A 40945-nucleotide genomic window follows, 5' to 3' on the forward strand; every position below is an offset into this window, starting at 1 on the left:
GTTGTCCCCGGGCTGGGAGGGGCCGCCGTCGCAGGAGCCGCCGTTGACCGTGCAGCCGGAGGGGTCGCCGGAGCCGGTGCCGTTGAAGCCGAAGGTGACACTGGCGCCGGGGGCGAGGGAGCCGTTCCAGCCGACGTTCTTGCCGGTCCAGTGGTTGCCGGAGGCGGTGACGGTGGCGTCCCAGGCCGAGGTCACGCGGGTGCCGGCGGGGAAGTCCCACTCGACGGTCCAGGCGGTGATGGCGGTGGTGCCGGTGTTCTTGACCGTCCACTTGCCCTCGAAGCCGGATCCCCAGTCGGAGACCTTCGTGTACGTCGCCGTCGCGGACCCGGCGGCCCGGGCCGGCCCGGCCAGTGCCACCAGGCCGGCGACGGGCAGGGCGAGCGCGGCCGCGGCCGCAGCGAGCCTTTTGAACAGACGGATGCGGGGTGGGGGTGCTGTGCTCAAGGGTGCTCCTCCGTAGGTCCGTCGTGGCCGTGGGGCCGACCGCGACATGGGGGTGGGACCTGCGCCGCCCGTGAGCACGCCGCCGGGGCACGCTCACCACAGTTGCCGCGAGCGTAGAAAGGTCTGGACCAAGCGTCAAGAGGTCCAGACCTCAAGGGAGTTGGGGTGCAAGTGGCGCTACCGGAGGCCCAACTCCTGTGCCAGCACGGCCGCCTGCACCCGGCTGCGCAGCCCCAGCTTCCCCAACAGCCTGCTCACGTGCGTCTTCACCGTCGCCTCCGCCATCTCCAGCCGCACCGCGATCTCCGCGTTCGACAGCCCCTCGCCCAGGCAGCCGAGCACCTCCCGCTCCCGCCGCGTCAGCGACTCCAGCGCCTCGGCCGTCTGCGGGGCCACGGCGGGCCGCACCGCGCGCGGGGCCGCGAACTCGGCGATCAGCCGCCTCGTCACCGCCGGGGCGATCAGCCCCTCGCCGCGCGCCACCGTCCGCACGCCCGCGATCAGCTCGGCCGCGTCCACGTTCTTCAGCAGGAAGCCCGACGCGCCCGCGCGCAGCGCCCCGAACACGTACTCGTCGAGGTCGAACGTGGTCAGCACCAGGACGTCCGCGAGGCCCTCCGCCACCACCTGGCGCGTCGCCGACACCCCGTCGAGCCGCGGCATCTGCACGTCCATGAGGACGATGTCCGGCCGCAGCTCCCGGGCCAGGCGCACCGCCGCCTCACCGTCCGCCGCCTCGCCCACGACCTCGATGTCACCCGCACTGCGCAAGATCAGCACCAGCCCCGCCCGCACCGCGCTCTGGTCCTCGGCCACCACGACCCGGACGGTCATGCCGTCACCGCCTTCTCCTCGGCGGGCAGCACCGCCCGCACCTGCCAGACCAGGCCCTGCCGACCCGCCGTGAACTCCCCGCCCAGCAGCTCGGTCCGTTCCCGCATGCCGACCAGCCCCGCCCCCGAGCCGGGGGCGCGCGGGCCCGGCTGCTCACCGTACGGGGACTCCACGTCCACGGTCAGCAGTCCGTCGGCACGGGCCACGCGCACCCGGACCCGGCCCGGCGCGGCGTGCTTGAGGGCGTTGGTCAGCGACTCCTGGACGATCCGGTAGGCGGCCAGCTCCACCGGGGCCGGCAGCGGACCGCCGCCCGGCTGCCGGGCGTCGTCCAGGACGAACTCCAGCCCGCTCGCCCCGCCGTTGACGCGGGCCTGTTCGAGGAGGGCGTCGAGCCCGTCCAGGGAAGGGGTGGCGACCGCCTCCTGCCCGGCCCCCGCGTCCCGCAGCAGGCCGATCAGCCTGCGCATCTCCGCCAGCCCCTGCACGCTGTTCTCCCGGATCACCCCGAGGGCCTCGCGACTGGTGGCGGGGGAGTCGATCGAGAGCGCCGCGGTGGAGTGGATGGCGATCGCCGACAGGTGGTTGGCCACCATGTCGTGCAGCTCCCGGGCCATCCGCGCGCGCTCCGCGACCACGGCCTGGGAGCGGTCCATTTCGGCCAGCAGAGCGGTCTGCTCGGCGCGCAGCCGCGCGGCGATCGCGGCCTCCCGGTGGTTGCGCAGGGTAGCGCCGGTGAGGGCCGGGCCGAAGCAGACGATGCCGGTGAGCACGCCGATCAGCAGGCCCTGGGCGGGGCCCACCAGGGCCACGGAGGCGATGGTGGTGATGACGGTGACCAGGCCGGTGCTGATCGGGAGCCGCCGCGCCATGGACGGCTTCCCGTAGACCACGGCCGCGTACATCAGGTCCGTGAAGAGGACGATGGTGGCGAGGTTGCCGACCGTGAACTGGTCGGCGGCGGTCGCCGCCATGCCGACGGGCAGGGTGACGGCGGGGGCGCTGCGCCGCAGCAGCACCACAGGACCGATGACCAGCAGGGGGACCAGGGCCACCCAGTCGGGGAAGAAGTGTCGGCTGCCCGTGTTGCTGACGCCCAGCGACCACAGCAGCAGGCCGCCGAGCACGCCTGCCGCGGCGATGATCACGTCGTCGCGGTGCGGAGGCGGGATCCGGCGGCGCGCGGCGGTCGGGGAGTCGTTCACGCTCCCATCCAACACGGTGACGCCGGGCCGGGCCTCGCCGTCAGGGCGGATGACGGAGCCGTCCGCAGTACACCGAAGGATGCAGTCACGGTTCGTCACCGGTGACGACGCATCGGCGCGGGGTGGACGAGAGGCTGGAACCAGCCGTCAAGGAGTCGGCGCCGAACCCGCCGGACCGCCGGCCGGAAGGAGAGACCCGTGCTCGTCCCCCTGATCATCGCCTGCGAGGTCGGCTTCTGGGTGCTGCTGGCCGTCGGACTCGCGCTGCGCTATCTCGCGCGGATGCCCCGGCTGGGGGCGGCGGTGCTGCTGTGCGAGCCGCTGCTGGAGCTGGTGCTGCTCGTCGCCACCACCCTGGACCTGAAGAACGGCGGTGAACCGAACTGGCGGCACGGCATCGCCGCCGTCTACATCGGCTACACCGTCGGCTACGGCCACTACACCGTGAAGTGGCTCGACGGGCACGCGGCGTACCGCTTCGCCGGCGGGCCGAAGCCGCCCGGCCCCGGGTACGGCAAGGAGCGCGCCGTGCACGAGTGGAAGCTGTGGCTGCGGACCCTGGCCGGCGCCGCCGTCGCCCTCGCCCTGCTGCAGGGCGCGATCTGGTACGCGGGCGGCGCGGCGGACACGTCCGCGCTCCGGGACTGTCAGTTCGCCGTGCTGCGGGCCGTCGGCATCCACGGGATCGTGGCGGCGGCGTACACCCTCTGGCCCCGCAAGGCCCCGGCGGCATCGGACGGGCGGCCCGCAGACCCCGGCCTGGTCAGGAGCGAGCGCTAGCCGCGCTCGCCGCCCGGTACCCACAGCACGTCCCCGACCTCCTTGTTGGCCGTACGGGCCAGGATGAACAGGAGGTCGGAGAGGCGGTTGAGGTAGGTGGCGGTCAGCGGGTTCATGATCTCGCCGTGCACCTCCAGCGCCGCCCAGGTGGAGCGCTCGGCGCGGCGGACCACGGTGCACGCCTGGTGCAGCAGCGCCGCACCGGGAGTGCCGCCGGGCAGGATGAAACTGCGCAGCTTCTCCAGCTCCGCGTTGAAGCGGTCGCAGTCCGCCTCCAGCTTGTCCACGTACGCCTGCTCGATGCGCAGCGGCGGGTACTCCGGGTTCTCCACGACCGGGGTGCACAGGTCCGCCCCGACGTCGAACAGGTCGTTCTGCACCCGGACGAGGACCTTCACCACATCCTCCGGGAGGCCGCCGAGGGCGACCGCCGTGCCGATGGCCGCGTTGGCCTCGTTCGCGTCGGCGTACGCCGCGATCCGCAGGTCGGTCTTGGCGGTCCGGCTCATGTCACCGAGGGCGGTCGTGCCCTTGTCGCCGGTGCGGGTGTAGATGCGCGTGAGGTTCACCATGCGGCCCAGCGTAATGAGCCCCGCCGGAGGGCGGGAAGCGAACTCGGCGGCGGGTGCGGAGCGGTGGGCCGTCCCGGTGTGATGTCCGTCATCTGAGACGTGACGCGTGTTACTTCACGGTCACACCGCCCCTCATGCCCGCTAGTCTCCGGCCGAGAGGCTACGAGACTGGCCGTTTGAAGAACGAGGGGTGTGCAGTGGCTGGGAAGCTCGCCGTCATCGGTGCGGGGCTGATGGGGTCCGGAATCGCTCAGGTCTCCGCTCAGGCGGGGTGGGACGTGGTGCTGCGGGACGTCACCGACGCCGCGCTGACCCGCGGCACCGACGGCATCAAGGCCTCGTACGACAGGTTCGTGTCCAAGGGCAGGATGACGGCCGAGGACGCCGAGGCCGCGCTCGCCCGCATCACGACGACCACCGACCTGGACGCGGTCGCCGACGTCGACATCGTCGTCGAGGCCGTCTTCGAGAAGCTGGACGTCAAGCACGACATCTTCCGCACGCTCGACAAGCTCGTCCGCGAGGACGCGATCCTCGCCTCCAACACCTCCGCCATCCCGATCACCAAGATCGCCGCGGTGACGGAGCGTCCGGAGCGGGTCGTCGGCGCGCACTTCTTCTCGCCCGTCCCGATGATGCAGCTGTGCGAGCTCGTCCGCGGCTACAAGACCAGCGACGAGACCCTCGCCGCCACCCGGGCCTTCGCCGAGTCCGTCGGCAAGACCTGCATCGTCGTCAACCGCGACGTCGCCGGCTTCGTGACGACCCGTCTGATCTCCGCCCTCGTCGTCGAGGCCGCGAAGCTGTACGAATCGGGCGTCGCGTCCGCCGAGGACATCGACATCGCCTGCAAGCTCGGCTTCGGCCACGCGATGGGCCCGCTGGCCACGGCCGACCTGACCGGCGTCGACATCCTGCTGCACGCCACCAGCAACATCTACACCGAGTCCCAGGACGAGAAGTTCGCGCCGCCGGAGCTGATGCGCCGCATGGTGGACGCCGGGGACTTCGGCCGCAAGACCGGCCAGGGCTTCTACAAGCACTGAGCCGCCGGAGACAGGGCCGCCCCCGGACCGGGCGCCACTGAGCACCAGTTCGAACACTCCGCCTCGCGAGTGATTTAGGTATCGGTTCGCTCACGGTCGGCAACTTCACCGCCCATGCGGCAGTCAGTTCCAGTGAGAGTTGCCGACCACGGACCAACCGGACCATACGTACGCAAGGACTGCCGGGAGCGCATATGCACATCAGGGGCGACCACGCCGAACTCGCTGTCGGGGGCCGCCTCGACGTGCGCAGCGCGGCGGACGCCCGTGCGGCCCTGCACACCGCCCTCGACGACGGCCGCGGCGACCTCGTCCTCGATCTCACCGGGCTCGACTCCTGGGACGCGACCGGCCTCGGCGTGATCATGGGAGCCCACCGGCGGGCCGGCCGTTCGGGGCGCCGGCTCGTCCTGCGCGGTGTGCCGCCGCAGATGCAGCGGCTGCTCGTCGCCACCCGCCTCCACCGGATCCTCGCCATCGAGGGCGGCCTGGAAGCGGAATCCCTCCCGAGGGTCTGACGCCTCCGCCGACCGCTTTGTCCTGCGAAAACGTAACGGTCCGGCGGATAACAGACCCCTGCGGTTCCGATTGCCGCCGGCCACCGTCTAGGGTCGGGCGGAGGCCTGACCCGTAACCACCGCGGAATGTGCGAAGGCCGGCAGCAGCACGGCAAGGGCGCAGGACGCGATCGGGGGACTTGGTCATGGACCGCACGCAGGGGCAGGCCGAACCGGTGGAGCGCGCCGCGGCGGGCTCCGGACCGCACACGGCATCCACCCCGCCGGCCCGGATCACCACCCTCACCGCGGGCGAGTACACCCTCACCGTCAACCCCGTCGACGGCAGCGAGATCCAGCCCCGCCGGCCCGGCACCGCAGCCGACCGCCCCGCGCGGCGCGACGCGGCCGCCCGCCGCGAGCAGGACGCCGCCGCCCGCCCGCCCGCGCCGCCCGGCTCCGCCGCCGGCACGGCGCTGCTCCTCGCGCGGGAGGAGGAACGGGAGCGCCTCGCCGGGCTGCTGGGCCGCGGCCGCTCCGTACGGCTGACCGGACCGGCCGGCTCCGGGCGGACCTCCCTGCTCGACGCGGTCGCCGCCGACTGCGCCGGACTGGCGCCGGACGGCGTCGTCCGGCTCTCCGGGTACGGGCACCAGCAGCCGGCCGAGCTGCTGCACGCACTCCACGCGGCCGTGTACGACGCCTCGGACGAGCGGCCCGAACGGGACGAACTCCTGGCCCGCGTACGGGACATCGGGGCCATCGTGCTCCTCGACGACCTGGAGTTGGGCGGCAGCGCCCTGGAGGAGCTGCTGCGGGCCACCCCCGAATGCGCCTACCTGCTCGCCGCCGGCCCCGACACCGAACCCTCCGACGACGCGCAGCTGGAGGAGGTCTCCCTCAGCGGCCTGAGCCGCTCCGACTGCCTGCAGTTGCTCGAAGCGGGCGTCGGCCGGCCGCTGACCGACGAGGAGACCGCCTGGGCGGAGGACCTGCACTTCGCCTCCGAGGGGCTGCCGCTGCGCTTCGTCCAGGCCGCCGCCCTGCTGCGCCGCCGCGACGAGCTCAACCGGGGCCGCGCCGAGGACGAGGACGAGGAACCCGGCGTCTTCGAGGCGCGGCCCCGCGACACCGGCGCCGTACCCCTGCCGACGCTCGCCGAGGGCGCGGCCCCGGCCGAGCTGCTCGCGTCCCGGGCCAGCGAGTCGGCCCGGGCCGCGCTGCGGATCGCGTGCGCGCTCGGCGGGGAGCTCCCGCACCACGCCCACCTGCCGGCGCTCGTGGGGGACACCCACGCCGACACGGCCGTCGCCGAACTGCTCGGCAGCGGGCTCATCACCTCCGTCGGGCCGCGGTACCGGCTGGCCGCCGGCGTCGCCCGGCAGCTGGAGGAGGCCGGGTACGCGGACACCGCCGCGGAGGAGGCCCGTACGGCCGCCCGCCACTATGCCTGGTGGACGGCGCACTCCTCGGTGACCCCGGCGCGGGTCGCGGCCGAGGCGGACGCGGTGCTGTCGGCGCTGGGCGGCGCCGATGTGGTGGCCGCAGTCCTGCTGGCCCGCAGTGCGGCGCCCGCGTTCGCGGCCTCGCGGCACTGGGAGGCGTGGGAGCGGGTGCTGCGCGCCGGCGCCGAGGCGGCGCGGAAGGCGGGGGAGGTCGCCGAGCAGGCGTACTTCCACCACGAGCTGGGTGTCCTCGCCCTGTGCGAGGGTCGGCTGGACCGGGCGCGGGCCGAACTGGAGGCGTCGATCGGGCTGAAGGGCGCCCTCGCGGACAAGCGGGGCACCGTGGCGGGCCGGCGGGCGCTCGCGCTGGTCGCCGACCGCGAGGCGGCGGGCGTGGCCGGGTCGCCGCCGCTGCGGCTTGAGGCCCCCGCCGACGCACCGGCGCCTGCAGCCGCACCGGTGCCTGCCGCCGCACCGGCGCGCCCGGGTGCGGCACCGGCACCGACGCGCCCGGCCGCGCCGGCGGCACGCCCGGCGGCGTCCGCGGGTTCGTTCGCGTCCCTCTCCCAGCCTTCGGCCCCGGCCGCCGCCCGGTCAGCATCCCCCGCCGAGGGCCGGTCCGTGCCGCAGGGCGCCGCCCGCCCCGAGGCGGCGGTGCCGGCGCCCGCGTCCGAGGCGGCGACGGCGGCGCTGCCCGCGTCGGAGGCCGTCACCACCGCGCTGCCCGCGACCGGGGCGGCGACCACCGCGGTGCCGGTGATCCGTCGGAACGCGGCGCCGGCCGGCCTGTCGGAGGTCTTCGCGGAGGCCTTCCCCCTCGACCCGAAGCCGACCGAGCCGACGCGCCCGGTCCCGCCGCCGCTCATACCGCCCCGCCCCGTGCCGCGCCCGGACCGGCAGCGCCGCAAGCCGGTGCTGCTCGCGGCCGCCGGAGTCCTGGCCGCGGTGGTGCTGGGCACGGTGGTGGGTCTGGCGATGATCCCGTCCGAGCCGGAGGAGCCCGGCAGCGGTCCGGTGACCCAGTCGACTCCCGCGCCGGCCGAGCCGGGCACGGCGAGCACCGGAGGGAACGATCCTGCACCGCAGCCGGGGGCTTCCGAGCCGGCCGCCGCGCGGTCCGGGTCCGCCCGGCCCGGCCAGAGCGCGGCCCCGTCCGCGTCGGGTTCCGCCGCTCCCTCGCGCCGGTCCTCCTCGGCGGTGCCGGCGCCGCAGCCGCCCTCGTCGGCGAAGCCGACGGCCACCTCCCAGGCTCCGAGTCCGACCGTCACGCCGTCCCCGTCGCAGTCCCCGGCCCCGACGGTCACCACGACCGCCGGGACCGGCCCCGCGACGACGGCCTCCGGGACCGGCCCGGCCGCCACGCCCTAGGTGTTCTGTCCCGGGAGGGTTCGCCGGCTCGGGGCGTCCGGTGCGGTGCATCGCAGGGCGGAGGACCGCAGCCCGTGCCCGGCGTGCCCGCGCGGTCCGACCACGCGGCGAGGCGCCGTGACCGCGGGCACCTCCCGGCGGTGGCCGGGAGCGTCGTGGGGCGGTGAACCCTTCCGGCAGGAGCAGCGGCGGCGGAGTCCGCGGCGGTGCGGCTGCCGGGCTGACGACCGAGTACGGCTAGAACAGCCGGAGCTTGTCGTCCTCGATCCCGCGCAGGGCGTCGTAGTCCAGAACGACGCACTCCATGCCGCGGTCCGTGGCCAGCACGCGCGCCTGCGGCTTGATCTCCTGAGCCGCGAACACGCCCCGGACCGGGGCCAGGTGCGGATCGCGGTTCAGCAGCTCCAGGTAGCGGGTCAGCTGCTCGACGCCGTCGATCTCGCCGCGGCGCTTGATCTCGACCGCCACCGTCGCGCCGTCGGCGTCCCGGCACAGGATGTCGACCGGGCCGATGGCCGTCATGTACTCGCGGCGGATCAGGGTGTAGCCCTCGCCCAGCGTGTCGATGCGGTCGGCCAGCAGCTCCTGGAGGTGCGCCTCGACGCCGTCCTTGATGAGGCCGGGGTCGACGCCCAGCTCGTGGGAGGAGTCGTGGAGCACTTCCTCCATGGTGATGATGAGCTTCTCGCCCGCCTTGTTGACGACGGTCCAGACGCCGGCCTCGTCCCCGGTCCCCTCCTTGAGGGTGCAGGGGGGCGACATCCAGTTGAGCGGTTTGTACGCCCGGTCGTCCGCGTGGATGGAGACACTGCCGTCAGCCTTCACGAGGATCAGACGGGGTGCCGAGGGCAGATGGGCGGTGAGCCGGCCCGCGTAGTCGACGGAGCAGCGGGCAATGACGAGACGCATGGTCGGCAACGCTACTCGACCGAGCCGCCTCCACGCGATTCGCCCCCGAAAGCCCCGTTCGCCGATGGCGCGTTGTATGCGCATTCTCCTGGTGCGGCACCCAGCGGGCGCCTACCGTGGAAGCGGGAGGTCGCCGGACGTGCACACTGCGTCGCCGATCTCCCTCCCTGCCCGTAAGACTCCGGCTGCCCAGAGGACCGGGGTCGCGAGAGGAGAACCCATGTCGCTCGACGTCTCACCGGCCCTACTCGAACAGGCCGAGCGAGGCGAGGTCGACGAAGCCGCCTTCGTCGACTGCGTCCGGACCTCCCTGCCCTTCGCATGGGAGATGATCAGCTCGCTCGTGGCACAGCTGGAGGTGGACGGCGGGGACTTCGCCGACAACCAGACGCCGCCGCCCGACGAGCACGCGCGCGGGCAGCTGCTGCGCGCGCTCGCGAGCGACGCGATACGGGGTGCGCTGCAGCGGCACTTCGGGGTGCGCCTGGCCTTCCAGAACTGCCACCGCGTGGCGGTGTTCCCGCTGGACGCCTCCGCGGACGACCGGCTCGCCCGGTTCACGTCGGTCCGCGCCCAGCTGCTCAACCAGTCGCCGGAGCTCCGGGACTGCTAGCCCGGAGGACGGCACCACCGGCACCACCGGCACCACCGGCGCGACCCGTGTCACACCGGCCCCGCACCGCCGCCGGCCCGACCTGCACGACCGTACTTTCGCTGCCGCTCCGTATCGGGGGAGGTGCCACGGACACCGGAGCGGCAGCCCAGGCAAGCGGGCAAGGAGGGCAGGCCGGCGCCAGGACCCGCGCAGGGCGCGGGCCCGGGGAGGACTCAGCCGATGCGGGGCAGCACCTCGGCGCCCAGGCGCCGTACGTTCTCCGCGGTCGCGGCGAGGTCGCCCGAGCCCTCCATCAGCAGGGCGAACCGCGTGATGCCGGTCCGCTCGGCCGTCGCGGCCAGCCGGTCCGCCGCCCGCCGCGGGGTGCCCACCGGGTGCAGGTCGCACAGCAGCTCGGTGTAGGCGGCGGGATCCCGCATCGCGCGCATGCGACCGTCCACCGTCACATGCGCCTCCAGGCCCTGCTTCAGCCAGCCCGGCATCGCCTTCATCAGGGTTTCGCGCGCGTCCGCGGTACGGTCCGCGAGCTGGCACACGCCCGCCGACACGTGCGCGGCGTGCGGGTCGTGGCCGGCCGCCTCGGCCGTACGCCGGTACAGCGCGACCATGGCCGCCTTGTCCTCGTCCCCGCAGTGCATGCCGAGCAGCATCGGCAGGCCCCGCTCCGCGGCGAGCCGCACCGATGCGGGGGAGGTGCAGGCGACGATCACTTCCGGCCCTGATCCGTCGCCGTCCAGTGCCTCCGCCGGGCGCGGGACGACGTCCACCCGGCGGAAGACGTGCCGCTCGCCGAGGGCGGACACCCGGGGCTCGGTCAGCCAGCGCCGGAGCAGGTCCAGGTCCTCGGGGAAGCCGTGCTCGTACGCGCGCAGGCCGGCGCCGAAGACCTCCAGGTCCACCCAGGGGCCGCCCCGGCCCACCCCGAGGGTGAACCGGCCGCCCGTGGTGAGGTGCAGGAGCGCCGCCTGCTCGCCGAGGGCCACCGGGTGCGTGTTGGGCAGCACGCTCACGGCCGTGCCCACCCGCAGCCGCCGCGTCCGGCCCAGCAGCAGGGCCGCCAGGGTGACTGCCGAGGGGCACACCCCGTACGGGACGAAGTGGTGCTCGGCGAGCCACACGGAGTCGAGCCCGGCCTCCTCCGCCACCTCCGCCGTGCGCACCGCCCGGTGGAGGGTCTCCCCCTGACCCTGGCCCGGGAACTGGGCCGCCACTACAAACGCTCCTACGCGCATCGCCTTAGCCTCCTCGTTGGCTGACGCGGCCTCCCCCAGGTGCGACCGGTGCTTCTCATGGCAACAACGTCCGACACGTGCCAAAGGCACGGCCTGACAGGAAAGTTATTGGGATAGTCAGGCCAGTCACCCTCGGCGGGCGGTCCTTCTCCGGCCTCTCGCCGCCACCCTGCGTGGAGGCGCCCCCGCGGCGCGTAGTCTGGGGGGAAGCCACTGCCGTCCGCCCACTCGTGAGGTATACGTGTCACCGCGCCACAACCGCCCCAAGGGCGGCGGGAAGTCAGCCGTTCGTGCGGCGGAGGGCTCCGGGTCCGGTCCGGCGGCAGCCGACCGGTTCGGCCTGGAGCGCACCGAGGAGTACCTCGGCGAGGAGTGGAAGGTCCGGCACGTCGCGGGCGCGAGCGCGGTGGGCAAGCGCTACCGCTGCCCGGGCTGCGACCAGGAGATCCCCTCCGGCACCCCGCACCTGGTGGCCTGGCCGGAGTACGGCGGCGTGGACGACCGCCGGCACTGGCACAAGGCGTGCTGGAACGCGAAGGACCGCCGCACCACACGGGTGCAGCGGTCCAGGAACGCCCCGAGGTACTAGGAGCGGGGAGGCAGCGGGCTACACGTCGCGGCGGGCTACACGTCGCGGCCACCTACACGTCGCGGCCACCTACACGTCGCAGCGACCTACACGTCGCGGCGACGGACGAGCACGTACGAGCCGGCCACCGCGGCGCCCGTCACCAGCAGGATCAGCAGCATGTGGGACCAGTTGCTCGGGAGCCGCTCCCCCTCGATCCCGTTGGGCACGCCGAACATCTGCATCAGCGCGACCGGGGCGTTGTACTCGAGGATCGTGCGGCCGACCGGGGCCAGGCGCTCCCAGGAGGTGAGCATCCCCCCGGCCACCGGCGGGACGGTGACCAGCCCCAGCATCACTGCGATGGCCCCGGCGGAGTGCCGCAGCATCGCGCCGACGGCGAGGGCGAGCACGCCGAGGAGGGTGACGTACGCGGAGCCGGCCAGGGCGTGGACCCACTCCCCGGCGCCGTGCCGTCCGTCGTTGCGCAGGATCAGGGAGGCGAAGGCGACCACCGCGACCGAGCCGGCGACGGCGGCGAAGGCGACCCCGGCGAAGACGAGGTACTTCGCGGTGAGCACGCGGGCCCGGCCGGGCGCCGCGGTGAAGGTCGTCCGGATCAGCCCGGTGCCGTACTCGGAGGTGATCGTCAGGACGCCGAGCGCCATCACCGCGACCTGGCCGATCAGCAGCCCGAACAGGGCGGGGGCGGTCAGCGGCATGAACGAATCGTCGGTGTTGCGGATCTCGACGACGGCGAGCAGCCCGATGCCGACGACGAGCACGACGAGGGAGCCGAGCGTGAACAGAGTGGAGCGCACCGAGACCAACTTGGTCCACTCGGAGGCGAGGGCGTGGCCCAGGTGCGGCCGGGGCGTGGGCAGCGGCGAGACGTAGCTCTCCGGCCGGTCCTCCGGCCGGTCCTTCGGCTGGTCCGCGGTCGACGTGGGGCCGGTCATCGGGTGTCCTCGCGGGTGTCCGTGGGGGCGTTCTTGGCGGTGGCGGCGAACTCGCCGGGGCTGGCGGGCATCAGGAAGGGCTTGCCGCCCGCGCCGGGCGGCGGGGGAGCGAAGAAGCCGTCCTGCGGGACGTCGGGCGCCGGGGGCTCGTCCTCCCAGACGGGCAGGGCCAGCGGGTCCGGCTCCCACAGTTCCGCCCGCGGGTCCTCGGTGGAGGTGTACTCGACGGAGGACTGGGTCAGCCGCATGTACGCCTCTTCCAGTGAGGCCCGGTGCGGGGAGAGCTCCCACAGCCGTACGCCGGCCTCGTGGGCGAGGTCCGAGATGTGCGGCAGCTCAAGGCCGGTCACCCGCAGTGCTCCGTCGGGCTCCTGGAGCACCCGGCCGCCCGCCCTGGTCAGGGCCGCTGCCAGCGTGTTCCGGCCATCCGCGGCCGGTCCGGCCGCGCGGACCCGGGCGAATCCGGCCGAGTTGTGGGCGATGAAATCCTGGGTGCCCATGTCGGCGAGGAGCCGGCCGCGGCCGATGACGATGAGGTGGTCGGCGGTCAGGGCCATCTCGCTCATCAGGTGCGAGGAGACGAAGACGGTGCGGCCTTCGGCGGCGAGCCGGCGCATGAGGTTGCGGACCCAGAGGATGCCCTCGGGGTCGAGCCCGTTGACCGGTTCGTCGAAGAGGAGCACCTGGGGGTCGCCGAGGAGGGCGGTGGCGATGCCGAGCCGCTGGCCCATGCCGAGGGAGAAGCCCTTCGTCCGCTGCCGGGCCACGTCCTGCAGGCCGACCACGGCCAGCACCTCGTCCACCCGGCGCTCGGGGATGCCGGACAGCTGGGCGATGGAGAGCAGGTGGGTGCGGGCCCGGCGGCCGCCGTGCACGGCCTTGGCGTCGAGGAGGGCCCCGACGTGCCGCTGGGCGTTGGGCAGCTCGCGGAAGGGGCGGCCGTTGATCGTGACATGGCCGGACGTGGGGCGGTCCAGGCCGAGGATCATGCGCATGGTGGTGGACTTGCCGGAGCCGTTGGGGCCCAGGAAGCCGGTCACATGACCAGGCCTGACCTGGAAGGACAGCTGGTCGACGGCGGTCTTGGCGCCGAAGCGCTTGGTCAGCCCGACTGCCTCGATCATGCCTCTGCCCCTTGCCCGGTGGACGGCTTTCGTCCGAGTTAAGGATTAAGAGGATATCGAGGAGGCTCCGGTTCCATCCCTGGCTGATCCCTGAGCTGTCCCTGACAGCGACCCCGGGAAGACCCGTAGTACGGGGGATGTCCGCCCTGAGGCGGATCACGAAGCGGGGTCCGTCCTGAGACGGACCCCACACCGCAGCGGCGTCAGGCGTCGCGGTTCTTCAGGACCAGGAAGCCCCCGATCACCGCGGCGAGCGCCCAGGCAACCATGATCGCGAAACCGCCCCACGGGCCGTACGGCGGCTCGTTGCCGTCCAGGGTGACCTGGACCGTCTGCATGATGGCGCCGCCGGCCTGGTTCGGGAGGTACTCGGCGACCGTCCGGGTGGCGTCGACGGAGCTCAGGATCGGCGAGATGAGGAAGAAGAGCGGCAGCAGGGTGCCGAGGGCCAGCATCGAGCTGCGCAGGATCATCGTCATGCCCATGGAGAACAGGGCCAGCACGGCCATGTAGAGACCGGCGCCGACCACGGCGCGCAGCACGTTCGGCTCCCCGATGGCGATGCTGTGGTCGCCGAGGAGGGACTGCCCGGTGAAGAAGGACACGAAGCTCGTGACCAGGCCCACGACGAGCGCGAGGGCGGTGGCCGCGGTGAGCTTGCCGGCCAGGAAGCCGGCGCGGCGCGGCACGGCCGCGAGCGACGTGCGGATCATGCCGGTGCTGTACTCGGTGCCGACGACCAGGACGCCGAAGACGATGACGGCGGCCTGGCCGAGGGTCATGCCGGCGAAGCTGGCCATGGTCGGGTCGAAGGTGAGCTGCTGCTGCTTCGGCATGTCCTCGAACGTGGAGTCGATGAAGCCGCACAGCAGGGCGCTCAGGCCGACCGTGACCACGAGGGCGGACGCCAGGGTCCAGACGGTCGAGCCGACGGTACGGATCTTGGTCCACTCGGACTGGAGGATCGCGGGGAAGGACATGTCACTTCCCGCCCTTGCGGTCGGCCACGAGGAGCCGGTCGTCGGCGGCGGTGCCCGGGTCCGGCAGTGCCGCGCCCGGGGTGCCGGGAGCATGGGCGTGGTACTCGACCGAGTCCGCCGTCATGCGCATGAACGCTTCCTCCAGTGAAGCCCGCTGCGGGCTGAGTTCGTGCAGCACGATCCCGTGCTGCGCGGCCAGTTCGCCAAGCTGCTCGCTGGCCACTCCGTTGACCTCCAGCGCGCCGCTGTCCGGGACGGCGGCCGCGTCGATTCCGGCCCGGTGCAGGACGTCCTTGAGCTGCTCCTGCTGGGGCGAGCGCAGCCGGACGAAGCTGCGGGAGTTCTGGTGAATAAAATCAGCCATGGGCATGTCGGCCAGAAGTCTGCCCTGGCCGATGACGATCAAATGGTCCGCCGTCAGTGACATTTCGCTCATCAGGTGCGAGGAGACGAAGATCGTCCTTCCCTCCGCGGCGAGCCCCTTCATGAGATTGCGGATCCAGAGAATTCCCTCCGGGTCCAGGCCGTTGACGGGCTCGTCGAACATCAGGATTTCCGGGTCGCCGAGCAGCGCAGCGGCGATTCCCAGCCGCTGTCCCATTCCGAGCGAAAACCCTTTCGATTTCTTCCTCGCCACGGGCGTCAGTCCGACGAGGTCCAGCACCGCGCCGACCCGGCTGGCCGGGATCCGGTTCGATTGGGCGAGGCACAGCAGGTTGTTGTACGCGCTGCGGCCGCCGTTCATCGCCTTGGCGTCCAGCAGTGCACCGATGTGCTTCAGTGGCTCCGGCAGGTCCCGGTAGTGCTTGCCGTTGATCCTGACCGTTCCGCTCGTCGGGCGGTCGAGGTCGAGCATCATGCGCATGGTGGTCGACTTGCCCGCCCCGTTGGGGCCGAGGAAGCCGGTCACCACCCCCGGTTTGACCTGGAAGCTGAGGTGGTCGACGGCGGTCTTCGCGCCGAATCGTTTGGTAAGGGCCTCAAGCTCGATCATGCCGCTCACGCTAGAACGCCAGAGGGCCCCACGCCACCTCGAAAGGGTGACAGGGGGCCCTCTTGCATGACGTTTCGCTACTGGCGAGTAGACGGCGTGTCAACCGCCCGTACGGGCAAGCCGTGCGGTAGCGCGTGCACCGCGCACGCGGCGCAGGGCGGCATCGGCGGAGGCGTCGTCAGCGGCTCTGCTGTGCCGGGACGCCGCGGACCGGCTCGTCGTCCATCGGGGAGCCGGCGGCGGCAACGGCCGCACCGGTCAGCGTCGCCAGCATCTCGCGGACGTTGGTCAGCTGGGCGTTGATCGAGTCGCGGCGGTTGGTGAGCGCCGCCAGCTCGCGCTCCGACTCGCTGCGGATGCGGTCCGCCTTGGCGTTGGCGTCGGCCACGATGTCCTCGGCCTGGCGCTGCGCGGTCTCCACCGTCTGGCGGGCCCGGCGCTCGGCGTCCGTACGCAGCTTCTCGGCCTCCAGGCGCAGCTGCTCCGCGCGGTGCTCGATCTCCGCGAGGCGCTTCTCCGCCTTGGCCTGACGCGAGGCCAGGTCGCGCTCGGACTGCTCGCGGCGCTTGGCCAGGTTCGTCTCGAAGTCGGCGGCGGCCTGGGCGGCCTTGGCGCGGGTCTCCTCGAACAGGGCATCGGCCTCCTCGCGCTTGGAGGCGGCGTCCTTCTGGGCCTCGGCGCGCAGGGTCGCGGCGTCCCCCTTGGCCTTCTCGACGATGCGGACGCCCTCGTCCTCCGCCTTCGCCTTGCGGTCGGCCGCGAACGACTCGGCGTCGTTGCGCACCTGCTGGGCCGCCGACTCGGCCAGCTCGCGGTGCTGCTCGGCCGCGTGACGGGCCTCCTCGCGCAGGTCCTTCGCCTCTTCCTCCGCCAGCCGCAGGATCTTCTCGACCCGGGCGCCGAGACCCGCGTACGAGGGTTCCGCCTCGCTCACCTGGGCCTGGGCGTTCTGCGTTTCGAGGTGTAGCTCCTCGATCCGCTTCTCCAGGGCACTGATACGTCCAAGGGCGCTGTCGCGGTCGGAGACCAGCTTGGTGATGCGGTCGTCCACCTGACCGCGGTCGTAACCACGCCGCACGAGCTCGAAGCCGAAGGGGGAGGATGTGTCGCTCATGGGGTTCCTGTCGATGAGACCGATGAGGTGCTACGTGAGGTGTTAAAGGGAATCCTAGGCGCCCGAGCGGCGTGTCATCGAGTCAATCCCAGTTTGATCTGGACAATGACACCCCTTTTGAGTGGCAAGACGGCAGAATGCTTGTCACTCGTTCGCCTGAACCTTCATCAGGTGCACACAAACCGTCCCCGTGTGGGCTACTCCGACGACTTGCCACCCGAACGAGTGGAACCCGCGCCGGCACCGGCCTTCAAGCCCCCCGAGCCCTGGCTGCCGATCGAAGGCTTTCCGCCCGAAGGCGCCTCGAATGATTCCAACGCCTCGAGAACGTCCTGGACACGGGAGATCTCCGCCTGGATGTCCTCCCGCCTGCGCACCAGGACCTCCAGCTCGCGCCGGCCCTCCTCGACGATCCGCTCGGCCTCCTCCTTGGCCTCCGCCAGGGCGGCCTCGGCCAGCCTCGACAGCTCGGCCTTCTTCTGCTCCGCCTCCTTCAGCAGCGTCTCCGCCTTGCGGACCGCCGCGATGCGCACCTTGCTCGCCTCGCTGCTCGCGTCCGACACCAGGGCCTTGGCCTTCGCCTCGGCCTCCTTGCTCTGCTCGGTCGCCGCGCGCACCAGCTTGTCCACGCGCTCGCCGGCCGACTTCATCTGCTCGGCCGTCTCGCGGCGGGCCCGCTCGTGCAGCTCCTCGATCTCGCTCTCGACGCGGGAGCGCAGCTCCTCCGCCCGCTCCCTTATGGCGGCGGCATCCGAACGCGCGCCGACCAGCAGCTCGTCCGCGTCCGTACGGGCCTTCTCCACCAGGGAGTTGCCCTCGACCGTGGCCTCCGCGCTGATCCGCTTCGCCTCCTTGCGGGCGGCGTCGACCATCTGGTCGGCCTGCTCCTCCGCGGCCGTCGTCGCGGCCACGGCCTGCGCCTGCGCGTCCGCGGTGAGCTTGTCCGCCTCGGCCGCCGCCTCGCCGATGAGCCGGTCCACCTGCTCCGCGGCCTCGGTACGCCGCTTGCCGGCCTCCTCGCGCGCCTCGTCCAGCAGCTGCTCGGCCTCCTCGCGCGCCGAGGTGAGGGTGCGCTCCGCCTCCGCGACCGCGTCCTCCTTGATCCGGTCCGCCTCCGAGCGGGTGCGCACCGCGTGCTCCTGCGCCGAGGACAGCGCCTCCGAGGCCTCCGCGCGCAGCCGCTCGGCCTCGGCCTCGGCCTCGCCGACCGTGCGCTCGTTGTCCCGGCGGGTCTGCGCGGTGAGCTTGTCCGCCTCGGCCGCCGCCTCGCCGATGAGCCGGTCCGCCTGCTCCGCGGCCTCCGTACGCAGCCGGTTGGCCTCCGCCCGCGCCTCGTCCAGGGTCTGCTCGGACTCCCGCTCGGCGCTCTCCAGTGTCTCGGCCGCCGCGGCCGTGACCCGGTCCGCCTCCGCAGTGGCGTCACCGACGATCCGGCCGCCCTCCGCGCGGGCGTCCTCCAGGACCTGCGCCGCCTCGGTGCGCAGCCGCTCGGCCTCCTCGGCCGCCTCGCCGACCGTCAGCTCGTTCGCCGCGCGCACCTCGTCGACCAGGCGGTCGCCCTCGTTGCGCGCGTCGACCAGGACACGCGCCGCGTCCCGCTCGGCCGCGGCCATCGTGTCGGACGCCTGCCGGGTGAGCCGGTCGGCCTTCGCCTTCGCCTCGCCGAGCGTCTTCTCCGTCGCGGCGCGGGTCTCCTCCGTGAGGCGCTCCGCCTCGGCCGCGGCCTCGGAGACGAGCCGGTCCGCCTGCTCCGCGGCCTCCGTGCGCAGCCGGTTGGCCTCCGCGCGGCCCTCGTCCAGGACGCCCGCGGCCTCGATCCGGGTGGCCTCGGCCACCTCCTCGGCCTCCGTCGTGAGGCGCTCCGCCTCCGCGGCCGCCTCGGTCACGGTGGCCTCGTTGGCCGCGCGCGTCTCCTCGGTGATCCGCTCGGCCTCCGCCGTCGCGTCGGCGACGATCCGCAGGCCCTCGGCGCGCGACGCCGCCAGCGACTCCCCGGCCTCGCCGCGGATGCGGTTGGCGTCTTCGCGGGCGTCCGCCCGGGTGCGGGCGGCGTCGCGCTCGGCCGCGGCCAGCGCGTCCGTGGCCTCCGTGCGCACCCGCTGGGCGTACTCGGCGGTGTCGGTGCGCAGCTGCTCCGCCTCGGCGATCGCGTCCGCGACGGTCCGCGCGGCCAGCGCCTTCGCCGCATCCGTCTCGGCGCGCGCCTCGGTGCGGATCCGGTCGGCGTCCCCGGTCGCCCGCTCGCGCTCCTCGTAGGCGTCGGCGCGGACGCGGGCGGCCTCCTCCTCGGCCTCCGTCCGGAGGCGCTCCGCCGCGTGCTCGGCGGCGCTGCGCAGCCCGGCGATCTCCTCTTCGGCCTCCTCGCGCAGGCCGGACACGGAATCGCGCACCTGCTGGGCGGTGGCCTCCGCCGCCGACACCAGCTCCGTCGCGCGCTGCTCCGCCTCCTCGGTCAGGCGCGCCGCCTCGGCCTGCGCCTCCTCCGAGCGCCTGCGGGCCGCGGCCAGCAGCTCCTCGCTCTGCTCGCGGGCCTGCGCCCGCTCGCTGTCCGCGTCGGTCCGCGCCGACGCCAGCGTCTCCTCGGCCTCCCGGCGCCGCCGGGAAGCCTCCTCCTGCGCGGCGGCCAGCGCCTCGGCCGCCTCCTCGGCGACCCGCTCGGCGGCGGCCTTCGCCTCGGTACGCAGCCGGTCAGCCGTCTCCTTGGCCTCCGTACGGACCCGCTCGGCCTCGGTCTCGGCCTCGGTGCGCAGCCGTACGGCCACCTGCTCGGCCTCGGCCCGCGCCCGGCCGGCGTCGTCCGCCGCCTCGGTGCGCAGCCGGTCGGCCTCCGCCTCCGACTGCTCCCGCAGGGTGCGGATGCGCTCCGCCGCCTCGGTGCGCAGCCGGTCGGTCTCCTCCGCGGCCTCGCGGCGCATGGCCTCGGCCGCGCCGCGCGCGTCGCGCAGCGTCTGCTCGGCCGAGGCCAGCCGGCCCTCGGCCTCCGTGTGCAGGCGGGAGAGCTCCGCCTCGGCTTCGGCGCGCTTGCCGGCCAGGGCCTGCTCGGTCTCCTCGCGGCGGGCGCGGGCCGCGGCGTCCGCCTCGGCGCGCACGGCCTCGGCCTGCTCCTCGGCCTCGGCGCGCAGCCGCTCGGCCTCGGCGCGGGTCCGCTCCAGGGTCTCCTCGGCCTGCCGGCGCAGGGTGGTGGCCCGCTCGACGGCCTCCGCGCGCACCCGCTCGCTCTCGGCGGTCGCCCCGGCGCGCAGCTCGTCCGCGTCCGCCTTGGCCTTGCCCAGCAGCTCCTCGGCGGTCTTGGCCGCCTCCTCGATCTGCTGGACCGCCTCGCGGCGTGCCTCACCGCGGATCCGCTCGCCCTCGGCCACGGCCTCGGCGCGCAGCTGCTCCGCCTCGCCGCGCAGCCGCCGTGCCTCCTCCTGGAGTTGGACGGTGCGGGCCCGGTACTCCTCGGTGTCGTCCTTCGCGGCGCCCTTCAGCTCCGCGGCCGCGTCCGCGGCCTGGGCGCGCAGCCGCTCGGCCTCCGCCTCGGCCTCGCGGCGGATCCGCTCGGCCTCCTCGGACGCGGCCCGGGTGGTGGCCTGCGCGTTCTCGGACGCCTTGGTCAGCATCTCCTCGGCCGTGCGGGCGGCCTTCGCCATCTGCGCGGCCGTGTCCTCGGCCGCCGCGGCACGGGCCTGCTCCGCGGCCGCGGCACGCTGCCGCTCCACGTCGGCGCGGGCGTCGGCGAGCAGCTGCTCGGCCTCGGCCTTGAGGGTCTCGGCCTCCTTGGTGGCCTCGCCCACCAGCCGGGCAACCTGCTCCTTGGCGGTGCGGGTGCGCTGCTCGTTGACCGACTCCGCCGAGGCGAGCTGCCGGGCGGCGCTCTCCTTGGCCTCGGCGAGGACGCGCTCCGCCTCGGTACGCGCCTCGCGCAGGGCCCCGTCGGCCTCCTGGACCCGCTGCTCGGCGACGCGGCCGAGGTCCAGGGTCTGCTGCCGGGTCTGCTCGGCCTCGGCGGTGCTCGCCGAACGCAGCCGCTCCGCGTGCTCGGTGGCCTCCTGGGCCTGCGTCGAGGCGGCGGTCAGCAGCCGCTCCGCCTCCTTGCGGGCGCGCAGCAGCGTCGCCTCGGCCTCGGCGCGGGCGGCCTCGGCGTCCGCGGCCATGCGGCGGCGGGTCTCCTCGGCGACGCGGGCGGCCTCGGCCCGGGCGGCGTTCAGGGACTGCTCGGCCTCGGCACGGGACTCGTCCATGAGCCGGCGGGCCTGGGACTCCGTACGCGCGCGCAGCTGTTCCGCCCACGCGACGTTCTCGTTGACGTGCGCCTCGACGGTCTGGCGGCGCTCGTTGAGCTCCTGGTCCAGCCGCTGGCGGCGGTTGACGGCCTCGGCGTGCAGCTCGGCCTGGAGCCGGGCCTGGTGCTCGGCGTGCTCCTGGAGGATGCGCTGGGTCTGGGCCCGGGCCTCGCGCAGCTCGCGCTCGGCGTCCGAACGCATCTGGTCCGCCTGGATCTGGGCGTTGCGCAGCAGCTGCTCCGCCTGGTATCCCATGTCCGCGCCGTCGTACGCGGGGCGGGACGCGAGCGCGCGCCGCACCTCGTGCAGCTTCGCGCGCAGGACCTCGACCTGGTACCCGAGGTCCTCGGCGTGCTGGACGGCTTTTCCGCGCTCCTTCTTGAGTCGCTCCATCTCCGCTTCGAAGAGCGAGAGATGATCGGCCTCAGTCTGAAGGCTCTCCTGGCTTTCGTAGCCCCGCACAGCGCGGTCCCATCCGTCCCCTGGTCGCAAGCTCACTCCCAAATGAGCACCGTCCGCCCGCTGAACGGCGCCCCCGGGGGAATGGTGTCAGATAGCCGGGCAGGGGTCACAGGCCCCGACCCTGTCTGAAGCACCGAACCCCGGCCGAGCCACGGTCACTCTACCGGCCGGGGAATGGGGACATCAGTGCGTGCTTCCACTGATCCCGGACCCGGCCGGCTGTCAGGTCCCTCCTCGGGTCACGGCAAGGGCGGACCGGGTCGGGAGGGAAGGCCCCTTGAGGGTGGATTTGCGATGTTCGCGTGCGCGCGTCCGGGGGCGAGTCCGGTCTTTCCGGTGCACATCCTGCCGTGCAGGCCACGCCGTTGCGGCCGCGGAGGGGGAAGCCGGTGTTTCGCCGCGACCTCACCGGCGGGCGGCGTGGCCGCGTCCCCGGTGCCGCCGCGGATCCGGGCGGAAGGCCTTCCGCATGCCGCCCGGCATGTGATCAAAAAGACGTGTCGGTGCGTACGCGGCCCTCCGGACCGGGAGCGCACTTCGCCGCAGCCGCAGGTGATGCGGACGGCCGGCAGGCGAACGGCACACCACGGCCGGTGGTGTGCCGCACGCGGACCCGGGACGTCGTGCAGACCCGGGACGTCTCAGTCGTCGTGTCCGGTGTGGGACTCCTGCGGGTTGGAGGTGACCAGCTCGGTGAGGACCCCGTGGCAGTCCTTGGGGTGCAGGAAGGTGATCGAGGAACCTATCGAGCCCCGGCGGGGCTCGTCGTACAGCACTCTGACGCCCTTGCTGCGGATGGCCTCGGAGTCCGCGCGGACGTCCTCGGTGCCGAAGGCGATGTGGTGCACGCCCTCGCCGTTCTTGGCCAGCCACTTGCCCACCGCGGAGTCCTCGCGGGTGGGCTCCAGCAGCTGGAGGTAGGAGGCGCCGCCGTCGGAGGTCTCGTTGATCTTGAGCATGGCCTCGCGGACGCCCTGCTCCTCGTTGACCTCGCTGTGGAACACCTCGAAGCCGTACGTGGCACGGTAGAACTCGACGGTCTTGTCCAGGTCGAAGCAGGCGATCCCGATGTGGTCGATTCTTGTCAGCATGGAACCAGTGGACCGCCGCGGGCGGCGGTCACGCAACGTGCCAGCGATCACACCTACTGCCCGGTGACGGCGCGGGTACCGCTCAGTACATTCAGGTAAACCCTCGTTCACTCCTCATCCTCAAGGGGCTGTGCTCCATGTCCGGAACGAACAACACCACGTCCGTGATCGTCGCCGGGGCCCGCACGCCCATGGGGCGGCTGCTCGGCTCGCTGAAGTCCTTCTCGGGTGCCGAGCTCGGCGGGATCGCCATCAAGGCCGCCCTGGAGCGGGCCGGTGTCGCCGGCGACCAGGTCCAGTACGTGATCATGGGCCAGGTGCTGCAGGCCGGCGCGGGCCAGATCCCCGCCCGTCAGGCCGCGGTCAAGGCCGGCATCCCGATGAACGTGCCCGCCCTGACGATCAACAAGGTCTGCCTCTCCGGCCTCGACGCGATCGCGCTGGCCGACCAGCTCATCCGCGCCGGGGAGTTCGACATCGTGGTCGCGGGCGGCCAGGAGTCCATGACCAACGCCCCGCACCTGCTGCCGAAGTCCCGCGAGGGCTTCAAGTACGGCGCGATCGGCATGCTCGACGCGATGGCCCACGACGGCCTCACCGACGCCTTCGAGAACATCGCCATGGGCGAGTCCACCGAGAAGCACAACGCCCGCCTCGGCATCGAGCGCGGCCCGCAGGACGAGCTCGCCGCCGGCTCCCACCAGCGCGCCGCGGCCGCCCAGAAGAACGGCGTCTTCGAGGCCGAGATCACCCCGGTCGAGATCCCGCAGCGCAAGGGCGACCCGGTGCTGTTCACCCAGGACGAGGGCATCCGCCCGGAGACCACGGTGGAGTCCCTGGCCAAGCTGCGCCCGGCCTTCGCCAAGGACGGCACCATCACGGCCGGCACCTCCTCGCAGATCAGCGACGGTGCGGCCGCCGTGGTCGTGATGAGCAAGGCCAAGGCCGAGGAGCTGGGCCTGGAGTGGATCGCCGAGATCGGCGCCCACGGCAACGTGGCCGGCCCGGACAACTCCCTGCAGTCGCAGCCCTCGAACGCGATCCTGCACGCCCTGAAGAAGGAGGGCCTGGAAGTCTCCGACCTGGACCTCATCGAGATCAACGAGGCCTTCGCGGCGGTCGCCGTGCAGTCAATGAAGGACCTGGGCGTGACCCCGGAAAAGGTGAACGTCAACGGCGGCGCCATCGCCCTGGGCCACCCGATCGGCATGTCCGGCGCCCGCGTCGTGCTGCACCTGGCGCTGGAACTGGGGCGCCGCGGCGGCGGCGTCGGTGCGGCCGCGCTGTGCGGCGGCGGCGGCCAGGGCGACGCCCTGATCATCCGGGTCCCCAAGGCCTAGCAACCCCCTGTCCGTACCCGGCGCCCCGTGCCGGGTACGGACGCATCCGCATCCGCATCCGCGGCGAGAACGAGGAGCGCAGCACGTATGACGGTGGACGTCCCCCAGCTGGTGGCCCAGGCGCGTGACGGCAGGCCGAGGGCGGTGGCCCGGCTGATCTCGCTGGTCGAGGGGGCGTCCCCGCAGCTGCGCGAGGTGATGGCGGCGCTGGCCCCGCTGACCGGCGGGGCGTACGTGGTGGGCCTGACGGGCTCGCCCGGCGTCGGCAAGTCCACCTCCACCTCGGCGCTGGTGTCGGCGTACCGCAAGGCGGGCAAGCGGGTCGGCGTGCTCGCCGTCGACCCGTCCTCGCCGTTCTCCGGGGGCGCGCTGCTCGGCGACCGGGTGCGCATGTCGGACCACGCCTCCGACCCGGGCGTGTACATCCGCTCGATGGCCACCCGCGGCCACCTGGGCGGCCTGGCCTGGGCGGCCCCGCAGGCGATCCGGGTGCTGGACGCGGCGGGCTGCGACGTGATCCTGGTCGAGACGGTCGGTGTCGGGCAGTCGGAGGTGGAGATCGCCTCCCAGGCGGACACCTCCGTGGTCCTGCTGGCCCCCGGGATGGGCGACGGGATCCAGGCCGCGAAGGCGGGCATCCTGGAGATCGGCGACGTGTACGTGGTCAACAAGGCCGACCGGGACGGCGCCGACGCGACCGCCCGGGAGCTGAACCACATGCTGGGCCTGGGCGAGGCGCGGGGGCCCGGCGACTGGCGGCCGCCGATCGTCAAGACGGTCGCGGCGCGCGGCCAGGGCATCGACGAGCTGGTCGAGGCGCTGGAGAAGCACCGGGCGTGGATGGACGAGCACGGGGTGCTGGCCGAGCGGCGCACCGCGCGGGCCGCGCGCGAGGTGGAGACCATCGCCGTGACCTCGCTGCGGGCCCGGATGGCCGATGTGCACGGGGACGCCCACCTCGGGGCCCTGGCGGCGCGGGTGGCGCAGGGCGAGCTCGACCCGTACGCGGCCTCGGACGCCCTGCTGGCCACCCTCACGGAGGGCTGAGGCGCGCCGGGGGAGCGCCGGCCCGTCGGCGCTCGGGGGCGCTCACCCGCACGGCCGCGCGGCCCCTGCGGGGCGAGGAGGGCGAACGTAGACTGGCGACGCCCGGAATTGCCCCGGTATCAGCCCACTGAGGGAGTGGCGTCATGGCGAAGCGCGGCAACAAGAAGCGAGCACGCAAGAAGAAGAAGGCCAACCACGGAAAGCGCCCCAACGCCTGACCGCGGTCCCGGTCGGGCCCGGCCGGAATCCACAGGAGCCGCACCCCCGTGCCGGGGTGCGGCTCCTGTGTGGTGTGCGGTGTGTGCGGTGCTGTGGTGATCGTTGTTGCTGCCGAGGCGTGGTCTACGCGCGATGATCACCGCACCGGGGTGCAGGTTCGGATCAGCCCTTGCCGCGCTGGGTGCGCAGGTGCTCCGCGACCGGCTCCAGCGAGCTGCGCAGCGCCGCCAGGGCCTCCGGCGGCAGCAGGTCGATGAAGTGCCGGCGGACGGACGCCACGTGGTGCGGGGCGACCTTCCGCATGAGTTCCATGCCCTCGTCCGTCAGGACGGCGTACAGGCCCCGGCGGTCGGACTCGCAGTTCACGCGGACGACCAGGCCGGCGTTCTCCATCCGGGTGATCTGGTGGGACAGCCGGCTCTTGGACTGCAGCGTCGACGTCGCGAGATCGCTCATCCGCATCCGGTGGTCCGCGGACTCCGAGAGGTTGACCAGGATCTCGTAGTCGTTGTTGGTGAGTCCGAATGGCTGGAGATCCTTTTCCAGCTGGTGCATCAGCAGTCTGCTGACGTCCAGATGCGTCCGCCAGGTGCACTGCTCGGCGTCGGTAAGCCAGGGGGTCCCCCCGGACGGAGTCTGGGGGAGGGGCGCCGTCTCGGTCTCCATGGTCTCCATGAATGAACTCTACCTAAGAAGTTGAATGACGTACAAAATCGGGAAGGGTGGCGGTCACAGTCCGAAGCGCCGCTGGAGGTCCCCCAGCTGCCCCGGCATCCGGATGCCCAGCGCCTCCAGCTGCCCCGCGTGGCCGTGGCCGCTGCCGCCGCCGGGAACACCCGGCTCCGCGCCGACCGTCCCGACCGCCTGCTCCGCCATCAGCACCTCCGACGACTGCAGCAGCACCGTCCCGGCCCCGACGAACTCGAACTGGTGCTCCTCGCCCGAGGTGCCGCCGATGCCGGTCAGGGCGCGAAGGCCGCCCAGGACGCCCGACATGTACCCGTGGTCGTAATGGTGACAGGGAGACGGGCAGTCCGCCCAGCCGACGAGCGCCTGCGGGTCCACGCGCAGCGGCGGTTCCATGAACACCACCGGTCCGTTGGACGCCGCCACGAACTTCCCGGTTCCGATCAGGGTCAGGAAACCCGGGACGATGGACTGCTTGAGGGAGAGGGAGGGCTCGTACGCCAGCAGGTTCCCCGACCGGATGGTCAGGTTGCCGTCGTCGAGGTCGAACGAGTTCACGTCGAAGGCGCGGTCGGCCAGCAGCATCTTGCCCTGGCCCTGGGCCACCACCCAGTCGCCGGCGTGCAGCGGGGAGTGGAAGCTCGTGCGCAGCAGCCGGTCGAACCGGCCGTTGCCGATCCCGTCGAACTCGATGCGCCCGTAGTACGCGATCATCTTGCCCTTCTGCAGGAACCACTCGTTCCCCTTGAGTTCCACGCAGAAGGTGTACGCGTTGACGTTGTCGTCGGAGGGCAGGGCGTACGGGTCGAAGACCGCAGGGCCGCCGGCGCCGGCCGGTCCGCCGGTCACAGGACCAAAATTCACAGCTTCTCCTCCGAGGCCTGTACGTACACGGCACCCTGGCCCGACAGCTCCAGCTGGAACGCCTCGCCCGAGCCGCGCCCCACCATGTCGCGCCAGCCCAGCGCGGTGGAGAGCTTGTTCCTGACGTCCCCGTGGTGGGCCACGTACGCCTGCGGGTCGACGTGGACCGGCCGGTTCGGGGTGATGGGGAGCTCGATCACCCCGCCGTGGGCCATCACGGCCACCGATCCGTGACCCTTGAGGGTGGTGGTGAACAGGCCCTGGCCCGTCACCTGGCCGCGCACCATGCCCATGACACCCCCTTGCGAGCCCATGAACATGGTGCCCTGCTGGAGCGTGCCGTCGAACGCGAGCAGCCGGTCCGCCTCGACGTACAGGGTCTCGCCGGTCAGGTTGATCACCTGCACGTGGTGGCCGCCGTGGCCGAACATCACCGTGCCGCTGCCCTCGACCTCCATCAGCGGGGTCTGCTCGTTCGCCACGCGGCGCCCGATCATGCCCATGACGCCGCCCTGGCCGCCGGTCAGGCTCGGCGTGAACGACACGCTGCCGCGGTACGCGAGCATCGCGCCCCGCTGGCTGTACATCTTCTGCCCCGGCACCACCTGGGCCTCGACCATCTTCGAGTTGATCTCGCGGAACGGCATCAGACGTCGCCCCCGATGGTGTTGCGCTCGCTGGGCTGCACGTACACCAGGCCCTCGCCCTCGAATCGGATCTGGAACGCCTCGCCCGAGCCCTCGCCGATCAGGGTGCGGAAGGTGACCCCCGACTGGAAGGACTGGCGCAGGTCGCCGGTGTGCGCGATGTACGCCCCCGGGTCCACGGACAGCGGGTACTGGGCGCTGACCCGCAGGACCACCGCCGGGCCGTCCGACATGATCGCCGCCTGGCCGGTGCCCTCGACGGTGGTGGTGAACAGGCCGTTGCCGGTCGCGCCGCCGCGCAGGCCGGTGAAGGTGGTGCCGGTGCGCAGGGCCGCGTCCGTGCACAGCAGATTGCTGGACTCCACGTACAGCTTCTCCCCGCGCAGGCTGACGAGGTTGATCTCGCTCGCGCGGTCGGCGAAGAAGCACGTGCCGTGCCCCTGCACCTCCATCACCGTCATCTGTTCTCCCGTCAGGCGACGGGTCACCATTCCGCGGAGGCCTTCGCCACCGCCGGTCATCTTCTTGAAGGCCATCTGGCCGTCGTACGCAACCATGGAGCCGTTCTTCGCTTTCACGGCATCCCCGGTCAGGTCGACGGCGAGCACCTTGCTGCCTTGGAGTCGGAACTGAGCCACGGGATGACGTTAACGGCAGCGGGCGGAGGCGAACAGGGCCCCTGGGCCCGATACCCGCGGCGGGGCGCGCCGACCGGGCGCGCCCGGGGCGGCCGAACGAGGACCCCGGGTCAAGATCGGGCAAAGCGGCTGAGACACTGGACGGGCCCCACACCTCCACCCCGAAGGTTGTTGATGGACATCCAGACCGCCTCCGCCCTGCACCGGCTGCGCCTCGTCTCCGTACCGGAGGCACTGTCGTTCCCGGCCCTGCTGATCTTCGGTTCCCTGCTGAGCCGGATCTCGGACATCGACTACCTGATGATGCCGCTGGGCGCCCTGCACGGGATCCTGTTCGTCATCTACACGGTCTTCCTGCTGGACGTCTGGAACAAGGCCAAGTGGCCGCTCAAGAAGGCCGCGCTGTTCTTCCTGCTCGCCGTGGTGCCGTTCGGCGGCCTGTACGGCGACAAGCTGCTCAAGCGCGAGGAGGCCGACAGCGTCGTCGCGGCCCGGGCGCGCCGTGAGGCGGCCGGCGCGGGCACGGCGGCCGACGCGTGATCGTCGCGTTCTCGGTGACACCGCTGGGGGTCGGCGAAGAGGTCGGCGAATACGTGGCCGAGGCGGTGCGGGTGGTGCGGGAGTCGGGGCTGCCGAACCGCACCGACGCGATGTTCACCTCCGTCGAAGGGGAGTGGGACGAAGTGATGGACGTCGTCCGGCGGGCCGTCGCCGCGGTCGAGGCGCGGGCACCCCGGGTGTCGCTCGTCCTGAAGGCCGACATCCGGCCCGGCGTGGCGGACGGCCTGACGTCGAAGGTCGCCACGGTGGAACGCCACCTGTCCTGACGCCCCGACAGCCGGTCCCTGGGCTTCCGGGGCCGCAACCCCGGAACCCGGGCCCTCCCGTTCGGCATCGACCGCGGGCGGCGCCTGGAATGCGGCCCGGCCCTCGCCCCGCCCGGTTCTCCCGGTAGCCCTCGCGGCGGCAGCGCGCCACGTCGATCGGGCCGCTGCCGGCGGCCGTACGGGATCACCGGGCCGGAAGGCCAGGGCGGTGCGGCCGAGCCCCCGTCGGGCCCCAGGACCGTCGGCCGGGCGGGGGCGCTCACGGGACGCGTTCCACCACGGCCACTTCCGAGAACTCGCGCAGGAAGGTCGTGTGCCCCGTCCGCCCCGTGTGCTCGATGCACATGTCGGTGCACACGTCCGCGTTCCCGGTCGGGGCGGCCGTCCACCGGCAGTCCGGGTCCAGGCACCGCGCCGTGGCGGTCGTCTCCGCCGACGGGTGTCGGCGCATCACTTGGCGGACGTGGCGAAGAACGGCTCGAACGGTCATCCCGCACCCCTGTCGCGGGAGTGGTTGCGCAGCTCGGTACGCAACAGTCCGGCCGCCTCCAGGTTGCCGACCGCTTCGGCCACCGCCAGGTCGGCGGCCAGCGCGCGGCACACCCCGCACTCATGGCCGGGCGGCTCCGGGCCCTCCGGCCGGGTGGCTTCCTGTCGTGCTGCCGTCGCCATGTCGCATCCTCCGCGTCGCCCTTGGTGCGGGCATCGTTTCGCCGCCGGGAGGCCCGGCCCAGTGTGATCCGTAGTGGCAACTGCCTTCCGGGCCCCGGAATCCCTCTGTCCAGTGGCATCCCTGGTAGCAAGATGACCGCATGGACATCGGGGAGCTGATTCGGGATCTCCGCACGGCTCGTGGGTGGAGCCAGGGGCGGTTGGCTTCGGAGATCAACAAGGTTCACGGCACGACGCTGACCCGGGAGTACGTGAGCAACTGGGAGCGTTCCAAGGTCAGGCCGGGCCCGTTCTACCTGGCTGCGCTGTCCGCCGTACTCGACGTTCCCCTGGCTGTCCTGGAAGGTGAAGTGGACCGACGCGAGTTCCTTACCGACGTGGCCGGGGCCGCCATAGCCCCCGTTGTCGCCTCCGATCTGATCAGCGCGGGATTTGCCGCCCGGTTGCGTGGCGGGCCGTCAGCAGACGAGTGGGAGGCCAAGCTCGCGACGTACGGCACCCAGTACATGTCCATGGGCGCGGCGGACATCCAACGTCGGGTTTCCGGCGAACTCGTCACCGTGCAGCAGCAACTCGACGACCCCCGGCTGTGGTCCGTCGCCTCCCGCTTGATGACCCTCTACGCGAAGACGTTCCCGGGGTCGGACGGCTCGAAGGCCGTGCACTGGTACCGGATGGCAGCGACGGCTGCTGACGAGTCCGGCATGGACGAAGCGCGCGTGTGGGTCCGGGGGCGTGCCGCCATCGCCCTGGGGTATGAGGGTGCGTCCCTGGGGGTTGCTGACGTACTGGCCGACCAAGCCATGGCGATATCGGATCGCCCCTCCCTCGGCCTCCTCAACGCGATCATGGGGAAGGCGCACGCGGCAGCGGTCCGTGGGGACCGGGCAGCGGCGCTGCACCTGGCGGACCGGGGTCGGCGCATCTTCGACAAGGCGGGGTCGCACGAGCAGACCAGCGACTACGCGGTGCCCTGGTGGCGGATGAACGTCTTCCTGTCGCTCCTCCTGGCCCGTCTGGGAGACGAAAGGGGAGCCGTGGAAGCCCAGGAAGCCGCGCGCCGGGAACTCCCCGCAGCGCTGCCCCGCTTCGCGACCCACCTGGAGATGCACCGGGGCCTCATGCTCGCCCGGTCCGGAGACCTCTCGGGCGGGGCCGCCCACGCCCGGACGGCCCTGGACGCCCTGCCTCCGGAAAAGCACTCGCTCACGCTGCGCTTGCTCATGGCGGAGATCCAACAGGCCTGACGGGAGTCACTGCCCCAGGTGCTCCGGGTGAGCACCAGGCGGTGGGACCGCGGCGGGGCCGGCGCGTCACGGCGGCGGGGGTGCGCCCGTTGCCAGGGCGATGCCCAGGGGAGTGCGCTCGTACAGGATGTGGTGGCCGTGGCGGGAGGAGAGGAGCAGGCCCGCTCCGTGCAGTGCCTTCAGGTGCGCGGAAACCGTGGCGGGCGCCAGCCCGAGACGCCGGGCCAGGGCGGTGGTGGACGCCGGTTCGGCCAGTGCGCACAGCACCTCGGCGCGGCCCCGGCCGAGCAGCCGGGCCAGGACCTGCGGGGCCGGGCCGGCCGGGGCCGTCCACAGGGCGCCGATGCCGCGGGCCGGGTAGACCAGCGTCGGCTGCCAGGGCGGGTCGTAGCCGCCGACGACCTCCGGCCAGACGAACGCGCTCGGCATCAGCAGGAGCCCCTGCCCGTCCAGGCTGCGGTCGTGGTGGCCCGGCTTCCGGATGGTCAGCGTGTCGCCGGACCAGGCCAGGTCCGGGTGGAGCCCGTCGAACAGCGCCTCCAGGCCGCCTGCCGCGAGCCGCCGCGAGTGGAAGAGGATGTCGGCCTCCAGCAGCGCCCGCAGCCGAGGCCAGTGTGGTGCGATCAGCGCCGTCCAGGCCTGTTCCAGCAGGTCGGACAGTTCCCGCACGGCCCGCGCCGGGTCCGCGAGCATCCGCCGGCCGGCCTCGCTCTCCGCCGCGCCCGGGCTGCACACCAGGGCCCGCCGCAGGTCCTCCCGTACGGCGTGCGGATCCGCGGAGCTGGCCGCCCGGACCCGCGCCAGCTCCTCCTCGAAGGTGACGGACGGCCCGACGGGCGGCGGGCTGAGGAAGTCCGGGTTGTGGCCGGCCCGTGGCATCAGCAGCCACAGCGGCCGCAGGTCCAGCCCCTCGGCGGCCACCCGGATCTGCCGCAGCCAGGGCAGGTGGTAGGCGTGCCGGTGCGGGCGCATCAGGGTGCGCACCGCCTCCTGGGTCTCCCAGCGCGGCGAGATCGAGAACCGGCAGCGCAGCAGGTCGGCCGGCCCGAAGCGGAAGTGGAAAGCCATGGTCCGGTCCCCCTCCTCGTTCCCCCGCTCCCCTCGTGGCCCCGAGGTCCGCCCTCGTGATCGTGATCCCTCGTGATCGTGATCCCTCGTGATCGTGATCCCTCGTGATACTGCGCGATCCTCCGGTTCCCCGTGAGTGATTCGGGCAGAGGCGAATCACTGCCGCGGCCCACGGTAGCCCCGCAGGGTGTCGGCATGGCCACCACCACCGCCCACCGGGCAGCCCGCGGCGGCTACCGCCCCGTTTTCCGGGTCCGGGAGTTCCGGTACGTCTTCGCCGCCCACCTGCTGTCCGTGCTCGGCATCGTCGTCGCCGAGATATCCCTGACCGTCCTCGTCTTCCGCGCCACCGGTTCGCCGCTGATGAGCGCGCTCGCCTTCGCCCTCGGCTTCCTGCCGTACGCCCTCGGCGGCATCCTGCTGGCGCCCCTCGCCGACCGCCGCCCCGCCCGCAGCGTCCTCACCGCCTGCGACCTGCTCTGTGCCGGGTGCGCCGCCGCCATGGTGCTGCCCGGCACGCCCGTCGGCGCGCTGCTCGCGCTGCGCGCCGCCATGGCCTTCGTCGCCCCGCTGTTCCAGGGCACCCGCAACGCCTCCCTCGGCGACATCCTGGGCCCCGGCGACGCCTTCGTCCTCGGCCGCTCGCTGATGCGGATGGTGGCCCAGAGCGCCCAGCTCGCCGGCTTCGGCCTCGGCGGGCTGCTGCTGACCGTCCTCGCGCCGCGCACCGCCATCGCGCTGACCGCCGCCGGGTTCCTCTGCTCCGCCCTGCTGTTGCGCTGCGGCACCCGGGCCCGACCCGCCCGGGCCGCCGCCGGGACCTCCGCAGGGGCTGCCGCCCGTACCTCGCCGCTCGCCGGGATCCGGGCCGTGCTGGGCGACCGCCGGCTGCGGGCGCTGACCCTGCTGTTCTGGCTGCCGCCGGTCTTCGTGATCGCCCCCGAGGCGCTGCTCGCCCCGTACGCCGACGCCATCGGCGCGGGCACCGCCGCGCTCGGTGTGATGATGTGCGCCCTGCCCGTCGGCACCATCGCGGGTGAACTGTGGGCCGGCTCGGCGCTCGGCCCGGAGGCACGCTCCCGACTGGTGGCCCCGCTCGCCGCCGCCGCCCTGCTGCCCCTGCTCGTGTACGCCGCCCGGCCCGGCGTGCCGGTGGTCCTCGCCGCGCTGCTGGCCGTCGGGCTGGCCCACGCCCACACCCTCGGTCTCGACCAGTGGTACGTCGACGCCGTCCCCGAGGAGCTGCGCGGCCGGGCGATGACCCTGCTCGGCACCGGTCTGATGGCCTTCCAGGGGGTGGGCATGGCGCTGGCCGGCCTCGCCGCCGAGTTCGTCCCGGTCCACCTGGTCGTCGTCGGCGCCGCCGTCATCGGGACGGCCGTCGTCCTGCTCCTGCTCGCCGAACTGCGTTCCGCCACCCGGGGGAGCGGACCGAGGGATGAGACAGGGCACACCGCCAAATGACCGCCCGGTAGGGTCGGATACGTGTCCAAGCCGCTCAGCCTCCCTTTCGACCCCATCGCCCGCGCCGACGAACTCTGGCAGCGGCGGTGGGGGCCGGCGCCCTCCATGGCAGCCATCACCTCGATCATGCGGGCGCACCAGATCCTGCTCGGCGAGGTCGACGCCGTCGTCAAGCCGTACGGCCTGACCTTCGCCCGGTACGAGGCGCTCGTGCTGCTCACCTTCTCCAAGGCCGGCGAGCTGCCGATGTCGAAGATCGGCGAGCGGCTGATGGTCCACCCGACGTCCGTGACGAACACGGTGGACCGGCTGGTGAAGTCCGGGCTGGTGGCCAAGCGCCCCAACCCCAACGACGGCCGGGGCACCCTGGCGAGCATCACGGAGAAGGGCCGCGAGGTCGTCGAGGCGGCCACGAAGGACCTGATGGCGATCGACTTCGGGCTGCACGCCTACGACGCCGAGGAATGCGCCGAGATCTTCGCGATGCTGCGGCCGCTGCGGGTGTCCGCGGGGGACTTCGAGGAGCGTTGACATCCTCCCGGCTTTAAACGCCCGGGATTCCCGCCTGCTCCCACACAAGCCGTGTGGGTCGCTTCGGGTGGGTTCCTGCTTCGCTGCGCGGTGCGGGCACGGGTGCCCGTCTTACCTGCGCTCCACAGGCTGACACCGCCAGTCCGGCGGCCTTGGCGACGTTGACCGCCGCGTTCACGTCCCGGTCCAGGACGGCCCCGCACGCCTGGCACGTCCACTCGCGGACGCTGAGGGGCTTGGGGCCGTCCTTGACGCCGCACGCCGAGATTCACCCACAGCCTGAAGGCCGGGGCACTCTTACAAGATCAGAGGCAGGCCCGCGCCGGCAGGCCCGCGCCGGTGCGCCGGCGGGTCCGCGCGGCAGGCCGCCGTGGCCCTGCTCACACCGCCCGTCGGCCGCCTGCGGCTTCGTGCTCCCGGCGTCGGCGGGGCCCGGCGCCCCGGCTACGCTCGTAGCCATGAAACGAAGCGTGCTGACCCGCTACCGCGTCATGGCCTACGTGACCGCCGTCATGCTGTTGATCCTCTGCGGCTGCATGGTCGCCAAGTACGGCTTCGACACCGGCGCCGGCCTGACCTTCGCCGTGTCCCAGGCCCACGGCGTGCTCTTCATGATCTACCTGGTCTTCGCCTTCGACCTGAGCTCCAAGGCCCGCTGGTCCTTCGGCCGGATGCTGTGGGTGATGCTGTCCGGGACCATCCCGGGCGCCGCGTTCTTCGTCGAGCGCAAGGTCCGCGCCGACATCGAGCCGCTGATCACCGACGACCTGGCCACCGCCGACGCGTAGCCGCCGAACCCCGGGGAGAAAGCTCCCCGGGGTTTCCCATCGACATTTACTAGGACGTCCTAGTAAATTCGAAGCATGGACGCTGACGCCATCGAGGAGGGCCGCCGCCGCTGGCAGGCCCGTTACGACAAGGCCCGCAAGCGCGAGGCCGACTTCACCACGCTCTCCGGCGATGCCGTCGATCCCGTCTACGGGCCCCGGCCCGGCGACGCCTACGAGGGCTTCGAGCGCATCGGCTGGCCGGGCGAGTACCCGTACACCCGCGGCCTGCACGCCACCGGCTACCGCGGCCGCACCTGGACCATCCGCCAGTTCGCCGGCTTCGGCAACGCCGAGCAGACCAACGAGCGCTACAAGATGATCCTGGCCGCCGGCGGCGGCGGGCTCTCCGTGGCCTTCGACATGCCGACCCTCATGGGCCGCGACTCCGACGACGCCCGCTCGCTCGGCGAGGTCGGGCACTGCGGTGTCGCCATCGACTCCGCCGCCGACATGGAGGTCCTCTTCAAGGACATCCCGCTCGGCGACGTGACCACCTCGATGACGATCTCCGGCCCGGCCGTGCCTGCCTTCTGCATGTACCTGGTGGCGGCCGAGCGGCAGGGCGTGGACCCGGCCGTCCTCAACGGCACCCTCCAGACGGACATCTTCAAGGAGTACATCGCCCAGAAGGAGTGGCTCTTCGAACCCGAGCCGCACCTGCGCCTCATCGGCGACCTCATGGAGTACTGCGCCAAGGGCATCCCGGCCTACAAGCCGCTGTCCGTCTCCGGCTACCACATCCGCGAGGCCGGGGCGACGGCCGCGCAGGAGCTCGCGTACACGCTGGCGGACGGCTTCGGCTACGTGGAACTCGGCCTCTCCCGCGGCATGGACGTCGACACCTTCGCGCCCGGCCTGTCCTTCTTCTTCGACGCCCACCTCGACTTCTTCGAGGAGATCGCCAAGTTCCGCGCCGCCCGCCGGATCTGGGCGCGCTGGATGAAGGAGGTGTACGGGGCGAAGAACGAGAAGTCGATGTGGCTGCGCTTCCACACGCAGACCGCCGGCGTCTCCCTGACCGCGCAGCAGCCGTACAACAACGTGGTGCGCACCGCCGTGGAGGCCCTCGCGGCCGTCCTGGGCGGCACCAACTCGCTGCACACCAACGCCCTCGACGAGACCCTCGCCCTGCCCAGCGAGCAGGCGGCCGAGATCGCCCTGCGCACGCAGCAGGTGCTGATGGAGGAGACCGGCGTGGCCAACGTGGCCGACCCGCTGGGCGGCTCCTGGTACGTCGAGCAGCTCACCGACCGCATCGAGGCCGACGCCGAGAAGATCTTCGACCAGATCAAGGAGCGCGGCCTGCGCGCCCACCCGGACGGCAAGCACCCGATCGGGCCGATCACCTCGGGCATCCTGCGCGGCATCGAGGACGGCTGGTTCACCGGCGAGATCGCCGAGTCGGCCTTCGTCTACCAGCGCGCGCTGGAGAAGGGCGACAAGCGCGTGGTCGGCGTCAACGTCCACCACGGCTCGGTCACCGGCGACCTGGAGATCCTCCGCGTCAGCCACGAGGTCGAGCGGGAGCAGGTGCGCGCGCTCGCCGCCCGCAAGGAGCGCCGTGACGACGCGAAGGTGCGGGAATCGCTGAAGGCCATGCTGGACGCCGCCCGCGACGGGTCGAACATGATCCCGTCCATGCTCGACGCGGTGCGCGCCGAGGCCACCCTCGGCGAGATCTGCAACGCACTGCGCGACGAGTGGGGCACCTACACGGAGCCTCCGGGCTTCTAGCCCCCGCACACCCCGGCGCTGCCCGACTTCCCCCGGGGGCCGCCGGAGGCAGGACGACGGCCGGCCGCGGTGCCGCTGCCCTGAGGCAGCCGCGGCCGGCCTCCTCCGTACGGGGGACCGTGACCGGGCCCGTACGGGGGACCGGGCCCGTACCGGGTGAGCGGGCCGTATCGGCGGATCAGGCGGGCGCGGCGGAGGGGCCGGCGGCCCCGGCGGATCAGGCGGCTTCGGCGGCGCCGCCGCGCAGGCCGTGCATCAGCAGGGCCGTGAAGGCGGCCGCCCACGCCTCGTCCACCGGCGCCGAGCTGACCAGCGCGCGGTGCACCACGGTGCCCGCGATCACGTCGAAGATCAGGTCCGTGGTGCGCCCGGCGAGGGCGGCGTCCTTCTCGTAAGGGAGTTCCCCGCGGGCCTGGGCCTGCTCGCGGCCCTGTACGACGAGACGTTTCTGCCGGTCCACGATCGCGGACCGGATCCGGTCGCGCAGGGCCTCGTCCCGCGTGGACTCGGCGACGACCGCCATCAGCGCCGTACGGGCCTCGGGGCGCCGCAGCAGCTCCGCGAACTGCAGGACCACATGCTCGACGTCGGCTTCGAGGGAGCCCCGGTCGGGGAGTTCGAGGGAGTCGAAGAGCTCCGCGACCGCGTCCACGACCAGCTCGTTCTTGCCCGCCCAGCGGCGGTACAGGGTGGTCTTCGCGACCCCGGCCCGGGTCGAGACGTCGCCCATCGTCAGCTTCGACCAGCCCAGCTCGACCAGGGCGTCCCGGGTCGCGGCGAGTATCGCGGCGTCCGCGGCGGCGCTTCTGGGGCGGCCGACGCGGCCGCCGGGGGAGCTGGGGTTGCGCATGGCGCAGAACCATACCCGTCGGTAGCGGAACCGCCGGGCGCTCGTGCGTGTGCTTCAGATCACGGGACACGAGCGCACCCGCGGGGTCCGCGGAGGCGCATGGGGAGTTACGCTACGGCTCGTAGCGTAAGAGCGGCAACCACGCGAAGAGCTACCGGCGCCAGGTGGGGACCCGGCGCCACCACAGCACCACCACAGCACCAGCACAGGGCAGTTCCAGGGCACGGCAGCATCCACCGGACCGTTCGACCGCGGGCCGGACCGGCTGCGGTCGGCAGCGCAATTCGGCCGATCTTTTTCGTCGGCGCGCACACAGGGGGGAGGATGTACGCATGCAGCCCAGAAACATGTCCATGAGCGGCGTCGTCGACCTCGCCGCGGTGAAGGCGGCCGCCGAGGCCAAGGCGAAGGCCGAGCAGGCTCGGGCCGATGCGGCCCGGCAGGCCGCCGAGGGCGGCGCGCCCGCGGCCGGCGGCGCAGTGTCCCCTTCGGCGCTCGTGATCGACGTCGACGAGGCCGGATTCGAGCGCGACGTCCTCCAGCTCTCCTCCGAGGTCCCGGTCATCCTGGACTTCTGGGCCGAGTGGTGCCAGCCCTGCAAGCAGCTCAGCCCCCTGCTGGAGCGGCTGGTCGTCGAGGCGAACGGCCGCCTCGTGATGGCCAAGATCGACGTTGACGCCAACCAGCTGCTGATGCAGCAGTTCGGCATCCAAGGCATCCCCGCCGTGTTCGCGGTGGTAGCGGGCCAGGTACTGCCGCTGTTCCAGGGCGTGGCGCCCGAGCAGGAGATCCGCGCGACCCTCGCCCAGCTGGTGCAGGTCGCCGAGGAGCGCTTCGGCATCATCGGGATCCCGGTGGACGCGAACGCCGAAGGCGGCGCCCCGGGCGGCGCGGCCGCCGCAGAGGCCCCGGCCGGACCGCACGACGCGCTGCTGGAGGCGGCCGTGTCCGCGCTCGACGCGGGCGACCTGGCCGGAGCGGTGCGGGCGTACGGGAACGTCCTGGCGGAGGACCCGGCGAACACCGAGGCGAAGCTGGGCCTGGCGCAGGCCGAGCTGCTCGCCCGGGTCAAGGGCATGAACCCGCAGGCGGTGCGCGCCAAGGCGGCCGAGAACCCGAAGGACCCGCAGGCCCAGATCGACGCCGCGGACCTGGACATGGCCGGCGGCCACGTGCAGGACGCCTTCGGGCGCCTGGTGGACGCCGTGCGGGTGACCGCGGGGGACGACCGGAACGCCGTACGGGTACGGCTGCTGGAGCTGTTCGAGGTCATCGGGGCGGACGACCCCCGGGTCTCGGCGGCGCGTACGGCGCTCTCGCGGGCGTTGTTCTAGGCAGGTCGCGGGCACGGTCCGCCCGGGCTGCGGAGCGGCCGCGGACCGGCCGGCGATTTGTTGACACGGAGACAAACAGCGGCCGCGCTTTGCCAAAACTTGGCAATGGCGGCCGCTGTTACTCGCAGTAAGTGGAACCCCGTGAACTGTCCGGTGTGTTCCTCTTCCTCCTGCTCTGTCGTGGCCTTGGGTGGCACTTTGTGTTGCTTCCCGATGGCTGCGGGTCGGCCCCCGGTTATCAGGCCGTTACCCGCCAGTAACGAACCCCCTTGTGCCTCGGCCTGGAATGGACCACGATCGGCGACGCTCGGTCCTTCCCGCAGAGCCGCCAGCCGGAGCCGCGGTGGAGGGTCCCCACCGGGCCGGCCGGTGGCAGTGGCACCGGCCGCGGGACAGGGGGGTCTTCGCCGCACCGGCGGAGCCTGTCCTCCTGGTCGCGCGAACGCGTGACCCAGTGGTTGTCGCTCGGGGGTGAACGCCGGTGTATCGGACGCGGCCCGGCCGCGCCACGGCCGCCTGCGCTCCTTCCCGAGGACGTAGCACTTCTCCCATCCCAGGTCGGGCTCTGCCCGGACCGGAGATGTACGTCCGAGAAGGAGGAACAACATGAGTTCTCAGGTTCGTGGCGGGACCAGATGGAAGCGCTTCGCGCTCGTCATGGTGCCGAGCATCGCGGCCACCGCCGCGGTCGGTGTGGGTCTGGCGCAGGGTGCCCTCGCGGCGTCGTTCAGCGTCTCCGGTCAGGACTTCAAGGTCACGGCCGATCAGCTCGTCGGTGACGACCTGATCCAGTACGGCAGCCTCGCCGAGGGCGCCGTACTGGGGTCCAAGGAGAAGACCAAGCACCCGGTCACGATCTCCGGCTTCAGCCGTGCCGAGATCACCAACATGTGCCAGTCGCTGGTGACGCCGACTCCGATCGGCAACATCACGCTGCAGCTGCGGACGGGCAACAAGGGCCGTCCCGCCGTCGCGGAGAACATCTACCTCGACGTCGCCGAGCTGGACGCGGACGCGAAGTTCGACCAGCTCGACATCGGTGTCGCGGTGGGCGACGGCAGCCACACCACCAAGCCGGTCCCCGGCACGGTGGCGGACGGCGGCCTGTTCTCGCAGCGTGCCAAGAAGGCCACGCTGACCAACGTCCGCCAGAAGGCGTGGGCGACGACGGCGGGTACCTTCACGCTGCCCGACCTCAAGCTGCGTCTGCTCAGCGGGAACCAGCCGTGCTACCAGGACGAGAAGTAATCCCGTCCTGGATGTGACCGACCGGACGGGCGGGCTGCGGCAGCCGTCGCCAGGCGCCCGTCCGGGCTCCACAGAGTTCTCCGTACCACCGTTTCCAGGGAGCTGTTGTCCATGAACCCCCAGGCCCCGGTTCACGCCGCAGACGATCACTGGCTCACTGTCACGTACCACCGCTTCCGCGACTGGCGGGGCGGCCGACCCTTCTGGGCCGGCCTCTTCACGCTCCTCGGCGGATTGCCGATCGTCTACTTCCCTTATGCGGACATCCGGCTGGGCAACGTCACCCTTGCGATGGCGACGACGACGGGCTCCGGCTCGCTGATCATCGGCGTCCTGTTGATCACACTGGGCCTGGCCCTCTGGTTCCAGCAGGGCATCCGTGTCTTCGCGGGCGTCGCCGCGATCCTGCTGGCCCTCGTGTCCATTCCGGTGTCCAACCTCGGCGGCTTCTTCATCGGCTTCCTCTTCGCCATGATCGGCGGTGCCCTCGCACTGTCCTGGGCGCCGGGAGTGCCGCTGGCCGAGGAGCCGGAGGCGGCCGGGGCACAGCCTGCGGACGAGTTCCACGACATCCCGGCACCCCGCGACATGGAAACGGCCCACGCGACCGAGACGACTGCCCACGCCGATGGCGGGAGGAACAGTGCGGGGTGACGAGACGCAGCGGGGCGTGGCCCCGGGCACAGAGTCCCGTGAAAGAAGGGGCCCGCGGCACGCCGCGCCCCGCAAGTCGCTGCTGAACAAGATCCAGATTCCGGTCGGCAAGACGATGGCCCTCGCGGCCATGCCGACGGCGGTCCTGGTCGGCATGGGCATGGCGCCCAGGCTGGCCCTGGCCGACGACAAGGAGATCCCCTTCGCGCCCGGCCCGTGCGTGACACGGTCCGACGAACCCGCGGAGTCGGCCTCCCCCAGCCCCTCGGCCTCGCCCTCGCCGAGCGCGAGTGCCTCGCCGTCCGCCTCCGCCGCGCCCAAGCCCGGTGTCACCCCGCCGGTGCCCAAGCCGTCCGCGAGCAAGCCGGCCGACACCGCCACCACGCCCAAGCAGGCGGCCCCCACCACCTCGGCCGCCCCCACGCCGTCTGCCTCGAAGACCCCGAACCCGCTGGACCCGCTGGGCGTCGTCCTTGTCGGAGTTGCCCGTCTCGTCCTTGGGCTTGGCCGCGGTGTCCTTGACGTCCTGGGGCAGC

At 72.7% G+C, this 40945-nt stretch carries 39 protein-coding genes and 2 pseudogenes; 19 read left to right on the plus strand and 22 right to left on the minus strand.

The genetic code is table 11. The features are described 5' to 3' along the window. The 3 genes from HYE82_RS07900 to HYE82_RS07910 all read right to left on the minus strand — a co-directional run. On the minus strand, positions 1-423 hold a 423-nt coding region (locus tag HYE82_RS07900), incomplete at its 3' end, for a cellulose-binding domain-containing protein (protein ID WP_309144234.1). A 201-nt stretch (positions 424-624) separates the two neighbouring features. After that, positions 625-1281, minus strand: coding sequence for a response regulator transcription factor (locus HYE82_RS07905; protein WP_179173230.1), 657 nt, complete (start codon positions 1279-1281; stop codon positions 625-627). Further along, the gene (locus HYE82_RS07910; protein WP_179173231.1) at positions 1278-2486 is read right to left on the minus strand and encodes a histidine kinase; all 1209 of its coding nucleotides are present in this window, start codon (positions 2484-2486) and stop codon (positions 1278-1280) included. Before HYE82_RS07910 ends, HYE82_RS07905 begins: the two co-directional genes overlap by 4 nt. A gap of 198 nt (positions 2487-2684) precedes the next feature. Here HYE82_RS07910 and HYE82_RS07915 point away from each other — a divergent pair, with 198 nt between their 5' ends. Continuing rightward, positions 2685-3266 (plus strand): hypothetical protein, encoded by a 582-nt coding sequence (locus tag HYE82_RS07915; RefSeq protein WP_179173232.1) that lies wholly within the window; start codon positions 2685-2687, stop codon positions 3264-3266. On the opposite strand, the gene HYE82_RS07920 is transcribed toward HYE82_RS07915, so the two are convergent. Next, the gene (locus HYE82_RS07920; protein ID WP_179173233.1) at positions 3263-3838 is read right to left on the minus strand and encodes a cob(I)yrinic acid a,c-diamide adenosyltransferase; all 576 of its coding nucleotides are present in this window, start codon (positions 3836-3838) and stop codon (positions 3263-3265) included. The two genes, HYE82_RS07915 and HYE82_RS07920, sit on opposite strands and share 4 nt — an antisense overlap. A 197-nt stretch (positions 3839-4035) precedes the next feature. On the opposite strand from HYE82_RS07920, the gene HYE82_RS07925 reads away from it, so the two are divergent. From HYE82_RS07925 to HYE82_RS07935, 3 genes are all read left to right on the plus strand, one after another. After that, positions 4036-4884, plus strand: coding sequence for a 3-hydroxyacyl-CoA dehydrogenase family protein (locus HYE82_RS07925; protein WP_179173234.1), 849 nt, complete (start codon positions 4036-4038; stop codon positions 4882-4884). 194 nt (positions 4885-5078) lie between these two features. Next, positions 5079-5402: an STAS domain-containing protein gene (locus tag HYE82_RS07930; protein WP_179173235.1), complete on the plus strand. Its 324-nt coding sequence runs from the start codon at positions 5079-5081 to the stop codon at positions 5400-5402. 185 nt (positions 5403-5587) lie between these two features. Continuing rightward, positions 5588-8194, plus strand: a complete 2607-nt coding sequence (locus tag HYE82_RS07935) for an ATP-binding protein (RefSeq protein WP_179173236.1) — start codon at positions 5588-5590, stop codon at positions 8192-8194. Positions 8195-8431: 237 nt separating this feature from the next. Here HYE82_RS07935 and nucS read toward each other — a convergent pair whose 3' ends face one another. After that, positions 8432-9103: an endonuclease NucS gene (nucS, locus tag HYE82_RS07940; RefSeq protein WP_179173237.1), complete on the minus strand. Its 672-nt coding sequence runs from the start codon at positions 9101-9103 to the stop codon at positions 8432-8434. A gap of 220 nt (positions 9104-9323) precedes the next feature. On the opposite strand from nucS, the gene HYE82_RS07945 reads away from it, so the two are divergent. After that, entirely contained in the window at positions 9324-9716 is a 393-nt protein-coding gene (locus HYE82_RS07945; protein WP_179173238.1) for an SCO5389 family protein, read from the plus strand. Between the two features lie 215 nt (positions 9717-9931). Here HYE82_RS07945 and HYE82_RS07950 read toward each other — a convergent pair whose 3' ends face one another. Continuing rightward, positions 9932-10951, minus strand: coding sequence for an LLM class flavin-dependent oxidoreductase (locus tag HYE82_RS07950; protein ID WP_179173239.1), 1020 nt, complete (start codon positions 10949-10951; stop codon positions 9932-9934). A gap of 241 nt (positions 10952-11192) precedes the next feature. Here HYE82_RS07950 and HYE82_RS07955 point away from each other — a divergent pair, with 241 nt between their 5' ends. After that, the gene (locus HYE82_RS07955; protein ID WP_179173240.1) at positions 11193-11540 is read left to right on the plus strand and encodes an ATP/GTP-binding protein; all 348 of its coding nucleotides are present in this window, start codon (positions 11193-11195) and stop codon (positions 11538-11540) included. Between the two features lie 86 nt (positions 11541-11626). On the opposite strand, the gene HYE82_RS07960 is transcribed toward HYE82_RS07955, so the two are convergent. The 7 genes from HYE82_RS07960 to mce all read right to left on the minus strand — a co-directional run bounded on the left by HYE82_RS07960 (position 11627) and on the right by mce (position 22508). Beyond that, positions 11627-12478, minus strand: coding sequence for an ABC transporter permease subunit (locus HYE82_RS07960; RefSeq protein ID WP_179173241.1), 852 nt, complete (start codon positions 12476-12478; stop codon positions 11627-11629). Continuing rightward, positions 12475-13602, minus strand: a complete 1128-nt coding sequence (locus tag HYE82_RS07965) for an ABC transporter ATP-binding protein (protein ID WP_179173242.1) — start codon at positions 13600-13602, stop codon at positions 12475-12477. Before HYE82_RS07965 ends, HYE82_RS07960 begins: the two co-directional genes overlap by 4 nt. 203 nt (positions 13603-13805) lie before the next feature. After that, entirely contained in the window at positions 13806-14582 is a 777-nt protein-coding gene (locus HYE82_RS07970) for an ABC transporter permease subunit (protein WP_179173243.1), read from the minus strand. A 1-nt stretch (position 14583) separates the two neighbouring features. Next, the gene (locus HYE82_RS07975) at positions 14584-15576 is read right to left on the minus strand and encodes an ABC transporter ATP-binding protein (RefSeq protein ID WP_179173265.1); all 993 of its coding nucleotides are present in this window, start codon (positions 15574-15576) and stop codon (positions 14584-14586) included. A 178-nt stretch (positions 15577-15754) separates the two neighbouring features. Further along, positions 15755-16690, minus strand: coding sequence for a cellulose-binding protein (locus tag HYE82_RS07980; RefSeq protein ID WP_179173244.1), 936 nt, complete (start codon positions 16688-16690; stop codon positions 15755-15757). Between the two features lie 197 nt (positions 16691-16887). After that, positions 16888-21417, minus strand: a complete 4530-nt coding sequence (scy, locus tag HYE82_RS07985) for a polarized growth protein Scy (protein ID WP_179173245.1) — start codon at positions 21415-21417, stop codon at positions 16888-16890. Positions 21418-22058: 641 nt separating this feature from the next. Beyond that, the gene (gene mce / locus HYE82_RS07990; RefSeq protein WP_179173246.1) at positions 22059-22508 is read right to left on the minus strand and encodes a methylmalonyl-CoA epimerase; all 450 of its coding nucleotides are present in this window, start codon (positions 22506-22508) and stop codon (positions 22059-22061) included. A gap of 137 nt (positions 22509-22645) precedes the next feature. Between mce and HYE82_RS07995 the strand changes: the two genes are divergently transcribed. Next, positions 22646-23848, plus strand: a complete 1203-nt coding sequence (locus HYE82_RS07995) for an acetyl-CoA C-acetyltransferase (RefSeq protein ID WP_179173247.1) — start codon at positions 22646-22648, stop codon at positions 23846-23848. An 87-nt stretch (positions 23849-23935) separates the two neighbouring features. Beyond that, positions 23936-24895 carry a methylmalonyl Co-A mutase-associated GTPase MeaB gene (gene meaB / locus HYE82_RS08000; RefSeq protein WP_179173248.1) on the plus strand — a complete coding sequence of 320 codons (960 nt, stop codon included), beginning with the start codon at positions 23936-23938 and terminating at the stop codon, positions 24893-24895. Between the two features lie 381 nt (positions 24896-25276). Here the strand turns inward: meaB and HYE82_RS08005 are convergent, their stop codons facing one another. From HYE82_RS08005 to HYE82_RS08020, 4 genes are all read right to left on the minus strand, one after another. Further along, positions 25277-25780, minus strand: coding sequence for a MarR family winged helix-turn-helix transcriptional regulator (locus HYE82_RS08005; protein WP_179173266.1), 504 nt, complete (start codon positions 25778-25780; stop codon positions 25277-25279). Positions 25781-25843: 63 nt separating this feature from the next. Then, the gene (locus tag HYE82_RS08010; protein WP_309144235.1) at positions 25844-26650 is read right to left on the minus strand and encodes an AIM24 family protein; all 807 of its coding nucleotides are present in this window, start codon (positions 26648-26650) and stop codon (positions 25844-25846) included. Positions 26651-26661: 11 nt separating this feature from the next. Continuing rightward, complete coding sequence (locus HYE82_RS08015) at positions 26662-27312, minus strand: AIM24 family protein (RefSeq protein ID WP_179173249.1); 651 nt, start codon at positions 27310-27312, stop codon at positions 26662-26664. Next, entirely contained in the window at positions 27312-27950 is a 639-nt protein-coding gene (locus HYE82_RS08020; RefSeq protein ID WP_179173250.1) for an AIM24 family protein, read from the minus strand. Before HYE82_RS08020 ends, HYE82_RS08015 begins: the two co-directional genes overlap by 1 nt. 174 nt (positions 27951-28124) lie before the next feature. Between HYE82_RS08020 and HYE82_RS08025 the strand changes: the two genes are divergently transcribed. Beyond that, positions 28125-28490 (plus strand): DUF3817 domain-containing protein, encoded by a 366-nt coding sequence (locus tag HYE82_RS08025; protein ID WP_179173251.1) that lies wholly within the window; start codon positions 28125-28127, stop codon positions 28488-28490. After that, on the plus strand, positions 28487-28777 hold the full coding sequence (locus HYE82_RS08030) for an MTH1187 family thiamine-binding protein (protein ID WP_179173252.1): 291 nt from the start codon (positions 28487-28489) through the stop codon (positions 28775-28777). Before HYE82_RS08025 ends, HYE82_RS08030 begins: the two co-directional genes overlap by 4 nt. 259 nt (positions 28778-29036) lie before the next feature. Here HYE82_RS08030 and HYE82_RS08035 read toward each other — a convergent pair whose 3' ends face one another. Together HYE82_RS08035 and HYE82_RS08040 are read right to left on the minus strand one after the other, a co-directional pair. Further along, the gene (locus HYE82_RS08035) at positions 29037-29267 is read right to left on the minus strand and encodes a hypothetical protein (RefSeq protein ID WP_179173253.1); all 231 of its coding nucleotides are present in this window, start codon (positions 29265-29267) and stop codon (positions 29037-29039) included. Continuing rightward, a complete protein-coding gene (locus HYE82_RS08040; protein WP_179173254.1) occupies positions 29264-29449 on the minus strand; it encodes a hypothetical protein in 186 nt (61 codons plus the stop codon). The genes HYE82_RS08035 and HYE82_RS08040 overlap by 4 nt, the downstream gene beginning before the upstream one ends. 140 nt (positions 29450-29589) lie before the next feature. Here HYE82_RS08040 and HYE82_RS08045 point away from each other — a divergent pair, with 140 nt between their 5' ends. Beyond that, positions 29590-30696 carry a helix-turn-helix domain-containing protein gene (locus tag HYE82_RS08045; RefSeq protein WP_179173255.1) on the plus strand — a complete coding sequence of 369 codons (1107 nt, stop codon included), beginning with the start codon at positions 29590-29592 and terminating at the stop codon, positions 30694-30696. 66 nt (positions 30697-30762) lie between these two features. On the opposite strand, the gene HYE82_RS08050 is transcribed toward HYE82_RS08045, so the two are convergent. After that, the gene (locus HYE82_RS08050) at positions 30763-31764 is read right to left on the minus strand and encodes a DUF5937 family protein (protein ID WP_179173256.1); all 1002 of its coding nucleotides are present in this window, start codon (positions 31762-31764) and stop codon (positions 30763-30765) included. A 195-nt stretch (positions 31765-31959) separates the two neighbouring features. Between HYE82_RS08050 and HYE82_RS08055 the strand changes: the two genes are divergently transcribed. Then, entirely contained in the window at positions 31960-33228 is a 1269-nt protein-coding gene (locus HYE82_RS08055) for an MFS transporter (RefSeq protein ID WP_179173257.1), read from the plus strand. Positions 33229-33249: 21 nt separating this feature from the next. Further along, complete coding sequence (locus HYE82_RS08060) at positions 33250-33759, plus strand: MarR family winged helix-turn-helix transcriptional regulator (RefSeq protein ID WP_179173258.1); 510 nt, start codon at positions 33250-33252, stop codon at positions 33757-33759. Positions 33760-33772: 13 nt separating this feature from the next. Here the strand turns inward: HYE82_RS08060 and HYE82_RS08065 are convergent. Beyond that, positions 33773-34018 (minus strand): annotated as a pseudogene (locus HYE82_RS08065) (zinc ribbon domain-containing protein); the annotation flags it as partial. Between the two features lie 199 nt (positions 34019-34217). Between HYE82_RS08065 and HYE82_RS08070 the strand changes: the two are divergent. Further along, on the plus strand, positions 34218-34547 hold the full coding sequence (locus HYE82_RS08070; RefSeq protein ID WP_179173259.1) for a DUF3817 domain-containing protein: 330 nt from the start codon (positions 34218-34220) through the stop codon (positions 34545-34547). A 75-nt stretch (positions 34548-34622) separates the two neighbouring features. Next, entirely contained in the window at positions 34623-36323 is a 1701-nt protein-coding gene (locus HYE82_RS08075) for a methylmalonyl-CoA mutase (RefSeq protein WP_179173260.1), read from the plus strand. 217 nt (positions 36324-36540) lie between these two features. On the opposite strand, the gene HYE82_RS08080 is transcribed toward HYE82_RS08075, so the two are convergent. Then, entirely contained in the window at positions 36541-37173 is a 633-nt protein-coding gene (locus HYE82_RS08080) for a TetR/AcrR family transcriptional regulator (RefSeq protein ID WP_179173261.1), read from the minus strand. Between the two features lie 332 nt (positions 37174-37505). Between HYE82_RS08080 and HYE82_RS08085 the strand changes: the two genes are divergently transcribed. The 4 genes and pseudogenes from HYE82_RS08085 to HYE82_RS08100 all read left to right on the plus strand — a co-directional run. After that, positions 37506-38507, plus strand: coding sequence for a tetratricopeptide repeat protein (locus tag HYE82_RS08085; protein ID WP_179173262.1), 1002 nt, complete (start codon positions 37506-37508; stop codon positions 38505-38507). Positions 38508-39113: 606 nt separating this feature from the next. Continuing rightward, the gene (locus tag HYE82_RS08090; RefSeq protein WP_179173263.1) at positions 39114-39755 is read left to right on the plus strand and encodes a DUF6230 family protein; all 642 of its coding nucleotides are present in this window, start codon (positions 39114-39116) and stop codon (positions 39753-39755) included. Positions 39756-39866: 111 nt separating this feature from the next. Then, entirely contained in the window at positions 39867-40409 is a 543-nt protein-coding gene (locus HYE82_RS08095; RefSeq protein WP_179173264.1) for a DUF6114 domain-containing protein, read from the plus strand. Then, a pseudogene (locus HYE82_RS08100) lies at positions 40399-40945 on the plus strand (hypothetical protein); the annotation flags it as partial. The gene HYE82_RS08095 and the pseudogene HYE82_RS08100, both read left to right, overlap by 11 nt.

The organism is Streptomyces sp. BR123 (genome assembly GCF_013401435.1).
Lineage (GTDB): Bacteria > Actinomycetota > Actinomycetes > Streptomycetales > Streptomycetaceae > Streptomyces.

What these genes read in the sequence shown, in the direction of transcription:
- HYE82_RS07905 (WP_179173230.1), bottom strand. Translation starts at nt 1,281, where the DNA reads ATGACCGTCCGGGTCGTGGTGGCCGAGGACCAGAGCGCGGTGCGGGCG.
- HYE82_RS07920 (WP_179173233.1), bottom strand. Translation starts at nt 3,838, where the DNA reads ATGGTGAACCTCACGCGCATCTACACCCGCACCGGCGACAAGGGCACG.
- HYE82_RS07930 (WP_179173235.1), top strand. Translation starts at nt 5,079, where the DNA reads ATGCACATCAGGGGCGACCACGCCGAACTCGCTGTCGGGGGCCGCCTC.
- HYE82_RS07935 (WP_179173236.1), top strand. Translation starts at nt 5,588, where the DNA reads ATGGACCGCACGCAGGGGCAGGCCGAACCGGTGGAGCGCGCCGCGGCG.
- nucS (WP_179173237.1), bottom strand. Translation starts at nt 9,103, where the DNA reads ATGCGTCTCGTCATTGCCCGCTGCTCCGTCGACTACGCGGGCCGGCTC.
- HYE82_RS07945 (WP_179173238.1), top strand. Translation starts at nt 9,324, where the DNA reads ATGTCGCTCGACGTCTCACCGGCCCTACTCGAACAGGCCGAGCGAGGC.
- HYE82_RS07950 (WP_179173239.1), bottom strand. Translation starts at nt 10,951, where the DNA reads ATGCGCGTAGGAGCGTTTGTAGTGGCGGCCCAGTTCCCGGGCCAGGGT.
- HYE82_RS07960 (WP_179173241.1), bottom strand. Translation starts at nt 12,478, where the DNA reads ATGACCGGCCCCACGTCGACCGCGGACCAGCCGAAGGACCGGCCGGAG.
- HYE82_RS07965 (WP_179173242.1), bottom strand. Translation starts at nt 13,602, where the DNA reads ATGATCGAGGCAGTCGGGCTGACCAAGCGCTTCGGCGCCAAGACCGCC.
- HYE82_RS07970 (WP_179173243.1), bottom strand. Translation starts at nt 14,582, where the DNA reads ATGTCCTTCCCCGCGATCCTCCAGTCCGAGTGGACCAAGATCCGTACC.
- HYE82_RS07975 (WP_179173265.1), bottom strand. Translation starts at nt 15,576, where the DNA reads ATGATCGAGCTTGAGGCCCTTACCAAACGATTCGGCGCGAAGACCGCC.
- HYE82_RS07980 (WP_179173244.1), bottom strand. Translation starts at nt 16,690, where the DNA reads ATGAGCGACACATCCTCCCCCTTCGGCTTCGAGCTCGTGCGGCGTGGT.
- mce (WP_179173246.1), bottom strand. Translation starts at nt 22,508, where the DNA reads ATGCTGACAAGAATCGACCACATCGGGATCGCCTGCTTCGACCTGGAC.
- HYE82_RS07995 (WP_179173247.1), top strand. Translation starts at nt 22,646, where the DNA reads ATGTCCGGAACGAACAACACCACGTCCGTGATCGTCGCCGGGGCCCGC.
- meaB (WP_179173248.1), top strand. Translation starts at nt 23,936, where the DNA reads ATGACGGTGGACGTCCCCCAGCTGGTGGCCCAGGCGCGTGACGGCAGG.
- HYE82_RS08005 (WP_179173266.1), bottom strand. Translation starts at nt 25,780, where the DNA reads ATGGAGACCGAGACGGCGCCCCTCCCCCAGACTCCGTCCGGGGGGACC.
- HYE82_RS08015 (WP_179173249.1), bottom strand. Translation starts at nt 27,312, where the DNA reads ATGCCGTTCCGCGAGATCAACTCGAAGATGGTCGAGGCCCAGGTGGTG.
- HYE82_RS08025 (WP_179173251.1), top strand. Translation starts at nt 28,125, where the DNA reads ATGGACATCCAGACCGCCTCCGCCCTGCACCGGCTGCGCCTCGTCTCC.
- HYE82_RS08035 (WP_179173253.1), bottom strand. Translation starts at nt 29,267, where the DNA reads ATGACCGTTCGAGCCGTTCTTCGCCACGTCCGCCAAGTGATGCGCCGA.
- HYE82_RS08040 (WP_179173254.1), bottom strand. Translation starts at nt 29,449, where the DNA reads ATGGCGACGGCAGCACGACAGGAAGCCACCCGGCCGGAGGGCCCGGAG.
- HYE82_RS08045 (WP_179173255.1), top strand. Translation starts at nt 29,590, where the DNA reads ATGGACATCGGGGAGCTGATTCGGGATCTCCGCACGGCTCGTGGGTGG.
- HYE82_RS08050 (WP_179173256.1), bottom strand. Translation starts at nt 31,764, where the DNA reads ATGGCTTTCCACTTCCGCTTCGGGCCGGCCGACCTGCTGCGCTGCCGG.
- HYE82_RS08055 (WP_179173257.1), top strand. Translation starts at nt 31,960, where the DNA reads ATGGCCACCACCACCGCCCACCGGGCAGCCCGCGGCGGCTACCGCCCC.
- HYE82_RS08070 (WP_179173259.1), top strand. Translation starts at nt 34,218, where the DNA reads ATGAAACGAAGCGTGCTGACCCGCTACCGCGTCATGGCCTACGTGACC.
- HYE82_RS08075 (WP_179173260.1), top strand. Translation starts at nt 34,623, where the DNA reads ATGGACGCTGACGCCATCGAGGAGGGCCGCCGCCGCTGGCAGGCCCGT.
- HYE82_RS08080 (WP_179173261.1), bottom strand. Translation starts at nt 37,173, where the DNA reads ATGCGCAACCCCAGCTCCCCCGGCGGCCGCGTCGGCCGCCCCAGAAGC.
- HYE82_RS08085 (WP_179173262.1), top strand. Translation starts at nt 37,506, where the DNA reads ATGCAGCCCAGAAACATGTCCATGAGCGGCGTCGTCGACCTCGCCGCG.
- HYE82_RS08090 (WP_179173263.1), top strand. Translation starts at nt 39,114, where the DNA reads ATGAGTTCTCAGGTTCGTGGCGGGACCAGATGGAAGCGCTTCGCGCTC.
- HYE82_RS08095 (WP_179173264.1), top strand. Translation starts at nt 39,867, where the DNA reads ATGAACCCCCAGGCCCCGGTTCACGCCGCAGACGATCACTGGCTCACT.